This window comes from Mammaliicoccus sp. C-M13 (genome assembly GCF_022386845.1).
GTDB classification, from domain to species: Bacteria; Bacillota; Bacilli; order Staphylococcales; family Staphylococcaceae; genus Mammaliicoccus; species Mammaliicoccus lentus.
Genome location: NZ_JAJNHQ010000004.1, coordinates 57,672 through 115,342 on the forward strand (window position 1 = coordinate 57,672; position 57,671 = coordinate 115,342).

At 32.8% G+C, this 57,671-nt stretch carries 46 protein-coding genes and 1 pseudogene (2 of these 47 cut by a window edge); 14 read left to right on the top strand and 33 right to left on the bottom strand.

The window, feature by feature from the left end; translation table 11 throughout:
- A protein-coding gene (locus LQ615_RS04455; protein ID WP_064204430.1) for a DUF2309 domain-containing protein crosses the window boundary here: on the bottom strand, positions 1 to 1,367 show its 5' portion. Its footprint begins 1,210 nt before the window's first position; the window shows 1,367 of its 2,577 coding nt (coding positions 1-1,367); the start codon lies at positions 1,365 to 1,367; its stop codon lies beyond the left edge, outside the window.
- Positions 1,360 to 2,880 carry an NADH dehydrogenase subunit 5 gene (locus LQ615_RS04460; protein ID WP_064204429.1) on the bottom strand — a complete coding sequence of 507 codons (1,521 nt, stop codon included), beginning with the start codon at positions 2,878 to 2,880 and terminating at the stop codon, positions 1,360 to 1,362. The genes LQ615_RS04455 and LQ615_RS04460 overlap by 8 nt, the downstream gene beginning before the upstream one ends.
- Positions 2,881 to 3,288: 408 nt before the next feature.
- On the opposite strand from LQ615_RS04460, the gene mbcS reads away from it, so the two are divergent.
- The gene (gene mbcS / locus LQ615_RS04465) at positions 3,289 to 4,869 is read left to right on the top strand and encodes an acyl-CoA synthetase MbcS (protein ID WP_103269206.1); all 1,581 of its coding nucleotides are present in this window, start codon (positions 3,289 to 3,291) and stop codon (positions 4,867 to 4,869) included.
- Between the two features lie 98 nt (positions 4,870 to 4,967).
- Here mbcS and LQ615_RS04470 read toward each other — a convergent pair whose 3' ends face one another.
- From LQ615_RS04470 to mqo, 6 genes are all read right to left on the bottom strand, one after another.
- On the bottom strand, positions 4,968 to 6,155 hold the full coding sequence (locus tag LQ615_RS04470) for a thiolase family protein (RefSeq protein WP_103269205.1): 1,188 nt from the start codon (positions 6,153 to 6,155) through the stop codon (positions 4,968 to 4,970).
- A 31-nt stretch (positions 6,156 to 6,186) separates the two neighbouring features.
- Positions 6,187 to 8,445 carry a 3-hydroxyacyl-CoA dehydrogenase/crotonase FadB gene (fadB, locus tag LQ615_RS04475; RefSeq protein WP_239703750.1) on the bottom strand — a complete coding sequence of 753 codons (2,259 nt, stop codon included), beginning with the start codon at positions 8,443 to 8,445 and terminating at the stop codon, positions 6,187 to 6,189.
- 45 nt (positions 8,446 to 8,490) lie between these two features.
- Positions 8,491 to 9,696, bottom strand: coding sequence for an acyl-CoA dehydrogenase FadE (gene fadE / locus LQ615_RS04480; RefSeq protein WP_017000995.1), 1,206 nt, complete (start codon positions 9,694 to 9,696; stop codon positions 8,491 to 8,493).
- Between the two features lie 60 nt (positions 9,697 to 9,756).
- Positions 9,757 to 11,280, bottom strand: coding sequence for a long-chain-fatty-acid--CoA ligase FadD (gene fadD, locus LQ615_RS04485; protein ID WP_103269203.1), 1,524 nt, complete (start codon positions 11,278 to 11,280; stop codon positions 9,757 to 9,759).
- A 14-nt stretch (positions 11,281 to 11,294) separates the two neighbouring features.
- The gene (gene fadX, locus LQ615_RS04490; protein WP_239703749.1) at positions 11,295 to 12,872 is read right to left on the bottom strand and encodes a fatty acid degradation protein FadX; all 1,578 of its coding nucleotides are present in this window, start codon (positions 12,870 to 12,872) and stop codon (positions 11,295 to 11,297) included.
- A gap of 579 nt (positions 12,873 to 13,451) precedes the next feature.
- On the bottom strand, positions 13,452 to 14,936 hold the full coding sequence (mqo, locus tag LQ615_RS04495; RefSeq protein ID WP_239703748.1) for a malate dehydrogenase (quinone): 1,485 nt from the start codon (positions 14,934 to 14,936) through the stop codon (positions 13,452 to 13,454).
- 435 nt (positions 14,937 to 15,371) lie between these two features.
- Here mqo and LQ615_RS04500 point away from each other — a divergent pair, with 435 nt between their 5' ends.
- Together LQ615_RS04500 and LQ615_RS04505 are read left to right on the top strand one after the other, a co-directional pair.
- Entirely contained in the window at positions 15,372 to 15,674 is a 303-nt protein-coding gene (locus LQ615_RS04500) for a hypothetical protein (protein ID WP_017000990.1), read from the top strand.
- Between the two features lie 154 nt (positions 15,675 to 15,828).
- On the top strand, positions 15,829 to 17,649 hold the full coding sequence (locus tag LQ615_RS04505) for an acyltransferase family protein (protein ID WP_239703747.1): 1,821 nt from the start codon (positions 15,829 to 15,831) through the stop codon (positions 17,647 to 17,649).
- A gap of 189 nt (positions 17,650 to 17,838) precedes the next feature.
- Here LQ615_RS04505 and LQ615_RS04510 read toward each other — a convergent pair whose 3' ends face one another.
- From LQ615_RS04510 to LQ615_RS04520, 3 genes are all read right to left on the bottom strand, one after another.
- Positions 17,839 to 18,360 carry a VOC family protein gene (locus LQ615_RS04510; protein WP_239703746.1) on the bottom strand — a complete coding sequence of 174 codons (522 nt, stop codon included), beginning with the start codon at positions 18,358 to 18,360 and terminating at the stop codon, positions 17,839 to 17,841.
- 231 nt (positions 18,361 to 18,591) lie between these two features.
- Entirely contained in the window at positions 18,592 to 19,587 is a 996-nt protein-coding gene (locus LQ615_RS04515; RefSeq protein ID WP_103269199.1) for an LLM class flavin-dependent oxidoreductase, read from the bottom strand.
- A 4-nt stretch (positions 19,588 to 19,591) separates the two neighbouring features.
- Positions 19,592 to 19,888: a DUF3219 family protein gene (locus LQ615_RS04520; protein ID WP_239703745.1), complete on the bottom strand. Its 297-nt coding sequence runs from the start codon at positions 19,886 to 19,888 to the stop codon at positions 19,592 to 19,594.
- Between the two features lie 278 nt (positions 19,889 to 20,166).
- Between LQ615_RS04520 and LQ615_RS04525 the strand changes: the two genes are divergently transcribed.
- Positions 20,167 to 22,116, top strand: coding sequence for a PTS fructose transporter subunit IIABC (locus tag LQ615_RS04525; protein WP_239703744.1), 1,950 nt, complete (start codon positions 20,167 to 20,169; stop codon positions 22,114 to 22,116).
- A 229-nt stretch (positions 22,117 to 22,345) separates the two neighbouring features.
- Here LQ615_RS04525 and LQ615_RS04530 read toward each other — a convergent pair whose 3' ends face one another.
- From LQ615_RS04530 to LQ615_RS04540, 3 genes are all read right to left on the bottom strand, one after another.
- Entirely contained in the window at positions 22,346 to 22,963 is a 618-nt protein-coding gene (locus LQ615_RS04530) for an FAD/NAD(P)-binding protein (protein WP_239703743.1), read from the bottom strand.
- 156 nt (positions 22,964 to 23,119) lie between these two features.
- Positions 23,120 to 24,043, bottom strand: coding sequence for an AEC family transporter (locus tag LQ615_RS04535; protein WP_239703742.1), 924 nt, complete (start codon positions 24,041 to 24,043; stop codon positions 23,120 to 23,122).
- 94 nt (positions 24,044 to 24,137) lie between these two features.
- Positions 24,138 to 24,548, bottom strand: a complete 411-nt coding sequence (locus LQ615_RS04540) for a CPBP family glutamic-type intramembrane protease (RefSeq protein ID WP_239703741.1) — start codon at positions 24,546 to 24,548, stop codon at positions 24,138 to 24,140.
- Between the two features lie 523 nt (positions 24,549 to 25,071).
- Between LQ615_RS04540 and LQ615_RS04545 the strand changes: the two genes are divergently transcribed.
- On the top strand, positions 25,072 to 26,316 hold the full coding sequence (locus LQ615_RS04545; RefSeq protein WP_016999719.1) for a Glu/Leu/Phe/Val family dehydrogenase: 1,245 nt from the start codon (positions 25,072 to 25,074) through the stop codon (positions 26,314 to 26,316).
- A 435-nt stretch (positions 26,317 to 26,751) separates the two neighbouring features.
- Here LQ615_RS04545 and LQ615_RS04550 read toward each other — a convergent pair whose 3' ends face one another.
- Positions 26,752 to 27,636 carry an osmoprotectant ABC transporter substrate-binding protein gene (locus tag LQ615_RS04550; protein WP_103269195.1) on the bottom strand — a complete coding sequence of 295 codons (885 nt, stop codon included), beginning with the start codon at positions 27,634 to 27,636 and terminating at the stop codon, positions 26,752 to 26,754.
- A gap of 229 nt (positions 27,637 to 27,865) precedes the next feature.
- On the opposite strand from LQ615_RS04550, the gene fni reads away from it, so the two are divergent.
- The 5 genes from fni (at position 27,866) to LQ615_RS04575 (ending at position 33,323) form a co-directional block, all read left to right on the top strand.
- Positions 27,866 to 28,921, top strand: a complete 1,056-nt coding sequence (gene fni / locus LQ615_RS04555) for a type 2 isopentenyl-diphosphate Delta-isomerase (protein ID WP_016999721.1) — start codon at positions 27,866 to 27,868, stop codon at positions 28,919 to 28,921.
- A gap of 311 nt (positions 28,922 to 29,232) precedes the next feature.
- Positions 29,233 to 30,207: an SMP-30/gluconolactonase/LRE family protein gene (locus LQ615_RS04560; RefSeq protein WP_064204412.1), complete on the top strand. Its 975-nt coding sequence runs from the start codon at positions 29,233 to 29,235 to the stop codon at positions 30,205 to 30,207.
- Between the two features lie 114 nt (positions 30,208 to 30,321).
- Complete coding sequence (gene mvk, locus LQ615_RS04565; protein WP_218729543.1) at positions 30,322 to 31,245, top strand: mevalonate kinase; 924 nt, start codon at positions 30,322 to 30,324, stop codon at positions 31,243 to 31,245.
- A 5-nt stretch (positions 31,246 to 31,250) separates the two neighbouring features.
- Complete coding sequence (gene mvaD, locus LQ615_RS04570) at positions 31,251 to 32,234, top strand: diphosphomevalonate decarboxylase (protein WP_016999724.1); 984 nt, start codon at positions 31,251 to 31,253, stop codon at positions 32,232 to 32,234.
- A gap of 12 nt (positions 32,235 to 32,246) precedes the next feature.
- Positions 32,247 to 33,323 carry a phosphomevalonate kinase gene (locus LQ615_RS04575; RefSeq protein ID WP_064204410.1) on the top strand — a complete coding sequence of 359 codons (1,077 nt, stop codon included), beginning with the start codon at positions 32,247 to 32,249 and terminating at the stop codon, positions 33,321 to 33,323.
- A gap of 70 nt (positions 33,324 to 33,393) precedes the next feature.
- Here LQ615_RS04575 and LQ615_RS04580 read toward each other — a convergent pair whose 3' ends face one another.
- The 3 genes from LQ615_RS04580 to LQ615_RS04590 form a co-directional block, all read right to left on the bottom strand.
- Positions 33,394 to 33,867 (bottom strand): peptide-methionine (S)-S-oxide reductase, encoded by a 474-nt coding sequence (locus tag LQ615_RS04580; RefSeq protein ID WP_064204409.1) that lies wholly within the window; start codon positions 33,865 to 33,867, stop codon positions 33,394 to 33,396.
- A 24-nt stretch (positions 33,868 to 33,891) separates the two neighbouring features.
- The gene (locus tag LQ615_RS04585) at positions 33,892 to 34,347 is read right to left on the bottom strand and encodes a MarR family transcriptional regulator (RefSeq protein ID WP_064211369.1); all 456 of its coding nucleotides are present in this window, start codon (positions 34,345 to 34,347) and stop codon (positions 33,892 to 33,894) included.
- A 184-nt stretch (positions 34,348 to 34,531) separates the two neighbouring features.
- Positions 34,532 to 35,020 carry a type II 3-dehydroquinate dehydratase gene (locus LQ615_RS04590; RefSeq protein WP_239703740.1) on the bottom strand — a complete coding sequence of 163 codons (489 nt, stop codon included), beginning with the start codon at positions 35,018 to 35,020 and terminating at the stop codon, positions 34,532 to 34,534.
- 374 nt (positions 35,021 to 35,394) lie between these two features.
- Between LQ615_RS04590 and trhO the strand changes: the two genes are divergently transcribed.
- Positions 35,395 to 36,342, top strand: a complete 948-nt coding sequence (gene trhO / locus LQ615_RS04595) for an oxygen-dependent tRNA uridine(34) hydroxylase TrhO (RefSeq protein ID WP_016999734.1) — start codon at positions 35,395 to 35,397, stop codon at positions 36,340 to 36,342.
- Positions 36,343 to 36,642: 300 nt separating this feature from the next.
- Here the strand turns inward: trhO and LQ615_RS04600 are convergent.
- The 7 genes and pseudogenes from LQ615_RS04600 to fadH all read right to left on the bottom strand — a co-directional run.
- Positions 36,643 to 37,110 (bottom strand): annotated as a pseudogene (locus LQ615_RS04600) (MFS transporter); the annotation flags it as partial.
- A 50-nt stretch (positions 37,111 to 37,160) separates the two neighbouring features.
- Positions 37,161 to 38,474, bottom strand: coding sequence for a cytosine permease (locus LQ615_RS04605; RefSeq protein WP_103268965.1), 1,314 nt, complete (start codon positions 38,472 to 38,474; stop codon positions 37,161 to 37,163).
- Positions 38,475 to 38,494: 20 nt separating this feature from the next.
- Positions 38,495 to 40,168, bottom strand: a complete 1,674-nt coding sequence (locus LQ615_RS04610; protein WP_239703739.1) for a hydantoinase B/oxoprolinase family protein — start codon at positions 40,166 to 40,168, stop codon at positions 38,495 to 38,497.
- Entirely contained in the window at positions 40,158 to 42,206 is a 2,049-nt protein-coding gene (locus LQ615_RS04615; protein ID WP_239703738.1) for a hydantoinase/oxoprolinase family protein, read from the bottom strand. The genes LQ615_RS04610 and LQ615_RS04615 overlap by 11 nt, the downstream gene beginning before the upstream one ends.
- Positions 42,207 to 42,225: 19 nt before the next feature.
- A complete protein-coding gene (locus LQ615_RS04620; protein WP_016999748.1) occupies positions 42,226 to 42,765 on the bottom strand; it encodes a helix-turn-helix domain-containing protein in 540 nt (179 codons plus the stop codon).
- Between the two features lie 248 nt (positions 42,766 to 43,013).
- Positions 43,014 to 43,526 (bottom strand): YfiT family bacillithiol transferase, encoded by a 513-nt coding sequence (locus tag LQ615_RS04625; RefSeq protein WP_016999749.1) that lies wholly within the window; start codon positions 43,524 to 43,526, stop codon positions 43,014 to 43,016.
- Positions 43,527 to 43,625: 99 nt separating this feature from the next.
- Entirely contained in the window at positions 43,626 to 44,390 is a 765-nt protein-coding gene (gene fadH, locus LQ615_RS04630; protein WP_070045032.1) for a 2,4-dienoyl-CoA reductase, read from the bottom strand.
- A 333-nt stretch (positions 44,391 to 44,723) separates the two neighbouring features.
- Between fadH and LQ615_RS04635 the strand changes: the two genes are divergently transcribed.
- Positions 44,724 to 44,966 carry an AbrB/MazE/SpoVT family DNA-binding domain-containing protein gene (locus LQ615_RS04635; RefSeq protein WP_026023607.1) on the top strand — a complete coding sequence of 81 codons (243 nt, stop codon included), beginning with the start codon at positions 44,724 to 44,726 and terminating at the stop codon, positions 44,964 to 44,966.
- Positions 44,963 to 45,355 (top strand): type II toxin-antitoxin system death-on-curing family toxin, encoded by a 393-nt coding sequence (locus LQ615_RS04640; RefSeq protein ID WP_084819057.1) that lies wholly within the window; start codon positions 44,963 to 44,965, stop codon positions 45,353 to 45,355. The genes LQ615_RS04635 and LQ615_RS04640 overlap by 4 nt, the downstream gene beginning before the upstream one ends.
- An 80-nt stretch (positions 45,356 to 45,435) precedes the next feature.
- Here LQ615_RS04640 and LQ615_RS04645 read toward each other — a convergent pair whose 3' ends face one another.
- Positions 45,436 to 46,773, bottom strand: coding sequence for a hypothetical protein (locus LQ615_RS04645; protein WP_218688685.1), 1,338 nt, complete (start codon positions 46,771 to 46,773; stop codon positions 45,436 to 45,438).
- Between the two features lie 373 nt (positions 46,774 to 47,146).
- On the opposite strand from LQ615_RS04645, the gene LQ615_RS04650 reads away from it, so the two are divergent.
- The gene (locus tag LQ615_RS04650; protein ID WP_064204403.1) at positions 47,147 to 48,766 is read left to right on the top strand and encodes a BCCT family transporter; all 1,620 of its coding nucleotides are present in this window, start codon (positions 47,147 to 47,149) and stop codon (positions 48,764 to 48,766) included.
- Between the two features lie 58 nt (positions 48,767 to 48,824).
- On the opposite strand, the gene lhgO is transcribed toward LQ615_RS04650, so the two are convergent.
- The 7 genes from lhgO to lplA all read right to left on the bottom strand — a co-directional run.
- On the bottom strand, positions 48,825 to 50,027 hold the full coding sequence (gene lhgO / locus LQ615_RS04655) for an L-2-hydroxyglutarate oxidase (RefSeq protein ID WP_016998963.1): 1,203 nt from the start codon (positions 50,025 to 50,027) through the stop codon (positions 48,825 to 48,827).
- A gap of 10 nt (positions 50,028 to 50,037) precedes the next feature.
- On the bottom strand, positions 50,038 to 51,324 hold the full coding sequence (locus LQ615_RS04660) for a (Fe-S)-binding protein (protein ID WP_016998962.1): 1,287 nt from the start codon (positions 51,322 to 51,324) through the stop codon (positions 50,038 to 50,040).
- Positions 51,317 to 52,726, bottom strand: a complete 1,410-nt coding sequence (locus LQ615_RS04665; RefSeq protein WP_016998961.1) for an FAD-binding oxidoreductase — start codon at positions 52,724 to 52,726, stop codon at positions 51,317 to 51,319. The genes LQ615_RS04660 and LQ615_RS04665 overlap by 8 nt, the downstream gene beginning before the upstream one ends.
- A gap of 5 nt (positions 52,727 to 52,731) precedes the next feature.
- A complete protein-coding gene (locus LQ615_RS04670) occupies positions 52,732 to 53,436 on the bottom strand; it encodes a FadR/GntR family transcriptional regulator (RefSeq protein WP_070045029.1) in 705 nt (234 codons plus the stop codon).
- Complete coding sequence (locus tag LQ615_RS04675; protein ID WP_016998960.1) at positions 53,437 to 55,362, bottom strand: TRAP transporter permease; 1,926 nt, start codon at positions 55,360 to 55,362, stop codon at positions 53,437 to 53,439.
- Complete coding sequence (locus tag LQ615_RS04680) at positions 55,352 to 56,380, bottom strand: TAXI family TRAP transporter solute-binding subunit (protein WP_016998959.1); 1,029 nt, start codon at positions 56,378 to 56,380, stop codon at positions 55,352 to 55,354. The genes LQ615_RS04675 and LQ615_RS04680 overlap by 11 nt, the downstream gene beginning before the upstream one ends.
- 814 nt (positions 56,381 to 57,194) lie before the next feature.
- Positions 57,195 to 57,671, bottom strand: the 3' portion of a protein-coding gene (lplA, locus tag LQ615_RS04685) for a lipoate--protein ligase (protein ID WP_103268971.1). 546 nt of this gene lie beyond the right edge of the window; the window shows 477 of its 1,023 coding nt (coding positions 547-1,023); the start codon falls outside the window, past its right edge; its stop codon occupies positions 57,195 to 57,197.

A 57,671-nucleotide genomic window follows, 5' to 3' on the forward strand; every position in this document is an offset into this window, starting at 1 on the left:
AAGGAAGATACTGTTTTCTTCTTATCCACATAATCATTTTCATTACTGTTCGCTTCAAATTCTTGAATTTTATGTAGCGGTTGGTTCATAACCGGTAATGAATTATGCGTATGTTGATGCCCTAATTCACATTTTTCTATTGGTAAACCGAAAAAACCCGCGATACCAATCGTTTCAAATGGTCCTTCCATTTCTAACTGTCTTCTGAAAGGTTCTGATCTTGTATCTATACAGAATGCCAATTGCGCTTTCGTTTCTTGTATTGGCATGTTATTAACAAGTTGAGAGTTAATTTCTTGTCTTAAACTTAATTCATAAGTATCTTCCCATGCTTCTAACAATATTTTCTTACGTGTAATCTCATCAAAATCAAGAGAAAATCGTATATATTCCTTTTGTTTATCTTTTGGTAATGCTAGCCATTTTTCTAAAGTGAAATCTCCCCACTCTAACCATGCAACTATTGAAGTGTAATCAACTTCTTGTTCTAATAAATCTTCAGGTACGAGATTTCCGATTAGTGACCATTCTAGAGCTAGTCTAATCGTTAAATATTCTTGTAACAGATTTTTTGTTTGATTAGATTTTTCATCATACCAAAGCATCATACCAGCCCATCCTGGTAATGAGATTAAATGCGATTCTAAATAAGATTGAATATGTTGTTGTTCAATATTCAAATTATCTAAGCAACATTCCATTGCTTCAATTGAATCTTCAGGTAAATTTTTAAATTGTTGACGTATATTTTTATTTAATGCAGGATCCAATACGACCATCTTTTTCCAAGCATTATAAAAACTTTCATTATGTGTTGGCATCGACCAACCAGATTGAGCATTATCTAAATATAATTTGCACCATTTTATAATATGATAGTTCAATATATCATTGTATGGTTCACCTGATTTACTTTGTTGATAAGCACTCAACATTTTAACTTTCTTATTTTTAGATAGATTAAATTCATCTACAGTATAATGTTGTTTTAATTCTTTTTCGTATTGCTTAACTACTTCATCTTTTAAAGTTATGCCTTTTAAAGCTTTCTGTGCAAATTGGAGTAATTCTTCTTTATCAATTTTATAGTCTGCTTTTTCTAACCAATCTTCTAATTTATTTGAAATAAAATATTCATTGATTTCTTCTTTTTTAATAGCAGATTTAATAATATTTTTATTGGCATACATGTTAATTTCTTGTGTTTCTTTTATCCATCTTGCGACTTCTTCAAAAGTTTGTTCTTCCATATTAGCCCACGGGTGTCTAGCAGCAAAAATTGAAATCGGCGATAACGGCACGATAACTCGACTTGCTGATTGTATGATATTTTTTATATTTTGCGTATTTAAGATTACATTAACCATGTTTATAACCACCTTTTACAAAATGATCTTTCAAATATCTTGGATGACTTTCAACAGAGTGATATTTTGCTTCTCCGAAATGTACAAGCCATAAATATGTCATTAAGAATATGCGAGAAGATTTATTTCTTCCTATCCACATGCTCATTAAACTACCTAACACCAACATTGCAATCATGACAGTGACAACAAAGAAAGGTGGTTCTGCAAGTTGAAATTCAAATTGTTGTAACCAATGATGAAAGAAGTTATGAATAGCGAAGTATACAACACTGATAGAGACTAATGCTGCTAAACCTATTATTCGTCCTAATTTTCCTTCTCCAAATGCAACAAGCTGTGTCCATGATACAGATAAGGACCAAGCTAATATAAGTGCACTTATGAATTGATAACTACTATAAGGGGTAATCAACCAAAAAGTGATACCTATAAATACAGCTAAGAAACGACCGACTAACACCCAAATATAAGATATGCTTTCATTCATTCTTGTAGGCACTTCAAAGTGTCTCACAGCCGATCCTGAACGTAAGAATAAAGTTGCTTTAAACAATCCATGTAATATGAGATGAATAATTGCAGCTGAATAAGCTCCTAAAGCACATTGAATAAGCATAAAGCCCATTTGCCCCATCGTAGATCCAACTAACTGCCTTTTATAATCTACATGGACTAAGCTGATGCCTGAACCTATTAATACAGAAACACTTGCAATAATAAGTAAAATTGATAACGTCCACTCGTTCATAAAAATCGGTGAAAATCTTGTTAAAATAACGCCACCCACATTTACAATTCCGGCATGCATAATTGCTGAAACAGGTGTTGGCGCTGCAACAGATTCTATAAGCCATCTATGGAAAGGCCATTGAGCGGCAGGAATAATCACTGATAATATTAATAGAAGCTGTATGATAACACCTTGCCACGAATCAAATGATTTTAAATTTTCTACAGTAAATATTGCTGAAATTGCCCATTCTCCAGATAAATAATTCACGAATAATATCGCACATAATAAAGAAAGCCAACTCACTAAGAACAAAATACCTGTTATTTTAGATGCTTCTTTTGTCACTTTCCATTGTTTGTTCAATTTTATTAACATTGTTAAACAAAGTAGCGTGATGCCCCACAGTCCTGTCATAATTCTCAAGTCATCACTCAACCATGCTACAGAGGCGAAAGTTGTCATTATCGTAAACAATGTAAAATACTTTCGATAATGCGCATCTCCGTATAAATATCTCAATGAAAACCTTTGGATAATTAATCCAATCATCAATATAAAGAATGCAAGTAGCCAAGATAATACATCTAAATGCCATGGACCAATTTCTAGATTTTCTCGAATAAAAATCGTCCCAATTAAAGCAATAAATGTAGGAACCGAAAAAATGATTAAATGATATTTAGCGTAACGTAATGGTACTTTATGTATAAGAAATAACAATCCGCTTAAAATCGCTATAACTAATGTGATGAAAAATAATACTAATAAACTCATCATATTGACTACTCCTTTATATATGACTTAAAAATAAAAAAGCCGACAATTTAAAACAAATCATTCATAATGATTTGCTATAATTGTCGGCTTCAACCAAACATACTTAACGTTGTTTGTATTGCTTCCTTTATTATTAAAATATAGAATAATATTTATTATTTCCTGAGAAATAGTTCATTTTTTATTAATAGTTTTAGTAAACTTCTTTTTCAATTAACCAATATATATTAGCCAATTGCTAAAGAATCTATACCCAAACTATTTTTTATATACTTTTATAACATATATTTATTTTGTAAAATTGTCAATAAAAAGCCCTAAATTATATGTTATAAGTTTTATTTATTCGTATTAAATAGTAATCATTGTTAAAATGTATAAATAATCTAAAGATATAAGGAGATAGTTATGGACAATTCAAATTTAATCGCACCTGAAACTTATAATATCGTTAATGAAATAGAAAAATATGCAGTGGACCAAACAAAAGAAGCCATTGTTTTTGAAGATATATCAGGTGATGTACAACATATTACATATTCAGATTTAATGAAAAACGCAAATAAAGTCGGGAATGTTTTTAAAAACAACGGGCTTAAAAAAGGTGACAAAATATTAATACTGATGCCTAGATCTATTGTGACTTACGAAATTTATACTGCCGCATTAAAATCAGGGCTAATCATCATTCCAAGTTCAGAAATGTTAAGAACTAAAGATTTACAACATAGAATTACACACGGTGAAATAGATGCAGTCGTTTCAATCTCTAATTCTACAAATGAATTTTATAATATTAAGGAATATGAGCAATTAACGAAATTCATCGTCGGTGATGAAGAAGAAAATTGGATTCCTTTAGACAAAGAAAAAGCTGACGCGAGTGAAACATTAGAAGTAGACAAAACAAAACGCGATGATATTGCGCTACTTTCATACACATCAGGTACAACTGGGCTTCCTAAAGCAGTCGTGCATACACATGGTTGGGGATATGCTCACATTCAAACAGCACCTAAACATTGGTTAAGCATTAGTGAAGGCGATACTGTTTGGGCAACTGCTGCTCCAGGCTGGCAAAAATGGGTATGGAGCCCATTCTTATCAATTTTAGGTTCAGGTGCTACAGCTCTTGTATACAACGGTAAATTTGACGCTAAAAAATATTTAGATTTACTAGAAAAACACGAGGTTAACGCGCTTTGCTGTACACCAACTGAATACCGTTTAATGGCTAAACTTCCTAACTTAGCTGATTACACTTTAAAAAATCTACATAGTGCTGTTTCAGCAGGCGAACCATTAAACAAAGAGGTAATAGAAAAATTCCAAGAAAACTTTAACATTAAAGTTAGAGACGGCTACGGTCAAACTGAAAATACATTGCTAATCGCATTCTTAAAAGACACTGAAAGCAGAATCGGTGCAATGGGTAAAGCAATTCCTGGCAGTAATGTCGCAATCATTGATGAAGATGGCGAACCAATTACAGACGGTTCAACAGGTGATATCGCTGTTTCATTAGATTCACCTTCTTTATTCCAAGGTTATTATAAAGATGAAGAACGTACTGAAGCTTCAAAAAGAGGCAACTACTATGTAACAGGCGACCGCGCAAGATTAGATGAAGATGGATACTTCTGGTTCAAAGGAAGAGAAGATGACATTATCATTAGCTCAGGATATACAATCGGGCCATTTGAAGTTGAAGACTCATTAACGAAACACCCTAAAGTACAAGAGTGTGCAGTCGTAGCTAGTCCAGATGAAATCCGCGGTAACATTGTGAAAGCTTTTGTTATTTTACAAGAAGGTGTTGATGGTGATGATGCACTTGTAAAAGAACTACAAACATACGTAAAACAAGACGCGGCACCTTATAAATATCCAAGAGCGATTGAATTTGTAAATACATTACCTAAAACTAATTCAGGAAAAATAAGACGCGTAGAATTAAGAGAAGCAGAACAAGAAAAATATAATAAATAACTAAATCTTATATAAACAAAAAGCTCCTAATCCATTAATTAAACACAAAGGATTAGGAGCTTTATTTTGTAACATATTATTTAGTTCTCAAATTTAATTTATCTTACATATTCAAAGATACCTGCTGCACCCATACCTACTCCAATACACATTGTGACCATTCCATATTTAGAATCTGGTCTTCTCTTCATTTCAGATAAGAGCTTAGCAGTTAGCATTGCACCTGTTGCCCCTAGTGGGTGACCTAATGCTATTGCACCACCATTAACGTTTGTCTTGTTAACATCTAGCCCTACTTTATTAATTGAAGCAACTGTTTGTGAAGCAAAAGCTTCGTTTAATTCAACTAAGTCAATATCTTCTACATTAAGATTTGTAAGTTCAAGTACTTCTGGAATTGCGTATGCTGGGCCAATACCCATTATTTTAGGATCAACACCTACTGCTTTAAACCCTACAAACTTAGCAATTGGTTTAACACCTAGTTCTTTCACTTTATCACCAGACATCAGCACTACAAATCCTGCTCCGTCTGTTAAAGGTGCTGATGTTCCAGCAGTTACCGTTCCATCTGCCTTGAATACGGTTCTTAATTTGGCTAATGTTTCAAGATTTGTTTCTGGTCTGATTAACTCGTCTTCTTTGAATATTTCTTTTGATACGACAGGGCCGTTTTGGTCATAACTTACTTTATGAATGTCTAGCGGTATAATTTCATCATCAAATTTCCCCGCTTCACGTGCTTCATTAGCACGCTTATGACTTTCTACTGCATATTTATCCTGTTCTTCTCTAGAAACATTAAATTCATCTGCTACCATTTCAGCCGTTAATCCCATCGGATAAGAAACACCTGTATCTTGTTCTTGCAACTCTGGATTGTTCGTTGGTTCATTACCGCCCATTGGCACGGCACTCATTAATTCTACACCGCCAGCAACTAACACATCTGCTTGTTCTGACATAATTTCATTAGCTGCTATTGCGATTGTTTGTAGTCCTGAAGAACAGTAACGATTCACAGTTTGTCCTGGCACTTCTTTAGGAAGACCAGCTAACAACGCGATTGAACGCGCCATATTTTGTCCTTGTAAACCCTCTGGGAAAGCATTGCCGAGTATTACATCGTCTACCATACTGTAGTCGAATGATCCTTCTATTTTATCTAATACACCTTTTAAGACTTGTGCACCAACTTCATCAGGTCTTTCATGGAATAACGCGCCGCCTGGCTTTGCTTTACCCGCTGCTGAACGTCCGTATGCTACTATATATGCATCTTGCATTGATATCCATCCTCTCTTTTTCAACTCATCATTAATTGCGTAAAGGTTTTCCTTTTTCTAACATATGTGAAATACGGTCATATGTTTTTTCGTTTTGTAAGAGTTGTAAGAATCCTTCTCTTTCTAATTTTTGAAGGTATCTTTGGTTTATAAATGTGTTGCGTGGCAAGTCTCCGCCAGATAATATATGTGCAACTTTCATTGTAATTTCGTAATCATAATCACTAATAAAGTGGCCTAAACGTTGTGCGTCCAATTGACCTTGAGCTAGCGCTTTAAAGTCTCTACCTAATGCAGTATATTGCGCTTTTGGTTTTGGAATATAATTTGTTTCTGATTCATATTTCGCTTTATTTAACGCTACTTCAACACGTTTTTCTTTATTGAATATGATAGAGTCTGTATCTCTTAAATAACCATAGCGTTTAGCTTCATATGCATTTGTTGAAACTTTAGCTAGACCTACGTTCATTAATACTTTTGAAATAGACTCTTGCTTATCATTTTCTTTATGATTTGTTCTTAGCACTCTATCAGAAAGCTCAGCTAATCCACCACCACTTGGTAATAAGCCTACACCTGTTTCAACTAATCCTATATACGTTTCACTTGCTGCTACCACGAATGGCGAGTGAAGTACAACTTCACAACCACCACCTAAAGCTCTACCATGCACGGCAGTTACGATTGGTTTAAGTGAATACTTCATTCTGTTGAAACTCTTATGCAAGTTATCAATGGCTGGACCAACTAAATTTTCCACATCTTTAGATTCGTGCGCTTGCTTCATTAAATATAAATTTGCACCAACACTGAAATTATTACCATCAGCGTATATAACCATACTTGTATAATCTTCTTCTTCTAATAAATCTATAGCTTCTATTAAATCTTCAGCAAAACCATCTGATACGATATTATTTTTACTTTGTAATTTAAATAACAATTGATCTTTGTTTGCCACAGATAAATTAGAGTCTTCTTTATTCCAAATTTCACGGTCAATAAATTCCGATGTAGGCGTTACACGTTCTATTGTTTCTCCTTCTTTATAGAAACTTTCAGTTTGATTTTCAATCCACTCTGGTAACTCACCAAGCTCATCTTTCATACGTTTTTTAACTCTTTCGAAGCCCATTAAATCCCAAAGTTTAAATGGACCTGCTTTCCAGTTAAATCCCCAAACTAAAGCTCGATCAATATCTTTAAAGTCAGAAGCAGCTTTTGGTACATTAATTGCTGAATAATAGAAATTATTTCTTAATGTTTCCCATAAATATAATCCTGCTTTATCTTCTGCATTAAATATCACATCTAAATTTGATTTTAAATCTTTACTGAATTTAGATAAAATTTCTAATTGTGGTGGTTCAGGCTGTACGTATTCATCCGAATCTATATCATAAACTAAACGTGTCTTTTTATCTTTTTTATAAAAGCCTTGTTTTGTTTTACGACCTAACGAACCGTTTTTAACGAGCGTTTCTGCAATTTTTGTATCTTTGAAATAAGGCTCTTCTTCTGGAATTTGTTGTAGCCCTTTAATAACAGTGACCGCAATATCTAATCCGACTAAATCTGATAATCCGTAAGTTCCTGTACTCGGTCTACCGATAGCACGTCCTGTTAAAGCATCGACTTCAACAATTGAAAATCCTTGTTCTTCCCCTCGATACATAATGTCATTCATCGTTTGTGTTCCGACTCTGTTTGCTACAAATCCCGGAACATCGTTAGCGACAACAACACCTTTACCTAATATTTCTTCAGCAAATGTTTGTGTTCTGTCTATAACATCTTTTGAAGTATCTTTATTCGGTATAACCTCTACTAACTTCATAATACGAGGCGGATTGAAGAAGTGCATACCTAAGAATCGTTCTTTATCTTTTGGTTCAAACACTTTTGATATTGCTTCAATAGGAATACCAGAAGTATTTGTCGCAAATATTGCATCATCTTTAGCTACTGATGTTACTTGTTTCCATACTTGATGCTTAATCTCTAGTTCTTCTTTCACCGCTTCAATATAGATATCAGCATCATCTTCACCATTTAAATCATCTTGAAAATTACCGTATGATAAGTTAGAAGCAATTTCTAAATTAAACAATAACGGTCTTTTTTTGTCTGTTATCGTTTCATATGCTTTTTTAGAAATTTTATTAGGATCTTGCTCATCAATTACTATATCTAATAGTTTTACTTTCAATCCTGCGTTTACTAATAGAGCAGCTATTTGACTTCCCATTGTGCCTGCACCTAGAACGGTTGCTTTTTTTATAGTCATAAAAAGTCCTCCAATATATTCTGTATTTCTTTACTTGTTATCGAATTAAAGAAAGGCTGAATCACCTGTTAATGCGCGCCCTATAACTAAAGCGTTTATTTCATGTGTACCTTCATATGTGTATACTGCTTCAGCATCCGAGAAGAATCTTGCAATATCATATTCAGCGAGAATACCGTTACCACCTGTAATACCTCTACCCATTGCAACTGATTCTCTAAGTCTCAATGAATTCATCATTTTTGCTGTTGAAGTTGCAACTTCATCATACTCACCATGGGCTTGCATTCGCGCAAGTTGTGCACAAGTTGCCATCGCTTGAGCTAAGTTACCTTGCATCATAGCTAACTTCTCTTGAATTAATTGATATTTACTAATTTCTTTACCAAATTGCTTACGCTCAGTCACATAATCCAATGTAGCGCGTAATGCACCTGCTAATGCTCCAGTAGCCATGTACGCTACACCAGCACGTGTTGAATAAAGTACTTTTGCAATATCTTTGAAGCCATTAATATTTTGTAATCTATCTTCTTCTTTAACTTCTACATTTTTTAAACGAATTATTGTATTTGGTATAATTCTTAACGCTATTTTATTTTCAATAATTTCAATATCTACACCTTCTTGTTCAGGCTTAATAATGAAACCTTTAGGCTTACCTGTTTCAACATCTACTGCATAAACTGGTATAACATCAGATAAGTTTGCACCGCCTATCCATTTCTTCTCACCATTGATAATCCATTTATCTCCTTCTCTCTTTGCTGTTGTTTCTAATCCACCAGCAACGTCTGATCCATGTTCAGGCTCAGTTAAAGCGAAACATGTTCTCAATTCGTGAGATTGTAATTTAGGAATATAATAAGCGATTTGTTCTTTGCTTCCGCCAAACAAGAATGAATTGTGTCCTAAACCTTGATGTACACCTAATAGCGTAACTAGTGAAACATCAAATCGTGCTACAACATATGACATGAAAAATTGGAATAATTGACTCGGTGTTTTAGCACCTTCACGGCCTTCAAATAATAATGGATTATTAAAATAATCTAACTTACCCATATCATCAAAGAAATCTTCTGGAACTGTCGCATTTATCCAATGTTCATTAATAGTTGATCTATATTTTTCTTCTAACAAATCATTTAATTGTTTAAGAAATTTCAATTCACCGTCTGTTAAGTCTTTAGAAATATTGAGTATATCTTCTGGAAATAATTCTTTTAATGTTTCTTCTCTGTTTGTCATAATAGTAACCTCCATTTAAAATGATAACGCTTACAATAAGATTTAAAAAAATATAATGCTTTATTCTAAGTCATTTTCTTTATTATTTTGTTTCGCTTTCTTATTCATCATTTTTTGAATTTCTAATTTATCGGGTTTTGAAGTAGATGTTAATGGCATTTTCGTAACTTTCAAATACATTTTCGGAACTTTATAGCCTGCTAAATGCTCCTTCATATGTTTATCTAATTTTTCTTCATAATCAGGATCATCTTCTGATAGTAACACAGCTGCAGATACGGATTCGCCAAATTTCTCACTCTCAAACCCTACGACTACACCTTGAGCTACTAGAGGATGAGATGCAAGGACTGCTTCAACTTCAGAAGGTAACACGTTTTCCCCGCCTGTAATAATCATTTCTTTTTTGCGGTCTACAATATAAATATCTCCATCTTCATCAACTCTCGCCAAATCTCCTGTTAAGAAATAACCATCTTTAAAGTTTTTCTCGGTCGCTTCAGGTTTATTCCAATAACCTGGCGTTACTTGTTTACCCTTAATTGCAAGCTCTCCGATTTCTCCTACTCCAACTTCTTCATAATCATCATTGTATATACGTACCTTAACGTACATGACAGGTTTGCCGATACTCATTGGTTTCTTCACTGCATTTGTAGGTGTATTAACTAATGCTAATGGTGCTTCCGTTAATCCATAACCATTAATTAAATTTAAACCCATGCTTTGGAATTTTTTCTGCACGCCTGGAAGCGGAGCAGACCCACCTTGAACAAGAAAGTCTATATTTTCAAAGCTTTTCATATCAAAGTTTGGTGCTACTAACATCGCATAATACATCGTCGGAATAAGTGTTAAATAATTAGGTTGATACTTCTTCATTAAATCATTTAACTGTTCACCTTCAAAGTAGCGATGCAGTACAATTGTGCCACCTGCCATCAATAATGGAATTGTTAAATCATTAAAACCAAATACATGGAACATTGGTAATGATACGATAGTAGAGAAATCAGCGTTTACTTTATAAGTTAAAATCGTATTTACAGCATTTGTTGTGAATGATTCATACGTAAACATAACACCTTTAGGTAATCCTGTTGTTCCACTCGTATACATTAATGATGCTAAATCATCTTGCCCCACATCTACTGATTCAAATGGTCGATGATTTTTCGGATCCACTATTTCATCATATTCTTTAGAATCTATATCTAAATGTAAATACTCATCTGCTATACCTTGTAAACTACTCAGATGCCTAGTGGAATAAAATATCATTTTAATATTTGAATCTTCTATCACACTTTCGATTTCATTTGGTTTTAGACGCCAATTCATCGGAAAGTATACTGCGCCTATTTTAAATGAAGCAAACAATAAATCTAAAATTGACACATCGTTTGGCGCAAAAATACCAACGACATCACCACGTTTAACCCCTTGTTCTTGTAGGTGATTCGCTAAGTTTTCTGCCCTTATATTCAATTCTTGGTAAGTCCATTCCGTGCCTTTTAACGGATCGATGACTGCTGGTTTCTCTTCATCAAATTGCGCTCTCGTTTTTATCCAATCGTAATTCATATTAAACGCCCCCCTTAATAGTTTGAACTATTATCTTGAATACTTCTTTGCAAGCCTCCCCAATTTTCTTGATAAATGTCTCGATTTATCATTTTAAGATCATCAGCGATAATCGGTTGAAATGCCAAGTTAGCGAGTACATCTTTTTCTAAATCTAAACCTGGCGCAATTTCAATCAATTTCAGACCATCATCAGTTAATTGGAATACAGCACGTTCAGTAACATAATAAACTTCTTGTCCTAATTTTCTAGAATATGCAGCATTGAAGTCTAAATTTTTAACTTGTTCTACAAATTTCTTTGTATGACCTTCTTGTTCAATGACCAACTCATTATTGCTACAAGTAGACTGACTTCCTACTACCATCGTCCCTGAAAATACAATTCTCTTAACTGTTTGGCTAATATCAACGAATCCCCCACAGCCATTCATTCTATCGCCATACATCGAGACATTAACATTTCCATGTTGGTCGATTTCAGCAAAGCTTAAATATGCTACATCCAGTCCACCGCTATATATAAAGTCCCAAGTCATTTCATGTCTCATTCTTGCATCTAAGTTATAGTTCATACCGAAGTATTTCCTACTTCCTACCATTCCACCAAAGTTACCAGTATCAACGTTTAACTGCACTAAGTCATGTGCTTCCTCTTCTACTAGCATATTTGATAGTTCATTGTTGATTCCAAAACCAATACTGACTACATCATCTCTTTGTAGAAATTGTGCAGCTCGACGGAGAATAACTTTACGTATATTAAACTCAATAAATGGTTCAAGCATTTTATTGATTCTGTATTCACCTGATAAAGCAGGGTCATAATATGCTTGTGGAAGTTGTCGATGATATTTCGGATTATCGTTCACAACTACATAGTCTACAAGTTCACCTGGTATAAATACTTCAGTCGGCTTGAAACTACCACTTTCCACAATTTCTTTAACTTGTACGATGACTTTCCCACCGTTACTATGAGCTGCTGCTGCAACGCCATAACCTTCACCTAAGTGTGCTTCATGATTCATAAAAATATTACCTTCACTATCTGCATATGTACCACGAAGAAGTGCAATATCGGTTTTAGGAAAATCATAATGTAAGTATTCTTCATGATTCACTTCTAGTAAACTAACGATATCTTTTTTAGTCACTTCATTCACTTTTCCACCTGAATATCTTGGATCTATGTTCGTATTAAGTCCTATCTTAGAAATCGTGCCAGGAAACAATTTTGAATCTCGTCTATAATGCGTCGCCATTAAACCTTGAGGCAACATGTAAGCTTCAATTTCATTGTTTTTTATCGCTTCAATCGTTTTAGGTGAACCAATAATAATACTTGCAATCAGTCGTTTAACCATCCCACGACTAACAAATGAATCTAAATCATAACCATCCCCACGGTAATCACTAATATCATTTGCCAACATAATAGTTAAATCATCAATTTGCCCAGTTTTCTCATGAGCCAAAGCAATATGTTTTAAAACATTAACCGGTAAATTAGCAACTGATAATGCAGCAATAGATATTACATCACCAGACTTTACAATATCTTTTAAATCATTGAACGAAATAATTTTCATTAGACTAACCCCCAACTATCTATGATGCAAACATTTCATAAAAGACCCCCTCAAATAAATGTAAGCCCTTACATTTATAAATATAACACATTGTAAATATAAAACAAAAGTAAAAAGGTATACGACAATATCTTTTCAATCATTAAATAATTGCTTATAACTAGAACTTAGTACCACATCACATACTGTAGTGATAATGCTTTTAGAAACAATTTTATTCCGCAGAAAAACGTAACTAAAATACAAAAATTAAATTATCAAAAATCACTTTTATATATGAATATAGTAATAAATTGATTTATAAAAAAATGAACTTATTAAGTTTTATATCAGAACGATTGATATTATAAGCATCATTTTTATAAATATTTAATAATATTCAGTATTTTTGTTTGATATATGAAGTAATTTTCTCGTATATTATCCTATTAATAGATTTTAAAAAATAAAGTTAAATTGATATGTTGCACGTGGTACCTCTCTTGCAACATGCGGGGACGTTAAAACTTCAATAAAAAAACAGCAATTCGTTTATAAGACGAATTGCTGTTTTTTATTTTCTTATGTTACTTTTACGCTTTATGATTCTAATTCAAGATCTTTGCTTGTAGCTTTTCTTGTTTTCTTCAATAAATCAGTATCTTCAATTAAAGATTCACCGTATGAAGGGATAATTTCTTTGATTTTTGGTTCCCATTTTTTGATATATTGTGGGAAGTTCTTTTCAAATACTTCTAAAGCTACTGATACTGATGTTGAAGCTCCTGGTGATTCACCTAATAAAGCAATGACAGTGTTATCTTTAGAGTTTACAACTTCAGTACCGAATTGGATAAAGCCTCTACCATGTTCTTCTGTATCTTTAATAACTTGAACACGTTTACCAGCAATGTGTAAATCCCAATCCTCATCTTTAGCATTAGGAACATAGCGGCGTAATTCTTTCATACGATCTTCTTTGTTCATAAGTACTTGCTGAATTGAGTATTTAACTAATGACATGTTTTTAACACCAGATGATAACATCGTTACCACGTTACTTGGATTAATAGATTTGAATAAATCTAAGTTAGAACCATTTTTCAAGAATTTTGGTCCAATTGCTGCGAATGGTCCAAATAAAAGACTTTCTTTACCTTGAATGTAACGTCTATCTAAGTGTGGAACTGTCATAGGTGGTGTGCCTGGTGGTTCTTTACCATACACTTTCGCATCATGTTCATTAACAATTTTCGGATTATTACAAACTAAGAATGCACCACTAATTGGGAAGCCTCCAAGATGTTTACTTTCAGGTATTTTAGTTTTTTGTAGTAATGGAATTGCATTACCACCTGCACCGATGAAGATATAATCAGCAACATGTGTTACAACTTCACCTGTTTCTAAATTACGTACTTCAACTTCCCATTTGCTGTCTTCACGTTGTTTGAAATTCACAACTTCTTGACGGAATTGTACTTCTGCATTGTCATGCTTTTCGATGTTTTTAACTAATTTACGTGTTAATTCACCGAAGTTTACATCTGTACCTTCATCAATTTTACTAGCAGCTAGAGGTTCGTTAGAATTACGACCTTCCATGATTAATGGCATCCATTCAGCTAATTTTTCATGATCTTCTGAGTAATCTAACCCTTCAAACATCGGTAATGATTTTAAAGCTTCATAACGACGTTTTAAGAAATCAACATTGCGCATACCCATAACAAAACTGATATGAGGTAATGGACGGATGAATTCTTTAGGATTCTCTATCGCTTTGCTTTTAACTAAATGAGACCAAAATTGTTTAGAAATCTCGAATTGTTCGTTAATTTCTTTAGCTTTCTCTACATCGATAGAGCCATCTTCTTGTTCTACTGTATAGTTCAATTCACATAACGCTGCGTGACCTGTACCAGCATTATTCTTTTCATTTGAACTTTCAATAGCCGGTTGGTCTAAACGTTCAAAGATTTTAAGGTTCCAATCCGGTTCTATGTCTTTTAAGAAAGAAGCAAAAGTTGTACTTAGAATACCAGCGCCAATTAATATGATGTCTTTTGGTTGTGTATTATCCATTCATAATCACCTTTCTAAATTATAATCAATTATATTCTAAAATTTTTATTTGAATATAACGATAAAAAGCTTAAATAAATTATTGATTTACATAAGAAATGTATAAATAAAGCGCTTTATAAGCTAATATTAAAACAATAGTAAGGAAAAGTAAATTACAACATTTTTAATGATAGTAATATTTCCCTAACATTTTTGGGATATTATGGTTTTGAAGAAATCTATACATTATATGTTCCCTGTATATCGAAAAAATAACGTTTTTTATTATTTTGAGCAAAGGTATTGTGTTTTCTTCTGTGTAATAATACACTAGAATTACTAATAGTATTGAGCAGGTGATTATTTCTAAAGCACATTATGATTATTTTTCTTCCTCTTGTTTTAACGATATGAATTTTGTACGGATTTCGATCATTTCAAGGAGGTTTTATTATGGTTATTAAAGGTAAAAATTTAATTAAAGTGAATCGCCAAAATGAACAAAGATCATCCGGAATTTCAGTCATGATTGAAGAAGGTGGCTTAGGTGCTGATAATTACTACCAAATTATTAAATCTAACCCTGGTCATGAGGAATCAGAAGAAAACATTTTTCAATTTGAAGATGAAGTAAGTAATAAAAGTAATACAGCACTTATTGATTTGCTTATTTTAAATGCTCAAGAACACAACGCGGAAAATTATAAGGAAGCATTAAACATTATTAAATCTGAACTTCTTAAACGTATGGACTAAATTATTCTAATTAAGTTCAAACCACCTAGCAATTGCTAGGTGGTTTTTTTATTATAAATACGTAGCCTTTTATTTCCTTTCAATGTATAAATATGGTAAAAAAAGATATAATTTTGTCTATTAAGGTTATTTTATATATTAAGGAGATTCGGAAATGATTTCTAAGAATCCAAAGACAGCTATGTCATTAAACACTAGGTATTTGCCTGGTTTGGACGGGTTACGAGCCATTGCTGTTATCGCTATAATTATTTATCATTTAAACCCTAAATGGTTGTCTGGTGGTTTTATCGGCGTTGATACTTTCTTCGTCATTTCTGGTTATTTAATTACAAGTTTATTGTTAAATGAATTTCAGCAAAATGGACATATTAATTTATTACATTTTTGGGAAAAGAGAATTAAAAGATTATTACCTGCAGTATTGTTTCTCATTGCTAGTGTCTGTATTTATACATTATTATTTGAACCATCTATTATAAAAGATGTGAGACACGATGCTATAGCAGCAATATTTTATGTTTCGAATTGGTGGTATATTTTTCATCATGTAAGTTACTTTGATAGTTTCAAATTAATGCCTTTAAAACATTTATGGAGTTTAGCTATAGAAGAACAATTTTATATCATATGGCCAATTTTCCTTTCGTTGTTTTTTAAAAAGGGCGTGTTTAATAAGAAGGCAGTCTTATGGACTTTTATTGTTTCTATTATATCAGTATTAATCATGATATTTTTAGCACAGCCTAATGCAGATAACTCTCGTGTATACTTCGGTACTGATACTAGATTACAAACATTATTACTTGGAGTGTTGTTAGCTTATATTTGGCCGCCATTTAGATTAAAGCGTCATGTCGCTATTCCATTAAAGTTAAGTATAGAATTCATTGGTTTAGTATCTTTATTTATTTTACTTTTCTTCATGTTCACAGTATCTTCAAGTGATAATTGGTTTTATTTTGGCGGTATTTATATAATATCTTTATTAACTTTACCAGCTATAGCAAGCAGTGTTCACCCAAGTACATTGTTATCTAAAGCATTAGGTAATCCATTATTCTTATGGATTGGACAAAGATCTTACAGCTTATACTTATGGCATTATCCAGTTATAGTTTTTATAAATCGTCACTTTGTGCAAGGGCAAATTCCTATATACATAATAATAATAGAAATTTGTTTAACGATTTTATTTGCTGAATTTTCATATCGTTATGTGGAGATTCCATTTAGAAAATATGGGTTTAAATATTTAGTAATACCTAAAGGGCACCTCAAGTTTATATTTATGCGTATTACTATAATCATTTTATTAATCGGCGTAACATCTTTAACATTATTTGGACATTTTGATTACTTACATCAAAATAAAACGAAAGAAAATTTAACTTCTTTTCAAACTTCAGGTAAAGAAACCGATGATAAAAGTATCATCAAACCTGTTCCACCAATTTCAGTAAACAAAGAACTAACTGATCACAAAAATACGGAATCTAATAAAGACGAGCCAGTACCATTATTTATAGGAGACTCTGTAATGGTCGATATCGGTAAACAACTTCATCAAAATTATCCTTCTTCCATAATAGATGGCAAAGTTGGTAGAAATTTAAATGACGCCATCCCATTGGTTAAAGACAAATACAGTAAATACACGACATCAAAACATAAAGTCGTAATTGAACTTGGTACAAATGGAGATTTTACATATGAAAAATTAAAAGAATTGGTTAATAAATTCGGAAAATCACAAGTCTATTTAGTAAACACACATGTACCAAGAGATTGGGAAGACGATGTAAACAAAAAATTATACAAGCTTGCAAGTCAAAAAAATAATGTTCATCTAATAGATTGGCACAGCAAAGCTAAAGGACATTCTGACTACTTTGCATACGATGGTGTTCATCTTGAATATAAAGGCGTGAGGGCTCTCGTAGAAGAAATAGATAATCACCTCAATGATAAATAGATATAATTATAAAAAAATGAGTCTGGGACATAAATAATTGTCCCAGACTCTCTTTTTGTATTGGCAGTAGCTGACTGGTATGAAAATGCGCTTATAACAAGCTTTTTTCATACCTAGTCATCCTTGCCAGGGTGGGACTACGAAATCTTTTTAATAAAATGAGATTTCTGTCCCACTCCCATTTTTTAATTATTTCTTTGGGATAAATACTTCCGCTTCACTGTCAGAAGGATAATAAAACCCTTCTGGTACTGTTTGTAACTCTATCAAACTGCCCCATGGCGCTTTAACATAAACCGTTTTATTACCTGCAGTGTCTTCGTATTTTGTATTGTCATGTGGTTGTGAAATGGGTTCTCCACCTGCTTTTTGAATTTGTTCAAAAGCTTTTTCAAAATCATCTACGTAAAATGAAATATGCGTAAAACCAATATCTTGCAACGAAGCTGGTTTTGCTTGTTTAGCATCTTGAAATTCAAACATTTCTATATTCGGACCATTGCCAAATACCATCATTCTTTTTTTTATAATTTTTGCCCCTTCTTCTAACCCAAGAATATGTTCTACATGTTCTCCATCACGGGGGCTTTCATCTTTCTTCTGACTATCATAAGCAATTTTACCGTCTAGTCCTTCTTTAAAGAATTTTGTAGCATCTTCAATATTCGGGACCGTTAAACCTATATGATTTATACCTCTCGATATACCCAAAATGTATCACTCCTTATGAATTCATTCCTATTTATCATAACAATAAATATTATTTAATTAAAATAAAGTATTATAAATCTTTGTTGCGTTCTTTTTTCTTTTTAGACCGTATTGTTTCTTCTATGATTGAGCCAACAACAAGCCCTACTGAGATGATTATTTTACCTATTAAAAGTAACATGCTCATCACCATCCTATTTTGATATTCATATAGCAAAATAATGAATACCTTTATAATAATACCTCTGCTATTAAACAATAAGAATTAAATTTATCATCTGGAGAATACGTTACCGTGTTTATCATAATTTCATCACACTCATATTCTTTTTCAAGTGCTTTTAATTGAGTCTTCACTGTTTTTTGGTCACCGATAATCATTTGTCGTTTCATATTTTCGATTTTTTCTTTCTCTTTATCAGTGAGTTTATATTGCTTAGCCGCTTCAATTGAAGGTACTCCATTTTCATCTTCTAACTTTTCTTTTTGAATAGACCAAATTAAACTGCTTAATGCTATTTCCTCCGCCTTTTTATTCGTTTCAGCACAAACAACTGATACTGTAAGAATGACTTCTGGTTCTTGGTTCTCATATCTTTTCACGAAATTGTCCTTATACGTTTGAATAATTTCAGTGCCTTTATTGTCACTCATAAAATAACCAAAAGTATATGGCAATCCATTTTTAGCAGCAAGTTTCGCACTCTTTTCACTTGTGCCTAATAACCATGGTGTTGCAGACTTTTCTGGCTTAGGTAACGCTGATAAAGATTTAAACTCATGTCCATCTGGAAAACTACCATCTAAAAAATTCAACAGTTCTTCTAACAATTCAGGTAAAGCAAAGACTTTCTGCAAATAATTTGTAGACAAAGCATTAGTCGCTTCTGCTGAACCACCTGGTGCTCTACCGATACCTAAATCTATGCGATTAGGAAATAAAGTAGCTAAAGTATTGAATATTTCTGCCACTTTATAAGGTCTGTAGTGTGGCAGTAAAATAGCACCCGCTCCAATTCGAATCGTTTCAGTATGTCCACCAATATAACCTAACAACACTTCTGGAGTTGAACTTGCAAGATGTTGTAAATCGTGATGTTCCGTTAACCAATATCTCGTATAACCAAGTGACTCACCTATCTGAGCTAACTTCAAAGAATGATTTAAAGCTTCACGTGACGTTTGATTTGATGAAACTGGCGATTGATCCAATATGCTTAACCTCATAAACTCAGTCCTTTACTTCTTCTGGTACTTCAGTTAACACTAATCTATATTGCGCAACTTCTCCTTCTTTATACAAGTTTGTAAGTGAAGTTGAATAGTTATAAATCTTACCTCTAAACGAAATATCCTTTTCAGGAATACGAATATCGAACACTTCTTTATATAATAAAACGGCTATATCATGATATTCCTCACTCGTTACGTCAAATTCAATTAAAACCGTATAAGCACCGTTATCTTTCGAATCGTCAAAATGCGTTACTGAAATTAAAGTATCATCTATATATATTTCTTTAACCACATTATCTCTCCTTTTGTTGCCGCTTGACTATGTGCATTTTGTTAATTAGTTTGCACATTACTTCTATATACTCAGTATAATATTTATATACCCTTATTACTTATATTTTGTTTATGGTGAATGAATGACACTACTTTTTATATTTTCAAAATTCACAAATATAAATTTATATATTTATTAACTTAGCTTGTTAAATAGAAAATTAATGATTAAAATTATATTGAATATGAAATATTTAAACATATTTAATTTAAAAGGAAACAAAGGGATGTGTAAATATGAAGATATTGGCTATAACATCTTGTCCTAACGGGATAGCGCATACTTATATGGCTCAAGAAAAATTAGAGCAAGCTGCTAAGGACATGGGTGTAGACATTAAAGTCGAGACGCAAGGTGGTGTCGGCGCTGAGAATGTCCTTACAGCGAAGGAGATTAAAGAAGCTGACGGTATTATTATTGCTGCTGATAGACAGGTTGATTTATCAAGGTTTGATGGTAAATTATTAATCAACGAAAATGTTAGAGAAGGCATTCATAATCCACAAGGTCTCATTCAACGTATTATTGATAAAGATGCACATGTACATCATGTAAATCGTGATGAAAATGAAGAATATGACGAAGACGACAACAATAAAAGTGGTCTTCAAATGGTCTATCAACATTTAATGAATGGTGTTTCCTTCATGGTTCCATTTATTGTTGTTGGGGGTCTTCTTATCGCTATATCTTTAACTATCGGTGGTGAAACGACTCCAGGTGGTTTAAAAATCCCTGACGGTTCATTTTGGAAATCAGTTGAAGATATAGGTACTTTATCATTTAGTTTCATGGTCCCTATTCTTGCTGGTTATATCGCCTATAGTATTGCTGATAAACCTGGTTTAGTCCCTGGTATGATTGGTGGGGCTATTGCAGCTGACGGTAGTTTTTATGGAAGTGAAGCTGGTGCTGGTTTTATAGGTGGTATTATTGCTGGTTTCATCGCTGGTTATATAGCAAAATGGATTAAAAACATCAAAGTTCCTAAAGCGATGGCACCAATTATGCCTATCATTATTATTCCAATTATTTCATCCTTTATTGTTGGGCTCATATTTATATTCTTAATAGGCGCACCTATTGCGAGTATATTTGAAGGATTAACTTCTTGGTTGAAAGGCATGCAAGGCGCAAATATTGTTCTACTAGCCCTCATTATAGGTGCTATGATTGCATTTGATATGGGTGGTCCAGTAAACAAAGTAGCATTCTTATTTGGTTCAGCGCTGATTGCTGAAGGTAACTATGCTGTTATGGGTATGGTTGCTGTTGCGGTATGTACTCCACCTATTGGTTTAGGTTTAGCAACATTTGTAAACAGACGTAAATTTAACAAAAGTGAAATCGAAATGGGTAAAGCTTCATTTACAATGGGATTATTCGGTATTACAGAAGGCGCAATACCATTTGCTGCTCAAGACCCGTTACGTATTATCCCTTCAAATATGATTGGTGCAATGGTAGCTGCTGCTATCGCCGCAATTGGGGGCGTTGGTGATAAAGTGGCTCATGGTGGACCAATCGTTGCAGTGCTTGGTGGAATCGAACAAATATTATGGTTCTTTATAGCAGTTATTGTAGGTAGTCTTGTAACTATGACCGCTGCTTTAATGTTGAAAAAACCTGATAATTTAGCTACAGAAACAGCTGGTGTTGCCGACACAAGTGGCAGTACAAATGAATTTAGTCAAGAACAAAACACGACTCATACGAATGAATCGACTGAAGATAGTAATGATGAAATGAACGTGTTTGATAAAAATATTATTTCTTTATCTGATGAATCAATGACGAGAGATCAAGTAATAGAAAACTTAATAACTCAATTAAAATCTCACGACTACATTGATGATGAACAAAGTTTACTTTCAGCAGTATTAGAAAGAGAATCACAATCTACAACAGCAATAGGTATGAACGTAGCCATTCCACATGGTAAATCATCAGCAGTAAAACAACCTGTTGTAGCTGTATTAAATAACAAGCATGGTGTAGATTGGGAAAGTTTAGATGGCACATTACCAAAATTAGTCTTCTTAATTGCTGTTCCAAGCGATAGTGATGATACACACTTAAAATTATTACAACGTTTATCACGTGCTTTAATGAATGATGACATCCGTAATAGTTTAATAGAAGCAAAAGATAATCAAGAAATTTATAATATATTACAAGAAATATAAAAATAAAGGATTAAGGCAGAAAATTAATTTTCCTATACAGATATCTTAGTCCTACCCCGGCAATCATGCCAGCTACTGCCAATATAATAAAAGAGCCTGAGACATTGATTATGTCCCAGGCTCTTATTATATATATAAGGAAATTAGTCGGTTTTAACGGGCTATAGTTCGTAAACAAGCACTTTAGCGCTGTAATGGTAATGATAATTTAATACATATACTTTTGATTTTATAAGTATGTACATTTTAATATCGACATATAAATCAATTTTAAGGTTAAATGAGCAGCTGAAATACCACTACCTATAACATGAGACGTTGATTTGTATTGAATATCTGTTTCTTCAAATATGTGTTGTATATCTTCTTGTCCTTTATACATACTAGGTATTTTAGGCTGATGATTACATCCTGATGCTATAACAACTACATCTGAATTTATTGCTTCACCGCTCTCTAGTCTAATTAACCAAGTTTCTTCAGTTTTCTTTATATCGACTGCTGAATCTTTAATATGACATTCAGTTAAATTGTAATGTTCTATTAGCTCATAAATATGATGCATGAACATTTCACGTTGTGGCCTTTTATATTGACCGTATACGCCTCCTGCATAATCATGCTTCTTATAATATTGTTTTAAATGAAAAGGATTTGGATGAACATGATGTACAATCGGAGATCTTAAGAACGGCATACTGATATCATTTGTACGTTTATCAAATTGATGACAAAAGACATCGTGAGGATCTATAATTTTTAAATCTTTGTTATTTAAACCTAAAGTCTTCAATTTAAGTGCAATTGTTATCGCATGTATACCTCCGCCAACAATGGTCCATTTCATATTATCACCTTTATCCCTTTTATAATTACCTTTAAATCGTAACGATTATGATTTATATAATACCTTATTATATAAGCAATTTGCAAATGATTTTCAGAATAACGAAAAAGTCCGAGACTATTCTTTATGTCTCGGACTCATCTTCAATATTCTATTTTAAAAAATCATTTGTGATAAATATATAACGATTACAACAGTGATAGCACTGAATAACGTTGATAAGAAGACCAATTCTGCAGCGAGTTCAGGATAATTATCATATTCTTGTGCGATAACTGAACTGTTAACTGAAGTCGGCATTGCAGAGGCGATAAATAGCGTTTGACCTACAACACCATCGATTCCCATAACTTTAATAATGGCTAAAGCAATTAAAGGTCCTATAATAAGTCTAATAAAGATATAAATATAAGAAGATGTCCACTTAAAACTAAATTTAATATTAGCAATTTGAGCACCTAATAATATAAGTGCAATTGCAATCATTGCACCTGAAAGATAACTCACAGTAGTCCAAATAAAATCTGGAACAGCAACATCGTTATAATTTAAAATAACTGCTAAAACTAACGCGTAAATGATAGGCATTTTAAAATAATTTAACAATGCTTTTAGTTTACCAATTTGAACAGATTGAATCGCAAACACACCATATGTAAATGTAAAAATATTTTGCATCGTTAAGACAATAACTTGTGCAGACATCGCGACCGGATCACTTTTAAAGACTAAATCATTAACAGGTGCCCCATAATTCCCAGAGTTGAAAAAGAGAACACTATTATTAAGCGTTGTCGCTTTAGCTTTATCGAGATTTTGAACTTTAGAAATGGAATACGCAGCCACATATAATAAGGCTACATATATAATGAAGAAAACCATAACGTAAAAAAGCATGTCTAGTGCCAAACTTGTTTTATAAAATTTAACAAAAATAAATCCTGGAACAAATACATTTATATTTAATTTAGCTAATGTACTTAAATCCAATTTAAATCGTTTCTGTAAAACATACCCCAATGAAATCATAATAAAAATAGGCAATAAGACACTCTTTAAAATAAAAATCATTTCAGCCATCCGAACACCCCTTTAAAACACATTAAATCCATAATATCATTCTTAATTAGTATAATGTAAACTTATTAAAAGAAATTTCATTTTAAAAGTATATTTACTCAAATGAAAATAAATATAAAGTTTGCATTGTCATATGTGTAAAAACGTGTGCGAGCATGGCACTTTCTAAATAGTATTTATAATAAAGAAAACCATAAACTGTTCCTGCAAATGTATTAAGAGTAATAACTTTAACAATGATTATAAAATAATGTTCATCTATTCCTACTAATTCTGAAGGAAGATGACCTAAAGAAAATATCACTGCTGATAATATGATACTTATTATATAAATGAAAGTTGTTTTTCTTTTAAAAATCTTAATTAACATAAATGTTATAAACGTCATTAACCTGAATCTCGTGATAAGTTCTTCTATTATACCTCCGTAAGATATCCCGCCAAGTAAATTAATAAAAGAAGCTTTTTCTACAATCATATCTTCTGGGCCACTATTAAAAACCAAATTCCCCATACCTAAAAAAAGGCCAACTAACTAACAAACTTAAAATAATAATTGAAACATAGACTAGCAATGGTTTTAGATTGATTTTCATTTATAACACTCCTTGTCGAAATTTAAGACAAGTATAATTTATGACGTTACGTCATAAGCAATAGTTTTTTTAAATCACAAATAAAAAAGAGACGCCTGCTTATACACTAGATAGTTATTATACTCATTATATTAATAACAGCTAATTCATATTATAACACCACTTTCCATTAAATACCAATCAAAACATATCCATACTTTTCCGATACTAATAATGAAGAAATATTATAATAAAGTTACTTATATTTCATTTGTAAGATGAGTCTTTTTTCATAATCTAATTCGCTTTTTTATTAAATTTCCAATATACTATTTATTAAATAACTTTTTAGAGTTTTTTGTAAATTCAGTTAATTATATTGAATTATTTTTTTATTCGTATTATTATTTACTTTAGCATGTTTTTTCTAGACAGAGAATAGGAGAGTCAACTATGAATGAAAATAGTAATTTAGTAACTTCTACACAGAGTATTGTAAAAGAGGCATTACATAAATTAGGTTACGATGATGGCCTTTATGAATTAATCAAAGAGCCAATGAGATTCTTTAAAGTTCGTATACCAGTTAGAATGGACGACGGTTCAGTAAAAACTTTTACAGGCTATCGTTCTCAACATAATGATTCAGTTGGACCTACAAAAGGCGGTATTCGTTTCCATCCAGATGTCGATGAAAATGAAGTTAAAGCTTTATCTATGTGGATGACATTAAAATGTGGCATTGTTAATTTACCGTACGGTGGTGGTAAAGGTGCCATCCAATGTGACCCTCATGATATGAGTAAGACTGAGGTGGAACGTTTATCACGCGGTTATGTTAGAGCAATTTCTCAAATCGTCGGACCTACAAAAGACATCCCTGCACCTGATGTGTATACAGATGCACAAACTATGTCTTGGATGATGGATGAGTATAGTTTAATGAATAAAGTAAACGCGCCAAACTTTATTACAGGTAAACCACTTAGTTTAGGTGGTTCATTAGGACGTGAACAAGCAACTGCTTTAGGTGCAGTCATCACTATTGAAGAAGCGGCCAAACGTAAGAATATTAATATAGAAGATTCACGTGTTGTTATTCAAGGTTTTGGTAACGCAGGTAGCTTTATTGCTAAAATTCTTCACGATAAAGGCGCTAAAATTGTATGTATATCTGAAAGTCGTGGTGCTTTATACAATCCAGATGGCTTAGATATTGATCATTTACTAGAACTTAGAAAAGAACACGGTCGTATTACACCACTGTTCGATGACCTTATTACAAACGAAGAACTTTTCGAAATTGATTGTGATATTTTAGTACCAGCTGCTTTAGCAAACCAAATCACAGCAGACAACGCACCAAAAATTAAAGCTAAGATTGTAGCAGAAGCTGCTAATGGACCTACTACACAAGAAGCAACGCGCATCTTAACAGAAAAGGATGTTTTATTAATCCCTGACGTTTTAGCAAGTGCTGGTGGTGTTACTGTTTCTTACTTTGAGTGGGTACAGAACAATGATGGATTATATTGGTCTGAAGAAGAAGTCAATCGACTATTAAGAGAGAAACTAGTAGAAGCGTTTGATAAAGTATACGAAATTTCACAAAATAGAAACTTAGATATGCGTTTATCAGCTTATGTTGTTGGTGTTAGAAGAACAGCAGAAGCAACACGTTTCAGAGGTTGGGCGTAAGATAAACAGTTGATACAACTAGGCTTAATATATTTTTAAATGAACTATTAAACCCCTCACTATAGCTTATAGTGAGGGGTTTTTATTGGATCTTCTAAGACAATAATACAAGTACACACACCCTTATTGGATTTTCTATGACATTAATCCAAGTAAACACACTTTTATTGGATTTACTACGACAATAATCCAATTAACCACACTCTTATTGGATTAACTACAACAATAATACAAATACATACACCCTTATTGGATTTTCTATGACATTAATCCAAGTACATACCTTCTTATTGGATTTTCTATCTCGTTAATCCAAACACATCCCTCTTATTTCTTTCTCTCTAATTCAATAATAAAGCTGAAACACTAATAAATGTCTCAGCTTATTATCATTAATTTAATTTCTTATTCGCTTCGTCATCTACCGTTTTGTTACTACTCAAAATAATTATGCTTCTTTAAGAACTTTTCCGCTATAACAGCTGGTTCTTCTTTTTTACCATCTGCTCGGTAATTCAGTTTTTGCATTTTTTCAGTAGATACTTTGCCAATTAATTTTTCTATAGACTTTTTAGCTTTTGGATTCTTCTTCAAATACTCATTTGTTGCTAAAGGACTTGCATCATATGGTGGGAAGAAATGACGATCATCTTCTAATGTCACTAAATCATATGCTGCAATTCTTCCATCTGTCGTATAACCAAGTGCTGCATCGATGCTTTTATTCTTCAATGCATCATATACGAGTCCAATCTGCATTGTGCGTATATTTTTAAATTCAAATCCGTAAGCTTTTGCGAATGCTGGATAACCATCACCTTCACGTTTAATCCATGTAGCATCACTTGCTACTCTCAATTCATCTTTATGTTTCTCTAAATCTGATACTTTTTTCAAGTTGTATTTTTCTGCTGTTTCTTTCGTCACAGTAAAAGCAAAAGTATTTTCAAATCCGTAAGAGTCGAAAAATGTTTGATTAAATTTATTTTGAAAACCAGCTTTAACCGCTTTTTCTGCTTTTTTAGTATCTGTAATAGGATCAGAATCTAATGCACCGACTAAATCTGTACCCGTATATCTTGTAGCAGAAATTTGAGCGTCATCATTCATGATTGCATTATGCTCAATAACAGCAGACCCGAGGTTATTTACAATAACAGGTTTAACTTCCCCATCAGTATCATGCTCAATTTGCAGTCGAATCATATGTGCCATAATTTGAGACTCACTTGTCGCAAGTGCTGTAATTTTCACAGTTTGAGGTGAAGCACCACCTATACCAGGCAATGTACAACCGCTTAATAATAGTGTACAAATCATAATTAAAGTAAATTTTCTTAGTTTAATAACTTTTCTCCTCCATAAGTTTTATATTTATATAATATTATATTATCACAAATAATTAATTTTGTTTTATAGCCTACATAGTGGACCGGTTAAAGACTGCCCATTATTATATTGTTTAGTTTATATTCAATATGACAACTGATATAATATGAATGAGATAAAAATAAAACATTTAACATATAGATGCATGGAGGATAAATGAATGGACGACTCATTAAGAAGCATTAGAAAGAATGAACATATACAATTAGCTTTAGATACTTATCAAGCAACGGGAACTGATTTTGATAAGGTTCAGCTAATTCATCAATCCATTCCTTCAATTAACAAAAATCAAATAGATTTATCTGTTAAGCTCTCTCATTTTACTTTTAAACATCCTGTTTATATAAATGCGATGACTGGCGGTAGCGAGCGTGCTGCACTCATCAACAAACAACTCGCTCAAATTGCGAAGGCTTGTCAAATTCCTATGGCTGTTGGTTCTACTCATTCAGCGTTGAAAGACCCAAATGCCGAATATAGCTTTACAGTTGTAAGAGAAGAAAATCCAGACGGTATTATTTTTAGTAACGTTGGTGCCGATATTGGCTATAAAAATGCGCAAAAGTCTATCGACCTCTTACAAGCTGATGCATTACAAATTCATGTTAATGCACCTCAAGAGCTTATTATGCCTGAAGGTGATACTGAATTTGAACACTGGTTAACAAATATAAAAGAGATTAAAGAACATATAAGCGTACCCGTTATCATTAAAGAGGTTGGTTTTGGTATGAGCGCTGAAACTATTCAAAAAGTTAAAAATATCGGTATCCAATATGTTGATGTGAGTGGTAGAGGTGGAACAAACTTTGCAGATATCGAGAATCAAAGACGTCCTTTAAAAGACATGGCATTTTTAAATATGTGGGGGCAAAGTACCGTACAAAGTCTAATAGAAGCAAAATTATTGGCGACAGACATTCATGTATTAGCTAGCGGTGGCGTTAAAAATCCTCTCGATGCTATAAAGTGTTTAGTATTAGGAGCAGAAGCGGTCGGATTATCAGGCTACGTCCTTAAACAACTAGATGAATTTGGATTAGAACATACAATTGATAACATGAAGCAATTTATAGAACAAATGTATATCATTGCGAATTTACTAAATGCCTCGAAAATATCTGATTTAAAAGCAATAGACTACGTATTTTCTCCAGATTTACAAAGTTACGTTGATCAACGTACAAAGTCCATTAATGATAAGTTAAAATAAACATATCAGGGACATAATTATGAGTTGTTCCTTTGTTATATAAACCAAACTATGAAGTACACTCCTAAAGTTCGACATCAAATAACTTTAGGAGTTTTTTCTTATATATATAAACATTTATCTTTAAATTTTGTTTTCTAAACCTTTATATATTACCTATGTATACATATTGTTTATAAGTAATATTTCAACATATTTTTTAATTTTTAATATATGATATTAAGTGATAATATAAAAGGCATATATAGAAGATATCTTTTATTATTTACATAGATTTAAATGAATAATATAACGATAAAGGAGAATGTGTTATGACTCATAAAGAAATTCCAACTCTTTACTATACAGAAGCTTCTAAAAGTGCAGTACCACTCCTTTCAGGTGAACAAAATTTACAAACAGTTACAGCTGAACCATGGTTAAAAATTTCAGACGAAGGACTTCAACTTGAAGGTTTATGTTTCGACAGAGACCATAATTTATTTTTGTGTGAAGTTTTTGGTGGAAAAATATTTCGCGTTGATTTACCCGAGAAGAAAGTAAATACAGTCTTTCAATCTGAAAAAACAAACCCTGCTGCTGTAAAAATTCATAAAGATGGTCGTTTATATTTATGTTATTTAGGGAATTTTAAAGATTCCGGCGGCATTATTTCAGTTGACTCTGATGGCAAAAACCCTCAAAGTATAGTTTCAGATATAGACACTGAATATTGTGTAGATGATTTAGTATTTGATAGTAAAGGTGGATTTTACTTCACTGATTTTAGAGGTTATTCAACAAATCCTCTGGGTGGCGTATATTATGTATCGCCCGATCATCAATCAATCACACCAATCATTCAAAATATTTCTGTCGCTAATGGCATAGCTTTAAGTACAGATGAACGTGTACTATGGGTTACTGAAACGAATGCCAATAGATTACATCGCATTTCATTAGAAGAAGATGGTGTAACAATTGAGCCATTTGGTGCTTCTATACCTTATCACTTTACGGGTCACGAAGGTCCGGACTCATGCTGTATTGATAGTGACGACAATCTTTACGTAGCAATGTACGGTCAAGGTAGAGTGCTTGTATTTAATAAGCGAGGCTATCCAATTGGACAAATTTTAATGCCCGGACGTGACGAAGGTCACATGTTAAGGTCTACCCACCCTGCCTTTATTCCTGGTACAAACCAATTAATCATTTGTGCTAATGATATTGAAAGTGGCGGAGATTCTTGGTTGTTTACAGCAAAAGGATTTGCAAAAGGTCATAATAGTTACCAATTTCATTAATGAATAAATGGAAATTTTAAGGTAAGGTCTTTGAATATATTTGACAGTAGTTTTATAATGGTAAAGTGTTATTAAAAATGAAAAAAATATGAAAGTGCTAAAGGTGATTGAAGTATGACACAAACAGGATACGGGGAAGCAAATGGGAAAGTTATTTTAATAGGAGAACACGCTGTAACATTTGGACAACCTGCAATTGCTATTCCCTTTAAATCTGGTGTAGTTAAAGCAACGATAACATCATTGAAAGAAAATGAACCTTCTTTTATTAATAGTGATGTATACGAAGGGTTTCTAGATGAAGCACCTGAACATATTAAATTAGTTGTAACCCGTTTCATTAATAAATATGAAATACCCCAACCTATTAATGTTACATTTGAAACAAACTTACCGCCGTCGAGAGGTCTAGGTTCTAGTGCAGCGATGGCAATAGCTTTTATAAGAGCAAGTTATAATTATTTAAACAAGCCTCTTTCTGATGAAAAACTCATTGAAGAAGCAAATTGGGCAGAAAAAATTGCACATGGTAAACCTAGTGGTATAGACACACAAACCATTGTTTCGAATAAGCCCGTATGGTTCCAACAAGGTGAAGTAACGACTTTAAAACCTTTAGCTATAGAAGGATATATGGTTGTAATTGATACTGGTGTAAGAGGTTCTACTAAAAAGGCAGTAGAAGATGTTCACCGTTTATGTGATAATAGTCAAGAATATATGCAATATGTAGAACATATTGGCGTGCTTGTGCACGAAGCGAATCAAGCAATCAACAATAATGACTTCAATCAATTAGCGCATATTTTTAAGCTTTCTCAAGAAAACTTACGCAAACTTACTGTTAGTCATGATCAAATAGAAGCACTTCTTGAATTAAGTCAAAATCAAGGTGCTATTGCTGGGAAATTAACTGGCGGTGGTCGTGGAGGCAGTATGATTGTATTAGCTCAAGATCTTGGAACTGCTGAAAAAATATCAGCCAGTGCTCTTGAATTTGGTGCACACCATACTTGGATTGAATATTTAGGAGGTTAATCAGATTGAACAACTGTGGTAAAGCGCGTGCCCATACTAATATTGCTTTAATAAAATATTGGGGTAAAGCAGACGAAGATTTAATTCTTCCAATGAATAATAGTTTATCGGTCACACTAGACCGTTTTTACACGGATACGAAAGTCACTTTCAATCCAGAATATACTAAAGATACATTAATATTGAATGGAGAAGAAGTGAGTGATGACGAAGCTAAGAAAATTTACCGCTTTATGGACCTCGTTAGAGAACGAAGCCAAACCTCCATGTATGCATATATCGAAAGTATAAATTATGTACCAACAGCCGCTGGACTTGCTTCGTCAGCAAGTGCATATGCAGCATTATCGGCAGCATGTAATGAAGCCTTACAATTAAACATGTCTAAGAAAGATTTATCTAGACTAGCTCGTAGAGGTTCAGGCTCAGCATCTAGAAGTATTTTTGGTGGATTTGCAGAATGGGAAAAGGGACATGATGATGAAACGTCTTATGCTCACGCTATCGATGCAAATGACTGGGAAAATGAACTCTCTATGGTTTTTGTCGTAATTAATGATAAATCTAAGAAGGTTTCTAGCCGTTCTGGTATGTCTCATACAAGACAGACTTCCCGCTTTTATCAATATTGGTTAGATCATGTTGATGAAGATATTCAATCTGTAAAAGAAGCAATTAACAACAAAGACTTTAAACATTTAGGTGAAGTTATAGAAGAAAATGGTTTACGCATGCATGCTACCAATTTAGGTGCTCAGCCGCCTTTCACATATTTAGTACCTGATAGTTATCTCGTGATGGAAATTGTTCACCAATGTCGCGAAGCCGGATACCCTTGTTACTTTACAATGGACGCGGGGCCGAATGTGAAAATTCTAACAGAGAAGAAAAATCAGCAATACATTTTAAATGCATTACTTCAACATTTTAAAGAAGAACAAGTAATTGCGAGTGATATCACGCACACAGGAATTGAAATTTTAGAATAAGGAAGAGATAAAATGATTCAAGTGAAAGCCCCAGGAAAATTATACATTGCTGGAGAATACGCAGTGACTGAACCTGGATACAAATCCGTACTAATAGCAGTAGATCGTTTTGTTACAGCCACAATAGAAGATACAAATGGAAATACAGGGTTAATACATTCCAAAACCTTGCATCATGAGCCTGTAACATTTATAAGAGCTGAAGATAATATTATTGTTTCAGATACTGATGCTGCTGAACAATTAAAATATATTACACAAGCAATCGAAGTCTTTGAACAATACGCGAAAAGTTTCAATATACCAATGAGACCATTCAATATTACAATTGATAGTAATTTAGACGATGCAAATGGTCATAAATATGGAATTGGATCAAGTGCTGCTGTATTAGTCTCTGTAGTCAAAGCTTTGAATGAATTTTATAACTTACAATTATCTAATCTATACATTTATAAACTCGCTGTTATCGCAAACATGAAATTACAAAGTTTAAGTTCTTGTGGTGATATCGCCGTCAGTGTATACACAGGTTGGTTAGTTTATAGTACTTTTGATCATGTATGGGTAAAAGAACAAATCGAAGCTACATCAGTCAATGAAGTACTTAAGAAAAATTGGCCTGGCCTTCATATAGAACCGTTACAAGCCCCTGAACGTATGGAAGTATTAATCGGTTGGACTGGGTCGCCCGCTTCTTCACACCACTTAGTAAGTGAAGTGAAACGTTTAAAAGCAGATCCTATATTCTACAGTCAATTTTTAGAAAAATCTCAAATGTATGTAGAACAGCTCATCCATTCATTTAAGACAAATTATATACAAGGCGTGCAGGAGATGATTCGACAAAATCGAAAAATCATTCAAAAATTAGATTCACTTGCTACAATTGATATAGAAACAACACACCTTAAGAAACTATGTGATATTGGTGAGAAATTTGGTGGCGCAAGTAAAACGTCTGGCGCTGGCGGTGGAGATTGCGGTATTACAATAGTAGAAAATAATATTAACAAACAAAAAATATACGACGAATGGACAAAAAATTGTATCAAACCGTTATTATTTAATATATATCACGGACAATAACTAAAGTTTTTAAAACTAAAAACGCCACATAAAAAATGAAATAAATTCATTTTTTATGTGGCGTTTTATATTAATTTTGATACTTTTTTAACAATGCCTTAGGTATATGACAGTAGTCGTTTGGGTATTTAGTTAATCTATCTTGATGTTCTGGAGCGCTTTTTATGTAGTTAGTTAATAACTTAATTTCTACAGCTATTTGACTGGCATCATCTCGACTACTTATAAACGCTCTAGCTTCTTCTAGATGTGCTTGTTCAGTACTATATAGACCTGTTCTATACTTTAATCCTTCATCTTGCCCTTGTTTATTAACACTATATGGATCAATAATTTCAAATAAATAATGCATTAAATCATTAATAGATACAATTTCAGGATTATAAATAACTTTCACACATTCAGCATAACCATCATACGGACCCTCTAATGTATGACTCTCTCCATTCGCTCTACCAGCTTCTGTATCTATGACACCTGGCAAAGTTTTAAAGAAAGCTTCTACGCCCCATAGACAACCACCTGCTATATATACAGTTTCCATAACTAATCCTTTCTTAATTAAAAATTAGTATTTAAATCCATTTTCCTCAACGAACGCATCTGAAACATCTCTTAATTCTCTCAATTCGCTAGGTGCATTATCTAAAGTCTTTTTACTCGCTTTTTCAAACATACGAGCGAACATTTCTAATTCAGCGTTATACAATTTTTCTGCTTGTTTATAGCCTTCTTCTGTTAAATCAATTAAAATAACACGTCTATCTTCTTTAGATGGCGTTCGATAAATCAATTCTTTCTTCTCAAGCTCATCAATAATATAGGTCATACTGCCACTTTTAATTAATACGTTTTTACTAATTGATAAGATAGATTGTGCGCCCCATTGATATAAAGCTCCTAATACTAAAAAATCATTAACTTTAATATTTTCTTCTCTACATATTTCAAAAAGCCCCTTTTGGACGTTTTGAGAAGCTTTTATAAGATTGACATATATGCTCTGTACTTGTCGATTCTCCATATTGCAAAAACTCCTTGATTATCATTTTCCATTCCAATGTTTTGTATATCTTATTTTTATTTTACTATAAATACCTAAACATTTGGTTAAACACCATTAAAATATAGAAAAAAGAGGTTAAAGAACCTCACATGTGTGAAATAATATCAACAACATGGGCACCTTAACCTCTTCAACTTACATATTATTTTATAGCTGAATAAGCAGCTCTTAAACCAAGTAAATAACTTTCCACTCCGAATCCAGTCATTTGACCTGTAACGATATCTGCAAAGACTGAATGATGTCTAAATGATTCACGTGAATGAATATTAGACATATGAATTTCTACAACTGGACATTCTAATATGGCTAATGCATCACTTGGCTCTATCGGTAAATTCATAGGTAATGCAAATAGCACAATATAAAATGTAGAAGCTGGTCCTGGTATTTTTAAAGAAACAAAAACATAAAAGACCAAAGTCGAAATCAGGACGAGCAATATACCAAATAGAAGTTGGTTACCAACTGTCAAAGTACCTAAAAACATACAAATAGATAGCAATATTGCAGATACGAGTACAATTTGTACTTTCGACTTGAACGTCCCTTTAATCGCATATATATGAGCTAATGTTCCTGTTGCTACAAGTAATCCTAAATCTGTTCTACCTAATAAATAACCAATCAAGATGGGAACAGCAATTAACAAACCTTGTCTAATACTTTTTTCAAATTCAATCGTTCAGTATGTAATGTCATCAAACTGGAAAAATACTTACTTATCTTATGAACTAAATCTCTCACTGTATCCCTCCTTTTATAAGTGATTTTATTTGTTAATTTACACATAAGTACACAAAATTATTGTAGAACAACTTATAAATCATTACAATAAAACTCCTTTCACAACATTTTACAAAATTAAACAATTGAAATATGCAACTTTTTTGATACAATATAATGAGGATAAAATATGCCCTCATTTAAAAGGGACAACTACAAATTATAAACACTTAAAAATTTTACACATAATACTATTTAAAATATAAGAGGAGAATGAAAATGGATTACAGAGTATTATTATTTTATAAATACACAACAATCGATGACCCTGAAACTTTTTCAGCAGAGCATTTAGATTTTTGTAAAGACTTAGAATTGAAAGGCCGTATTTTAGTTGCAAACGAAGGTATTAACGGGACTTTATCAGGTACTAAAGAAGCAACTGATCAATACATGGAACATATGAAAGCTGATGAACGCTTCAAAGATATCGTATTTAAAATAGATGAAGCTGAAGGGCATACTTTCAAAAAAATGCACGTTCGTCCTAGACCAGAAATTGTTGCATTAGACTTAGAAGAAGACGTTAACCCTAAACAATTAACTGGTGAATATTTATCACCAAAAGAATTTAAAGAAGCTTTATTATCTGACGACACAATAGTAATTGATGCAAGAAATGACTATGAATATGACTTAGGTCATTTCCGTGGCGCAATTCGTCCTAACATCACAAGATTCAGAGACTTACCAGACTGGATTAAAGAGAATAAAGAAAAATTCATGGACAAAAAAATTGTCACGTACTGTACAGGCGGTATTCGTTGTGAAAAATTCTCAGGTTTCCTATTAAAAGAAGGATTTGAAGATGTTGCACAATTAGAGGGTGGCATCGCTACTTACGGTAAAGATCCAGAAACTAAAGGCGAATATTGGGACGGAAAAATGTACGTATTCGATGAGCGTATTAGCGTAGACGTAAACCAAGTAGAAAAAACAGTAGTCGGAAAAGAATGGTTCGATGGTACACCTTGCGAAAGATACATCAACTGTAGCAATCCAGAATGTAACAGACAATTCTTAGTTACAGAAGAAAATGAAGCGAAATATCTTGGCGCATGCTCACACGAATGTGCAAGCAAAGAAAACAACCGCTATGTTAAAGCACATAACATTAGCGACGAAGAAAAAGAAAAGCGCTTAGAAAACTTTAAAGAACTAGTTTAAAATATAATGATAAAGAGTTCGGGACATTGGTTAATGTCTCGAACTCTTTCTTTGTATTGGCAGTAATAGACTGGAAACTTATGTTGTACGTTCTTCTGTCAATAACGATGGTCTTGTTGACTATTCTCACTAAACGTGTCAATAACGATGGTCTTGTTGCCTTTTCTTACTAAACGTGTCAATAAGGAGATTGTTATGTTGCTCGTGCACCTCGTTTTGCAAGATTTGCTACTTTATTAACACAAACAAAACAGTCCGGGACGTCAATCATTGTCTCGGGCTGTTCCGTTTTATTATCATTTAATATGCTGCTTTTCTATTCCTACTACTATAAACCATTATTATTAAGACGAGCATGCCACATATTAAATACATCCATTTAAAGCCTACTAAATCAGATATTGAACCCATCATAGCACCACCTAACGATACACCTAAGTCGGCACAAGCGATAAATAAGCCTAACAACATATTTCTACCTGCTCGTGGTAAGTCGAAACTTAAGTATGATGTTAAAGTTGGATAAATCATTGCCTGGGCAATACCGATTAAGATTGCACTACCATAAAATACTCCTATGTATATGTATAGTCCAAAAGCAACAATGATAGCTGCTAACATTAGAATACCTAATACTTTTAACATAAACTTTGGATGCCACAATCCATCAGATTGTATAAATTTTCTTAAATAAAATCTTGATAACACAACAGCAATTGCTTGGATCGTCAAGTATATACCTGCATTAGCAAATCCATATTGGACTGTAAATACATGAGTATATAAGCATTTATTTTAATTAATATATCAATATATTTTTAAGACTTCTTCCACTTTTCAGGTGTAAAAGCATCCGGTTTAACTGAAGCTTTTATACGCATTAAAATGTAATATGCAATCATCGTAACGACTAAAGATTGAATTGCCGGTAAACCCATTTGATGGATATATTGAGTGTAATAACCAACAAGCATACCTATTATCATGGCTATTGTAGCTATGATATTCCAGCCATTAATACTTTCCCATTCTCGATTACGAATAGCAAAAAAATCAATAAACATAACTCCAGCGATAGCAGGATAAACAATAGCTGTGAAATTTAAAAAGTCCGTGAAATATTGCAAAATTCCTGCTATTGCAATTGCTATAGCTATTAATGTACCTAATAAAGTTAATAATTGTCTACCTTTATGTGAGCTAACATTAAGTAAATTTGCAAACGCCAATCCCATACTGTAATTATTCACAAGTTGACTTGTCCATGTAGCGAACCATAAGATTAAAAATCCCCAAACAGGAAAACCTAACCCCATCATTACTTGTACTATATCAGGGTCACCAACACCTACTGACATTACCGCCCCAACTATAAACAAGGGGACACCGACAGCTACTATACCTAATGGTATTAAAATATTATCTTTCCAAGTAGGCTTTGCGTACCTTGTATAGTCTGCTGCTATGACCCATTGCGATACGTTTACACCAATTATTAAACTAATTGCAGCCATCACTGTCATTTGAGGCTTTGGTTGCCAGCTTAATAGATTATGTAACCCTGTATTGCTTAGTGCAAAGTATATACCTCCTATAACTAATAATAAACCTGCAGGTACAGCAATGTAATCCGTCCACTTCATTGATTGATAGCCAATAATTGAAGGGATGGCAAATAATAGGCCTGCTATAATCGTAATAATTGCCCAAAGAAACCAATCTTTTTGGTAATTGACACCAAACATTGCTGATATAGCGTTACCAGCTACTGCTGTTTGTAAAGCCCACCACCCTAAAGAGACTATAAATATAGTTCCACCTGCTATTAACCTTGCTTGTACATCACCAAAACTATTCTTTGCTATGACTGACGATGGTCTTCCTGTTTTAGCACCTATATATCCGCTAATGGTATTTCCTATCCACTGAAATACAACCATTGCCAACAGTGTAATCCATACAACATGAATCAATTTAAACGATCCCGCTAATGAAGCTCCTACCATAAGAACAGGTATTGTAAACTCTAAACCTCCAAAAATGACTGCAGGAGTGGACCAATGTTGTCGTTGAGACTTTGGAACACTTTCTAAAGGATTATCCGCTTTAGAAAAACTATTATTTTCACTCATAGATTCCCTCCATTAATGACTTATTTATAATTGTAAATTTCTTTTGCTTGCTGCAGAGTTATATATTCATTTTTGATATCTTTTTCTATCAACTTTTTAGTTCTTTTATGTGGATCGCCAAACCCTCCACCGGTTGCTGTTCTTAATATTACTTTATCTCCTTTATTTAATGGATACTGATTATACTTACCAAATGGCCCATCTAATTCACCATTTGATTTCTCTATTAAAAATTCATTATTTGATCCTTCATGTCCACCATCAGCTCCCCAAGTGTTTTGTTTATGATGCCCAAAACTACCTGTAAAGAATTGTCCATCAGTTAATGCTTTATAAGTTCGAATAACACCAGGACCTCCTCGATACTCACCTGCACCTCTACCATCTGTTCTCATACTATATTCTTCCACTTGGACGCCATAAGTAATTTCTGCAATTTCAACAGGTACATTGAATGTTTCTCCATCTGACACACAAAATTGACCAGTATCTCCATCAAAACTATTAGAAGCACCCCATCCCCCTACGGATGGTTCAACAATGAGGAAGTTTCCATCTTTATCTGGATGTTTTCCTCCCATTATTACAACACATACAGACAGTAAATGACCCGCCGTTAATCTGTCAGGAATAACTGGTGCTAATGCTTTCCAAATTGTTTCTGAGCCATATAGCATAGACTCCCAATACATAGAAACTGGTGCAGGACGTTGAGCTGAAATGATTGAACCTTTATCTGTAATAATTTTTAATGGTCTAAAAGCTCCATCATTTACTTCTTGGGATGGATTTGTAATTGCTAAAAAGATTGTCCTAACTGCCGATACTAGTCCTGTATAAGAACTATTAATTGGACCTTGTACTTGTTTAGAGGACCCTCTAAAATCACAAATAAATTCATCTTTTGTGATAGTTAATTTTAATTTAATTGGTATTTGTTCATCTGAAATACCATCATCATCAATTAATTCATCAATTTCATAAATTCCTTGAGGTAATTTTGATATTTCATTTAATGTAGATTTTTCACCTTGATCCAAAAATCGCTCCATACTTTCAAGAATAGATTGCGTTGTATATTTTTTACATAAACCTTGAATACGTTTTTCACCTGTTTTAAGCGAAGCAATTTGCGCTCTCATGTCACCAATTGATAACTCAGGAAAACGAACATTTGATTCAATCACTTTAACTAACGCCTTGTTTTCTGCACCTTTGTCATATAATTTCACGCATGGAAATTGAAGTCCCTCTTGATATACATCAGTAGAATTAGTAGACATTGAACCTGTATCTTTTCCACCTACTTCTGTCCAATGTGCTTTATTAGCAACAAATGCAACCAGTTCACCATCTTGGAAAATTGGTAAAACAAGTCCTACATCACACAAATGTGAACCTCCGCCTTCGTATGGATCATTAATTAAAAATACATCTCCTTCATTAATGTCATCTCCATACGTTTTCAAGGTTTCTTTTACCATGAAAGATAACATACCTATAAAACCTGTAACGCCATTACCAAGTGTTACAAGCTCTCCTTTTTTATTAGTTAAACCACATGCGTAATCTAACACCTCGTATATAATTGGACTCATTGAAGTTCTTGCTAAAGCTATGAACATTTCTTCACCAGTAGAAATTAAAGAATCTTTTATCACTTCATATGTGAATGGATCAGTTTTATAACTCATAATTATCTCCTCCAATATGAATAATCAAGTTTCCATATGAATCTTTAGTGACTGCATCTTTAGAGTTAATCGGTATTGTTGTAGACTTTTCTTCAATAATTGCTGGACCTTCAATTTTTTCTCCGATTGCTAAATAATCTCTATCATAAACTTTTACCTTTTTCCATCCCTCATTCTCAAAGTAGACTTGACGCTCCTCTTTCACTGAATCTCCTTTGGGTACAGTAATCTCTTTAATTGTTGGTTTTTCAATTTTACCTATTACACTAACTTTTAAATTCACTATTTCAGTTCCATTTTCCTCAAGTGCATAAGTATATAATTGTTCGTGCTTTTTATGAAATGCTTGGATTATATCATTAAGATAATTTTCATCCACTTTATCAAATGGCACTGTTACTTCTACAGGATGGTCTTGCCCTTCATATCTCAAGTCCATTAACTTTGTAACTACTATTTGTTGATTATTTACATCTTCATTTTTCAAAGTACTAACTGCTTCATCAACTAATTCCACAAATTTATTGTTAATTTCTTTGTAATTTAAATCTTTAGTATTAGTAAGATGTGTTTGAGCATAATCATGTCTTAAATCAGACATTAACATCCCCCATGAAGCAAACACACTTGAAGTAGAGGGAACTATTACTTTCTTCACGCCTAATTCACGAGCTAAGTCTTGAGAATGCATAGGTCCTCCTCCACCTATAGCAACCATCGTGAAATCACGTGGATCATAACCCTTTCTAACAGATATTAACTTTAATGCATTTAGCATGTTTGAATTCGCTATTTTAACAATTCCCATAGCTGCTTCATCTAGTTCTACATCCAAATGATCAGTAATTGATTCGTGAAATTGTTTTTTGACCTCTTCAATTTTAGTATCTGTATCAAAATTAGAAATATTTAACCTTCCTAATAACAAGTTTGCATCAGTAGTAGTTGGTTCTATTCCACCTTTTCCATATGCTATCGGTCCAGGTTCAGCTCCAGCAGATTTCGGGCCAACTTTAATAGATCCACCTTCATCAAACCAAGCTATAGATCCTCCACCATTTCCAATTTCAACAATATCTACTACAGGTACTTTCATAGGGTAACCAGCATAATTATTCGTTCTTTCCAAATGATAATCAGTTGTAACTTTAACGTTACTGTTTTCAATCAATGAACATTTCGCTGTTGTACCACCTATATCTAAAACAATTAAATTATTCTCTCCAATCATTTCTCCTAACACAGCGGCACCAAATATACCTGAAACTGGACCAGACTCTACCATATTTATGGGCGCTATTTTAGCGTGATCAAAAGTGCTTGTTCCACCGTTTGATTGCATTACATAATTTCTGCTACTTGAACTATTCTCTATAATATTTTTCTCTAAATTAGATAAATACTCATTAGCAATTGGTTTAACATAAGCATTCAACACCGCTGTAGAGGTACGTTCGTATTCTCTCCATTCATTATTCAATTCAGTAGAATAAGTAGTTAAAAATTCAGGGTATTTTTTATTAATATACTGAGCTATTTTCTTTTCATGTTCATTATTTAGATAACTATGTAATAATGAAATAGCTATAACTTCAACATTTTCTTCCTTAAAATAATGAATAATTTCATCAATTTCCTCAACATTCAACTCTTGTATAACTTCACCTTTATAATTCAGACGTTCCGTAACTTCACGGCGAAGATGCCTTTCAACAATTGGAGTTGGTTTTTTATATCTAACATTAAATAAATCTGGTCTATTACCACGTGCAATTTCTAACACATCTCTAAAACCTTTAGTCGTTATAAGACCAGTTTTAACACCTTTCTTTTCAGTTAAAGCATTAATAACAATAGTTGTTCCATGAATAAACATGTCAATGTCTTTTAAATTAATTTTAGCTTGTTCAAGCACATTGAATATCCCAGCCTCAAAATTTTTAGGAGTTGTATCTGCTTTACCTACGATAATATTTCCATCGTTATCTAATGCAACCAAATCTGTAAAAGTACCGCCAATATCTGTTGCAACTCTCATTTCCATTCTCCTTTCAAATTTAAAATATTTTAGGTGTAACTACACTTAATATAACTGCAGGATTTTGAGATTCATTAATATAATAATGATTCAAACTGGAAGGATAATGAATAATCTCACCCTCATGTACAATATGCTTAACATCATCAAGATAAAACGTTAATTCACCCTCGATAATGTAATACATTTCTTCACCATCATGTCTAGAAACTTCACTACAATCATCTGGATAAATAGTAATAATAAAATTCTCTAATTTTCTATTTTCAAAATCACTAGAAACACGTTTGAAATTTTGATGAGATCTATTTATCTTAAATGAATCAATTTCATCTGGAATAACATGAAAATTCGTTTCAATTTTAGGTTTAAAAAATGAAGTAATATCAACATTCAAAGCATCCGCTATTTTATTCAAAGAAGTAATCGCTATAGAAGACTCCCCTCGCTCTACTTGTGATAAAAAACTTGTAGATAAGCCGGTTTGACTACTCATTTGTTTAAGTGTTAATTCCTCTTTCATTCTAAAATACTTAATCATACTCCCGATTTCTTCCATAAAAATAACCTCCCTTTTACAGTATTAGTGTAATTCAGAACAATATAACACAAATAATACTTAATAAAAAGAATTTTCGGAAAATTCTAAATAAAAAAACTAGCCACATAGGTTAAATAGACCGTCTGTGACTAGTTTTATTTATATTATTTTCAATAACTTCTTCTGATGATTTCCACTGAAATAATTCTGAAGCTTCTATTGAACAGGCCAGGACATAACTGTACCAGCCTGCTATATTTCTTCATTTATTGTGATAACGCTAATTTAATATGCGCTAAATGGTGTTCTTCATGCCATGATAATTTCGCTACTTTAAATGCTACTGAAGTTTCTCCGTCATCTTCATGCGTAAATTTACGTTTCAATTGTTCTTCACTTAAGTTTCTACCAATTGCTACAATACGTTCATTCATTCCTTCAAGCATTCTAATTGAACATTCGACTGGTAATTCATTGTCTGGCGTTTCTATCCATTTTTGTTGGTCAAACGCTGGTACAGTTGGCTTTCTATCATCTGTTAATGCGAGTTTTAAACGTTGATACATATTCAACTGTGAATCTGCTATATGATGCACAAGTTGTCTTACTGTCCAACTGCCTTCTCTGTATTTCTTGTTCAATTCTGAAGGGTCTAATTCGTCTACCGTTTCTCTTAAGCGATTTGAATAATTCCCGATTTCATCCAGCCATTGTTGGATATGATCAAATGTTACATGTTCTGGAAACTGTAGTTCACCTATTGGAAACCTTGCATCCATCTTTATCACCTTTTCTCTTTTTATATGAAACATTTTGATTACACTACTAATATTCTCTATTTTAAAGAATTTAAACGTAGTGTCATAAATAGAACCATATTAAAATGGATTTTTATTTAGCCACTGTCCGCCATCCATCGTCATACAAGCTCCATTTATATAACCCGCTTCATCAGAAAAAATATAACGTGCTAATCCAGCAATTTCTTCAGTTTGCCCAAATCTTTTTAAAGGTACACTATTCAGTGATTGTTGTCGTGCTTCTTCTGAAAGTGATAACTTTTTAGAGCCACCTGTATTTTCAATAGGACCCGGTGCAATTGCATTTACTGTGATGCCATATTTAGTTCCCCATTCCACTGCAAGTGTTCTTGTCATAGCGAGCACACCTGCTTTTGCGCTGGCCGAATGGATAACACCAGCACCTGCACCCCATGAATATGTTGCAACCATATTGATGATGCGGCCTTTATGCCCAGTTTTAATCCATTCTTTGCCTACAGCTTGAGAACAATACCATGTGCCATTTAGCACAATATCTATAACGGAATTCCACCCATTAATCGACAAATCTTCAGCTGCACATAAAAAGTTTCCAGCTGCGTTATTAACTAGTCCATCTATTTTCCCAAAAGTCTTAACTGTTTCATCAACTGTATATTGAACTCTTTCTGGGTCTCTAACATCCATATCTATACAAAGGATTTGGCCTTCATACTGCTCAATCTCTTGCTTTGTCTTCTCGAGATTTTCTAATTTACGGCCTGTAATAACGACTTTTGCACCTTCTTCAGCGAATCTTTTCGCCATCCCTTTTCCCATTCCACTACTGCCACCTGTTACAATAATCACTTTATCTTTCATATATACTCTCCTTAGTAATACAAAATATAATTCTTATAGTAAGCGCTTACATATAAGTGTACAACATGTTTTCAGAAAGAACAATTGTAATTCATTATAGCAGTATATTAAAAAAACAGAAGACACTCTTTTATAACCTCAAGAATGTCTTCTTCTATAATTAAAAGAATAAAATGGAGCCATTAGTTTAGTCGATATCCGAAGTGAAACACAAATAAACATTAGAAAAAGATAAGTTAAAAAATAATTAATACGACATAATTGAAAAGTTCAAGAAAACTGGTAACATAAAAGTATATACATGTATATACTTTTATGTTGGGAGTGAATATTATGGAGATATTGAATGTAAAAAAAATAAGAAAAGTAGGGAATAGTAGCGTAATTACCATTCCTAAAAATGTTATGGAAGCTATTAACATTCATGAAGGAGATGCAGTTGAATTTATTGAAGAAGATAATAAAATTTGGTTAAAACCAAGTAAATCAATCAATGAACACGATGATATATTGAAATTAGCAGATGAAATTAGCAATAAGTATGATGATGTCTTCAAAGGGTTAGTTGATAGATGATTAGATATTTAACCGAGAAAGAAATTATTACATTTAATATCTATGTTATTCAAAAGTATAGTCCTAAAGAACCTATAGGTGTAGTCGATGCAACTGCTCTAAATATGTTAGTAAATGCACCGAAACAATATGTGTTTGGTATAGAACAATATCCAACACTTGCGTTGAAAGCGAGCAACTTATTTAGAAATCTTGTGAAAAAAGACGTGTTTTATAATGGAAATAAAAGAACCGCATTTATGTGTTTAAATATCTTTTTAAACTTAAATGGTTATGAGTTAGAAGTTAATACAAAAGAAGCTATAGATTTTACTGTTATGATAGCAACACATGATCTACAAGAAGATGATATTGAACAATGGATCTTAAAGCACATAAAAATAAAGTAAGTTTACTGAAGAAATATTCTCATAGAAAAACACCTTTGCACAATTCATTTTAATATGAATTATACGAAGGTGTTTTTAATTTATTCTCCTGAACCTACTTCTTCGCCATCTTCATCGTATTCTGTAACGACACCGTCTTCGTCAATAATATAAGAACCTGCTAAGTTACCGTCTTTATCTAAGAATGAAAAGCCCCATTCTCCGTCATCATTTTTTTCTGGTTCTTTAAATGTATATTTATCGGTATCTAACTCTTCTCCTTCATAAAATTCTACTTTATCTATCACATTGTCTCGCGTAACTTCTTCATTTTCATCGTCTTCATCCATATCATTGGATTTATTTTCTTCTTTAGTTGTACCATCAAACATTTCTACTACTCTTTCTATTTCTTCATCTGATGCATCATATAATTTCACAACTTTCGGGTTGTTTATAATGCTTTCAGATTCTTTTTGAGACCAATCATCATCTTCCAACCATTTTTTATCATGGAAGTGTGATGGCACATCATAAATTGAAATAGTACCATCATTATTATTTTTATAAACTACTTGCCCAGCAGCTGTAGGCGTACCTGCCAATCGTTGTACCCCTTTAGGATATTTGATAGTATGCTCTTTGTTATATGGATTTAAATATTCGCCTTCTATTGAATCATGGCTTAGTTCTGGTTTCATGCCGCTAGAATTGTCTGAATCTCTATAGCTTGGTAAAGCTGTCAGCCATACTTGGGCATAATATTCATCACTATTCGTATCTTCTTGAGATGTACTACTGTCATTCTTTGTCTCCAAGCTTTTTCCATATTTAATTTTATTTTCTAGCTCTGAAATTTTACTGTTATCTTTATGATTATTATATAAATCCGCAATATTAAAACTTGCGAATGCCTCACTATCTTTCACATCATTATAATCTGAAATAGGAGATTGGGTATATATGTAAACAACTTGGTCTTTATTTATACCTACTATTGTTGCGTAACTACCTTTAGAAGGTGACATTCCATAGAACTTCATACCATCAGGTTTATTCGCCATTTTTCCTAATTCTGGACTTTCCGATAATTCTACTTTATCTACAGAATGTTTTATTTCTTCACCAGATCCAGTTTTTTGTGTATAGCTGCCAGATAATAATTCATCTGCAGTTATGACTTCAGAATCTATTTCAGGTTCTAACAAAGTCATCGCAACACTTTGTGTTTCTGAAATGTTAGTTACTTCTTTATCTGAATTCGATTTAGAAGTTTCATTATTGCTGTTACTATCTTGTGCATTTTGATTCTTTTGTTCGCTTTTTTGTTCATTGTTACTTGAGTCTTTATTCTCAGGTTCATTACCTATACTAATACTACAACCTGCAATTGTTACTGATGACACTAATACAATTCCAAAATAAAATATTTTTTTCATAAAAGGCATCCCCTTTTTTAATTATTAGAAAATATTCACATCTATTGTAACAAAGATAATGGTTGTGAAATGTATAAATCATAATATTTAAAAATTATTAAAGATATGTTTTAGGAGAATCGATGATAAAAAAAGAAGCTGAGACATTTATAAATGCCTCAGCTTATCTTTGGGAATAGGTACTCTAATACCTAGTTTTATGAGTTTGTAATCCTACTTTGAGTAGATACCCAAACAGTAACACGTTTGTTTTGTTTTGTAAATATTTACTAATTTATATTTTATTAAAATACAATTTGAAAATTCTAATCATCTTTGTTAAAGTATTAGGCGTTGTTTTTAATACTAATAAACGAGGAGGTTTATTTTACTTATGGAATCTCAATTGAACGAAAATAAGCCTAAAAAAGGTTATTCACTAGTATTTACAATCAGTTCCGTAATCGTTGCTATAATCGTTTTACTAGGCGCAGTTTTTCCAGTTAAATTTAATGACATTGGTGATAAAGCCACTGCCTGGATAACTGAAACACTTGGCTGGTATTACATGATTGTTGTAATAGCCATGATTTTCTTTTGTATTTTCTTAATGCTAAGTCCAATAGGGAAATTAAAATTAGGGAAACCTCATGAAAAACCAGAATTTAATACTGTTTCATGGTTCGCTATGCTATTCAGTGCTGGTATGGGGATCGGGTTAGTATTCTGGGGAGCAGCTGAACCTATTGCTCACTTCGCTGCACCTCCAAAAGCAGACCCTAAAACTACTGCAGCTTATGCAGAAGCGTTACAATCAGTATTCTTCGATTGGGGCTTCCATGCATGGGGCGTTTATGGTGTAGTAGCTCTAGCATTAGCATATTTCCAATTTAGAAAAGACGAACCAGGATTAATTTCAAAAACATTACGTCCTGTATTTGGAAGATATGTAGATGGACCACTAGGTATTGTGATTGACGTATTATCTGTTATCGCTACTATCGGTGGTGTAGCCGTATCACTTGGTATGGGTGCGTTACAAATTAACGGTGGTTTAAATTATTTATTCGGCGTACCAAATAATATTGCCGTACAATCTATTATCATTATTATTGTAACGATTTTATTCTTAACAAGTGCTTGGTCAGGATTAAATAAAGGAATTCAAATTTTAAGTAACGTAAACATTAGTATTGCAGGTTTATTATTAATCGCTGTACTTATTATCGGACCATCAATACTTATGTTAAATGCATTTACAACTACAACAGGTAACTTCTTACAAACATTCCTACAAAACAGTTTCGACACAGGTATGTTTAATTCACAAAAAGCAGATTGGATGTCTGATTGGACATTCTTCCAATTAGCTTGGTGGATAAGTTGGAGTCCATTCGTTGGGGTGTTTATAGCACGTGTATCAAGAGGACGTACAGTACGTGAATTCATCGGTGGCGTTATGCTTGTACCTGTTCTTATCAGTTTCATATGGTTCAGTGTATTTGGTGTATTAGGTATTGAAACTGCTAAGAAACATCCAGCAATTTTCGATATGCCACCAGAAACAGCATTGTTTGGTGTATTTAATGAAATACCATTAGGATTAATACTATCTATTATTACACTAGCATTAATCGCAACATTCTTTATTACATCAGCAGACTCTGCAACATTCGTATTAGGAATGTTAACGACACGAGGTTCATTAAACCCAAGCTCATTTATAAAAATCGTTTGGGGTGTCGCACAATCACTAATCGCGTTTATACTATTATTCACTGGCGGAGATAACGGACTAAACGCATTACAGAACACCGCCATAATAACCGCATTGCCGTTCTCGGTTATTATTATATTTATGATGATTAGTTTCTATAAAGACGCAAACAGAGAACGTAAATTCCTCGGTCTTACGTTAACGCCAAAAAGAACCCGAGAAAGTCAAAAACTAGCAAACCTCTCAGATCAAGAACTATTAAACTTAATTAAAAACGAAAGAAAACAAGATAGATAATAATAAGAAAAGCTCTTCATTAGTATATAGACTAGTGAAGAGCTTTTTTATATAACAACTATTTCAAAATCGATAATTGTTCAAATTCTTTTGAAATAGCTTTTCCTATTTCAATCGAGCATGTTGCTGCTGGTGATGGTGCATTTAATACATGTAATGAATGCTTACCTTTCTCAAACACAAAATCATCTAGCAATGTTCCATCGCTTAACATAGCTTGGGCCCTTACGCCAGCTTCAATCGGTTCAATATCTTCCTTTCTTAACGATGGAATAAGTTTTTGTGCATTGTTAACGAAAGCACGTTTATTAAATGATCGATAATATTCTCCAAGTGCTTCTTTAATATTTTTTATACCCATCTTATATAACCCAGGAAATTTTAAAATCTCTAATGTTTCTGATTTATCTAATCCAATTTTTTTATAAGCTTCTTTTCTAAGACCTAATACAGCATTAGGTCCGACATCTACCCCGCCATCTATCATATTTGTAAAATGCACGCCTAAAAATGGTAACTCAGGATTTGGAACAGGATATATTAATGTTTGAACATACTTCTCTTTAGATTCATTAAGTTGATAATACTCTCCTCTAAACGGAATAATTTGAATATCTGTATTTACGCCACTCATCCTAGCAATTTTATCACTATATAATCCAGCACAATTTATAATGCTTTTTGATTTGAATTGTTGCTCATAACTATTAAGTACAATTTTATCCTCAGATGTTTTTATCGATGTAACTGGAGTATTAAAATTGATTTCTCCGCCTAATTCTTCAAATAATAATTTGAATTGTTCAGTCACCTTTTTATAGTTTACTATCGCGGTTTCTTGAACTTTTATACCCCCAACTGTTTGAACATAAGGTTCTATTTGGTTTACTTCTTCAGCATTTAATAACGTCACTTGAAGTCCATTTTGTAGTCCTCTTTCATAAAGCGCTCTTAGTCTATCTAACTCATTTTTATCAGTTGCAACAATTACTTTGCCACATTGATTGTAAGGAATATTGTATTCTCTGCAGAAATGAATCATAGATTGTGAACCCTTTTTACTAAATTCTGCTTTATGAGAACCAGGCTTATAATAAATGCCGGAATGGATAACGCCACTATTGTGACCTGTTTGATGTTCAGCAAGATTATTTTCTTTCTCTAGTAAAAGAACATCCAAGTCAGGATTTTGAAGTTTTAAATGATAAGCTGTACTAAAACCTATAATACCGCCACCTATAATTATTACATCCCTTTGCATATAATTCCTCCTAATCACGTATACCGCATGCTTCTGCTACGACTTCAACTATATGTTTGACAGTTACTTGATTGCTTAACCCTTCTCTTTCTACTCCTAATTGCATTTGCATATGACAACCGGGATTTGAAGTGATAATCATATTAGGCTTTGCTTGTTGAACATATTCCATTTTATCATCCAAAATTTTCATAGATTCATCAAAATGTATAATATTATAAATACCAGCCGAACCACAGCATAATGATTGTCCTTCCATATCTACCATATCAAGGTCAGGTACCTTACCTAAGACGCTTTTTGGTGATTTAAATACTTTTTGTACATTTTCTAAATGACAAGATGGTTGATATACAGCTTTGTATGGCATTTTATAATTAAATTCTAATGATAAATCATCCATTATTTCTGAAATATCCCTTACTTTTTTAACAAATTTTACTGCTCTTTGATGCCAATAGCTGCCTTTTTTAAATAACTTGTCATATTCTTTAAGCGATGCACCACAGCCTCCAATCGTATTAACTATATAATCTATATCGGTATCGGCATATGCTGCTATATTCTTTTTAGCCAATTCGATAGTATCATTTGTTTCACCTGCATGATGTTGTAAAGCACCACAACAAGTTTGATTTGGTACTTCATGAACTTCTATATCATGTTGTTTCATAATTTTAATTGCTAAGTTATTGATTCTAGAGAAAAAGGCATCCATAATACACCCTTGGAAAAAGGCAACTTGTGTTTTTGTTTGTGTCTTAGTTTTATTTACTTTTTCATTATCATGGATTTTACGTGTTTTTTTCACATCGGGTAAAGCTAAATTTAACTTACCATACTTTGTTTCTTTTCCTAAAAGATGATTTTTGTTTATTAAGTTTTTAGCACCTAGCTTCTCATAGTAATATAATGCATAATTTATTTTTCGAATGACACCTTTTTTAGGTAAAATATGTTTGAATGTTACATTTCGAGCTAACTTTTCACTTAAGCCCATCTTTTTATCTTCTTTTATGACTTCAACTGCTGACATTAATATATCTCCGTATTGAACATTTGTTGGACATACTGTTTCACATGCTCGACAACCTAAGCATAGATCAATACCTTCACTCATATCTCCGATTGAGACCTTACCTTCAGCAGCCATTTTCACCAGATTAATACGTCCACGCGGAGAATGTTTCTCCTTTTCAAAAGCTATATAAGTTGGACATACTGGTAAGCAATATCCACATTGAACACAGTCAAACGTTGCTTGATAATCTAATTTGTCCACTAATGTATTATTCATTTCGCAACACTAACCTTTCTTCTCCCTTTTCAGGAAATATCTTTCCAGGGTTAAGAATATTCTTAGGGTCTAATGCTTTTTTAATCATTTGTTGATAACGTACCCCCGCTTCACCCATTTCTTTTTTGATAAACGCTTTTTTCATGACGCCAATACCATGTTCCCCCGAGAGCGTCCCACCTAATTCAATCGCATAATTAAAAATTTCTTCCACAGCATCTTCTGTCTTACGTACTTCATTTTCATCTCGCATATTTGTATTAATTGTCGGATGTAAATTACCATCACCTGCATGTCCAAATACAACGATATTTAAATCATATTTAGTTTTAATCTCATCGATTTTCTTAAACATTTCCGGAATTTTACTTAGTGGTACTGTTGCATCTTCTGAAATTTTCGTATAACCACTTTCAACTACTGCAGGTGAGACAAGTTTTCTAACTTGCCATAATTTATCTTCTGCTTCTTTAGATTCAGCAATTTCAACATTTTCAACATCTATTTCTTTTAATGCTTTTTTGATAGTATCCAATTCATCACCTAAATTCTCTGGATTACCATCGACTTCAATTAATAATATAGCTGCTGCATCTCTAGGCAAATCTAATCCTGCATAGTCTTCAACTTTATTTAATGCATTATGATCTAAAATTTCCATTTTCGAAGGTCTGACACCTGATGTTAATATTTTGGATATAGACTTTCCTGCTGTGTATAAATCATCAAATATAATCATCGCTGTTTTTGTATCTAAAGGCTTAGGTATTAAGCGTAACGTAGCTTCAGTAATAATACCTAGTGTACCTTCTGAACCTATTAACAATTTTGTTAAATCATATCCTGTGACATTTTTAATCGTTTGGCCACCAGTGCGTATAACTTCTCCATCTGCCATAACAACTTCTAATCCAATAACATAATCTTTTGTTACACCATATTTTATACCACGCGGACCTCCAGCATTCTCAGCTAAATTACCACCAATTGTGCATACCACTGAAGAAGAAGGATCTGGTGGATACATTAAATTATGCTTTTCTGCTAAAGCATGTATTTTTCCTGTAATCACACCAGGCCTTGTCTTTATGATTAAATCATCAGGATATATTTCAAATTCATCATTCCACTGAGAAAAATCAACTACTATACCACCTTTAACTGGCAAAGCTCCCCCTGACAAACTTGTGCTTGCACCTCTAGCATAAATAGGAATGATATGTTCATCTGCTAATTTCACTACATTTTGGACATCTTCCGTAGATAACACTTGAACTACATAATCCGGCATATATTGACCGAACGATGCATCAAAACCATAAGAAACAAGATCTGAAACATCCATAAGTAATCTGTCCGCGAAAATTTCTCTTAATCTCTGTTCAATCTCCTTGCTTTTCATATTTATCACCTACACCTTTTATCTCCCAATTTTTTGCGCATTGTAACTAAATGTTCTTTCATAGCTTTTTTTGCATTGTATTCGTCTTGATTTTTTATGGCCTGATATATCATTTCATGTTCATGAATTACACTCTCTCTTTTTTCAAGCATACCTATATTTAACTTTAATGAATATGATAAAGCATTTACATGAATATCCTGTAAATTTTCAAATGTTTTGATTATATATTGATTCTTAGTACTTTGAACAATACATTTATGGAAATTATAATCAGGCTCTATGCCTAAAGCATATTCATCTTGATGTGTTTCTATATATTCATGAAAAGCATCTTCTATTAATTGCATATCTTCTTCAGTTCTTCTAAGTGCACAAATACCTGCTGCTTCAACTTCTATAATTGTTCTCATTTCTAAAATATCAAGCAAATCTTTCTCTGAGAATCTACCATAAGCATGCTGCCTAAACGTATCAGAAACGTCATGATTAATAACAAAGCTACCTTTACCTTGAAATGATTCAATATATCCGGCTGAAGCTAGTTTACTCAGTGCTTCTCTTATAGGATATCTACTCACTTCAAATTCTTTAGCTAATACTGACTCTGAAGGTAATTTATCACCAACTTTATAGTTGTCATTTTTAATTCTTTCTACTAATTTATTAAAGATGACTTCTGATAAACGTTTTGAGCTAGCATTTTTCATTTATGTTACGCCTACTTTCCTGAATTTAATATAGTGAACACTCATCAATAATATAACTCCAATAATCCCTACAATACTTGTTATAATTTCAGGGAATATTAACATTACTGCAAATACAATAAATAAAATTCTTTCTAATATATTCAACTTCGTAAATAAATAATTTCCCATACCAGTAACTAACGCATAAATACCTACTAATGAAATTAAAATTGTCACTATTAATTGGCCATAATTCAAACCGCCTGTAGTTGCATCATTTAGTAACAACTCTGGGTGATATACAAGTAAAAATGGAATTATAAATCCTGGTAACGCTAATCTTAATGCAGTCCAAGATGTTTTTACAGGGTCTGCTTTTGCAATACCAGCTCCAGTATAAGCAGCAAGTGCTACAGGTGGTGTTACGTTTGACATCGCTCCAAAATAAAATACAAAGAAGTGTGCTGCTAGAGGTTCTACACCTGCTTGTACTAATGACGGGGCTACTGTAACAGCCACGACAATATAAAGAGCTGTTGAAGGTAAACCAAAACTCAAGACTATACAAGTTACCATTACCATAATTAATATAACTATTAAATGACCGCCTGCTATATCAATAACATTGTAAGCCAGCATAGAGCCAACACCAGTCATTCCAACTGTTGCAATCACTATTCCTACAGAAGCACAAGCTAAAGCAACTTGAATAGAACCTTTGGCTCCGTCTATTAGAGCCTCTAAGAAACTTTTTGGCGTTACCCGATTTGTCTTATCTGTTGTACAGTAAGAAGCGATAATCGAAGAAATTATTCCGGCGAATCCTGCAAATATAGCTGTCTTACCGATTAACAGAGCTACAATAACTACAATAATAGGTAATAATAATGCGCCTCTTTCTTTTAATACTTTACGTACTAAAGGGATATTTTCTTTACTAACTCCTTTTAAACCTTTCTTTTTAGCTTCTGTATCAATTGCCCATATTAAAGCAATATAATAGAATACAGCAGGGATAATACCAGCTAATACAATCGTTGTATAAGGAACACCTAAAAATCCGGCCATTATAAATGCAGCTGCTCCCATAATTGGTGGCATAATCATACCTCCAGTTGAAGCGGCAGCTTCAACTCCACCAGCGAATCGAGGAGTAAGGCCTATATTTTTCATTAATGGAATTGTAAACGATCCAGTTGTTGCCACGTTGGCAACGGCACTACCGTTTAATGATCCAGTTAAGGCACTAGATATAACCGCAACCTGTGCAGGTCCTCCACGGCGTTGACCTGCAATAGCTAAAGCCAAATCATTAAATAACTTGCTTGCGCCACTTACACCCAAAAATGCTCCAAATAAGATGAACAACATAATATATGTAGCAGCAATGGATAAAGTACTACCAAATATACCTTCAGTTGTCATATAAAATCGATATAAAAGTCGATTTAAACTAAAGCCAGAATGTGCAAAATCAATAGGAAAATAATTACCATACAAAGCATAAATTATTGCAAATATACTTAATAAAGGAATAAAAATACCTATTGTTCTTCTTGTTATTTCGAATAATACGATAATAGCTATAACTGCAAAAATATAATCTGTTGTATTTGCATGTGATGCTCGGTCAACATGTAACGTATTATAATTTAGAATGATATATCCAATTCCAAGTAACGCTAAAATTATAAATCCAATATCTATAATAGAAGGATGATGTTTATCAATACCTCTTTTATTCAACGGATATAATAAAAAACCTAATAACACTATCAATAATAAAAATATTGAATTTTGATGAAATGTTTGCAGATTTAAGAAACTTGAAGCTGCTAACACAAATAAAGATAAAATTATAGCCAAACCATTTAGGATGTATTTACTACCACCTTTTAATTCTCTAACAGAATCTACGATTTCTTTTTCTGGTTTATTTTTCATCTTGATGACCCCCTTTGCTTTCTTTTTCTTTAACTTCTTCAGGGATTAATCGATCATCAATTTTGAGACCTTTTTCTTTATAATAACGGTATGCACCTTCATGCAATGGAGTATTTAAACCATTTAGTGCAGTTTCCAACTTCATTTCTTTCGCAGAGTTATGTACATCAATCATAAAATCTCGATTTTCGTGCAACATTTTAGTTAAATTATAAACCATGTCTGCGTCCATTTCTTTAGTCGTAACTAAAATATTAGGTTGTGCAATTGTTTGAATATCCTTCTTTTGCTTAGGATATGTTCCTTTTTTTATTGTATAGCGATACCAAGTATCCACTTGACTGTTAATTTGTTCCATTTGCTTATCTGTCACTTCTAAAATAGTAGCATTTACCCCTGAAGCATACATATCAGTAATCGATGATACAGGTACACCTGCAGGTAACGAACCTCCATCAAGCCTGCCATCTCTCATAGAAGAAATCGTTTCTTCATATCCCAAATATTCAGGAGATATATCTTTTTTTGATTGGCCAATACCTTTCATCATCATTAAAGTTGATTGTTCAGTACCACTGGCTCTAGGACCTACTGAGAAAGAACTTCCTTTAATATCAGCAATTGTGCCAGTTTCCACTTCGCTATTTTTTAATACAAAATGTTCAACATTAGGCCAAATCATGCTCATTGAACGTAAGGAATCATACTTTTCTCCTTTATAAATTCCTGTTCCTTGAGATGCTTGAGTAGAAATCAAACCTTGTAAAATTGAAAAGTCAGCTTCATTCTTTTTCATTAAATCAATATTTTCTACAGAACCTGCAGAAGATTGACCATTAAATTTAGTATTTTGACTTCGATAATGCTTAGTCCATAACTGTCCCATGCCAACACCTATAGGATAATAGGTACCCCCTGTTGACGCTGTCGCAATGTTATATGTTTTCTTTTTCTCAAAATTACAACCTGCCAATATAACAACTAAACATACTAGTAAACTGATCAAGCGAAACTTCATACTATATCCCCCCTAATTATAAATAAAGCGCTTTCACTTGTATTACAAGTTTATATTTCAGAGTTACATTTTTCAACATATTTCTGAATATTTTTTCAATTAATTGTATAAATAGGTGGTGTTAACCCCTTTATTATATGAATTGAATTATAAATTTCTCTTTTTATTTTCTTTTAAATATTTGCATTAAACAACCATCTCAACGCTCTCGCTGCCTATTTGTACAACAATAGGAAAATAAATACAGTTAGGAATTATTTTTATTCAATTAGGGAAAATATGACAAATTTTCAATTTTTACCTTTATAATGAAGTTAATTCAAAAGTAAAGGAGGTACTTGAAATGGGTATCGCTGAAGTAGTAGGTGGAATTGTAGACCTAGTAAAAACTATCATTGAAAAATTCGCTTAATAACTAGTTTTTCTTTTAACATTATATAAAAGAGGAGATCATTAGTTGGGTTTATGATCTTCTCTTTTTTTATTATCAACTTTAAATTAATTGTATAAATTCTGCTTTAACTATTTTTATGCCTATTTGTACAACAATAGGGAAATAATTACAGTTAGGCATGTTTTTTGCTCAATTAGGGAAAAATGACAAATTTTCAATTTTTACGTTTATACTAAAGTTAATTCAAAAAGAAAAGGAGGTCCTTCAAATGGGTATCGCTGAAATCGTAGGTGGAATTGTAGATATTATTAAAACTATCATTAACAAATTCGCTTAATAACTAGCTTTTCTTTTAACATTATAAAAAAGAGGAAATCATCAGTTGGGTTGATGATTTCCTCTTTTTCTTTCTTATTTATTTTAACTTAAAATTAATTGAGTAAGCTCTGCTGACGTAATATTACCAAAGTAATATTTTAAGTTTATTTCATCTAACGCTTTAATAAGTTCTGCTTTGACTACTTTTGTGCCTATTAATGCTTCTTCTACTTCTGTAATATCTCCTTGTCCAAAGAAATCTCCGTAAATTCGACATTTGGCAATTCGATTTTGTTCTATGGATAATGTTATGTCGACTGTGCCACAATTGAATCGGTCACTGCGATTATATTCATATTTAGGTGAACGTCCGTAGTTCCAATCCCAGTTTTTATATTTTTTCGCTGCAAGTTCATCAATTGCATCCCAATCTTCTGCGCTTAATTCATATCGTTTCGCTTCTTTAATATCATCAATACCCATAATCTGTTCGACCATTAAATTTTTAAATTCGTCTATCGTAACATTTTGATATTTTTCATCTAAGTAATCACGAATATTGCCAACGCGAGCACGTAC

What these genes read in the sequence shown, in the direction of transcription:
- LQ615_RS04580 (WP_064204409.1), bottom strand. Translation starts at nt 33,867, where the DNA reads ATGGAAACTGTATATATAGCAGGTGGTTGTCTATGGGGCGTAGAAGCT.
- LQ615_RS04645 (WP_218688685.1), bottom strand. Translation starts at nt 46,773, where the DNA reads ATGAAAAAAATATTTTATTTTGGAATTGTATTAGTGTCATCAGTAACA.
- LQ615_RS04500 (WP_017000990.1), top strand. Translation starts at nt 15,372, where the DNA reads ATGGTTATTAAAGGTAAAAATTTAATTAAAGTGAATCGCCAAAATGAA.
- LQ615_RS04605 (WP_103268965.1), bottom strand. Translation starts at nt 38,474, where the DNA reads ATGAGTGAAAATAATAGTTTTTCTAAAGCGGATAATCCTTTAGAAAGT.
- mvk (WP_218729543.1), top strand. Translation starts at nt 30,322, where the DNA reads ATGACACAAACAGGATACGGGGAAGCAAATGGGAAAGTTATTTTAATA.
- LQ615_RS04585 (WP_064211369.1), bottom strand. Translation starts at nt 34,347, where the DNA reads ATGGAGAATCGACAAGTACAGAGCATATATGTCAATCTTATAAAAGCT.
- LQ615_RS04640 (WP_084819057.1), top strand. Translation starts at nt 44,963, where the DNA reads ATGATTAGATATTTAACCGAGAAAGAAATTATTACATTTAATATCTAT.
- fadB (WP_239703750.1), bottom strand. Translation starts at nt 8,445, where the DNA reads ATGACTATAAAAAAAGCAACCGTTCTAGGTGCAGGCACAATGGGAAGT.
- LQ615_RS04660 (WP_016998962.1), bottom strand. Translation starts at nt 51,324, where the DNA reads ATGAATAATACATTAGTGGACAAATTAGATTATCAAGCAACGTTTGAC.
- LQ615_RS04525 (WP_239703744.1), top strand. Translation starts at nt 20,167, where the DNA reads ATGAAGATATTGGCTATAACATCTTGTCCTAACGGGATAGCGCATACT.
- mqo (WP_239703748.1), bottom strand. Translation starts at nt 14,936, where the DNA reads ATGGATAATACACAACCAAAAGACATCATATTAATTGGCGCTGGTATT.
- LQ615_RS04575 (WP_064204410.1), top strand. Translation starts at nt 32,247, where the DNA reads ATGATTCAAGTGAAAGCCCCAGGAAAATTATACATTGCTGGAGAATAC.
- LQ615_RS04460 (WP_064204429.1), bottom strand. Translation starts at nt 2,880, where the DNA reads ATGATGAGTTTATTAGTATTATTTTTCATCACATTAGTTATAGCGATT.
- LQ615_RS04530 (WP_239703743.1), bottom strand. Translation starts at nt 22,963, where the DNA reads ATGAAATGGACCATTGTTGGCGGAGGTATACATGCGATAACAATTGCA.
- LQ615_RS04560 (WP_064204412.1), top strand. Translation starts at nt 29,233, where the DNA reads ATGACTCATAAAGAAATTCCAACTCTTTACTATACAGAAGCTTCTAAA.
- LQ615_RS04550 (WP_103269195.1), bottom strand. Translation starts at nt 27,636, where the DNA reads ATGATTTGTACACTATTATTAAGCGGTTGTACATTGCCTGGTATAGGT.
- fadH (WP_070045032.1), bottom strand. Translation starts at nt 44,390, where the DNA reads ATGAAAGATAAAGTGATTATTGTAACAGGTGGCAGTAGTGGAATGGGA.
- LQ615_RS04545 (WP_016999719.1), top strand. Translation starts at nt 25,072, where the DNA reads ATGAATGAAAATAGTAATTTAGTAACTTCTACACAGAGTATTGTAAAA.
- LQ615_RS04615 (WP_239703738.1), bottom strand. Translation starts at nt 42,206, where the DNA reads ATGAGAGTTGCAACAGATATTGGCGGTACTTTTACAGATTTGGTTGCA.
- fadX (WP_239703749.1), bottom strand. Translation starts at nt 12,872, where the DNA reads ATGAAAATTATTTCGTTCAATGATTTAAAAGATATTGTAAAGTCTGGT.
- LQ615_RS04665 (WP_016998961.1), bottom strand. Translation starts at nt 52,726, where the DNA reads ATGAAAAGCAAGGAGATTGAACAGAGATTAAGAGAAATTTTCGCGGAC.
- LQ615_RS04505 (WP_239703747.1), top strand. Translation starts at nt 15,829, where the DNA reads ATGATTTCTAAGAATCCAAAGACAGCTATGTCATTAAACACTAGGTAT.
- fni (WP_016999721.1), top strand. Translation starts at nt 27,866, where the DNA reads ATGGACGACTCATTAAGAAGCATTAGAAAGAATGAACATATACAATTA.
- trhO (WP_016999734.1), top strand. Translation starts at nt 35,395, where the DNA reads ATGGATTACAGAGTATTATTATTTTATAAATACACAACAATCGATGAC.
- LQ615_RS04470 (WP_103269205.1), bottom strand. Translation starts at nt 6,155, where the DNA reads ATGCAAGATGCATATATAGTAGCATACGGACGTTCAGCAGCGGGTAAA.
- LQ615_RS04675 (WP_016998960.1), bottom strand. Translation starts at nt 55,362, where the DNA reads ATGAAAAATAAACCAGAAAAAGAAATCGTAGATTCTGTTAGAGAATTA.
- LQ615_RS04635 (WP_026023607.1), top strand. Translation starts at nt 44,724, where the DNA reads ATGGAGATATTGAATGTAAAAAAAATAAGAAAAGTAGGGAATAGTAGC.
- fadD (WP_103269203.1), bottom strand. Translation starts at nt 11,280, where the DNA reads ATGAATTACGATTGGATAAAAACGAGAGCGCAATTTGATGAAGAGAAA.
- LQ615_RS04620 (WP_016999748.1), bottom strand. Translation starts at nt 42,765, where the DNA reads ATGGAAGAAATCGGGAGTATGATTAAGTATTTTAGAATGAAAGAGGAA.
- fadE (WP_017000995.1), bottom strand. Translation starts at nt 9,696, where the DNA reads ATGACAAACAGAGAAGAAACATTAAAAGAATTATTTCCAGAAGATATA.
- LQ615_RS04650 (WP_064204403.1), top strand. Translation starts at nt 47,147, where the DNA reads ATGGAATCTCAATTGAACGAAAATAAGCCTAAAAAAGGTTATTCACTA.
- lhgO (WP_016998963.1), bottom strand. Translation starts at nt 50,027, where the DNA reads ATGCAAAGGGATGTAATAATTATAGGTGGCGGTATTATAGGTTTTAGT.
- LQ615_RS04610 (WP_239703739.1), bottom strand. Translation starts at nt 40,168, where the DNA reads ATGAGTTATAAAACTGATCCATTCACATATGAAGTGATAAAAGATTCT.
- LQ615_RS04515 (WP_103269199.1), bottom strand. Translation starts at nt 19,587, where the DNA reads ATGAGGTTAAGCATATTGGATCAATCGCCAGTTTCATCAAATCAAACG.
- LQ615_RS04535 (WP_239703742.1), bottom strand. Translation starts at nt 24,043, where the DNA reads ATGGCTGAAATGATTTTTATTTTAAAGAGTGTCTTATTGCCTATTTTT.
- mbcS (WP_103269206.1), top strand. Translation starts at nt 3,289, where the DNA reads ATGGACAATTCAAATTTAATCGCACCTGAAACTTATAATATCGTTAAT.
- LQ615_RS04670 (WP_070045029.1), bottom strand. Translation starts at nt 53,436, where the DNA reads ATGAAAAATGCTAGCTCAAAACGTTTATCAGAAGTCATCTTTAATAAA.
- LQ615_RS04625 (WP_016999749.1), bottom strand. Translation starts at nt 43,526, where the DNA reads ATGGATGCAAGGTTTCCAATAGGTGAACTACAGTTTCCAGAACATGTA.
- LQ615_RS04680 (WP_016998959.1), bottom strand. Translation starts at nt 56,380, where the DNA reads ATGAAGTTTCGCTTGATCAGTTTACTAGTATGTTTAGTTGTTATATTG.